Below are 57,671 nucleotides of genomic sequence, written 5' to 3' on the forward strand. Positions count from 1 at the left end.
CCGGGCGTCGCGGATGCCCGCACCGTCTGCCATCGCGGTGATGTTCGTGAGCTGGTCCGCGGCGAGCGCCTTGGTGGGAGAGAGGTACAGGGCGGTGGCTCGGCGCGCGGTGGGGTCCAGCTCCCGGGTCCCGACGGCGCTGAGCAGCGGCAGCAGGTAGGCCAGGGACTTGCCGGAGGCGGTGGCGGTCGCCAGCACCACGTCCTGCCCGGCCTGGGCCAGCTCGGCGGCCTGCTGCTGATGGGTCCAGGGCGCGGTGATGCCGCGGGCGGCCAGGTGCTCGCGCAGCCGCGGGTCGGTCCACGCCGGGAAGCTGCCGCGACGGCCCTCGCGCGCGGGCCGGCGCTCCACGTGGGTGAGGCAGCCGCGACGGGTGAGGGGTTCGCCGAGGGCGCGCAGCAGCTCCTCGGCCCGACCCTCCTGCATGCGGTTCCCCTCGTGGCGATGGCGTGGTGACCCCGGGCCCCCGGGAGTCACGGCCCCGGGGGCGCGCCGACGCGCGGGGGCGCGGGGTGCGACGCAGTTCTCGCGCGCCGTGCGGTGCCGCTCAGCACCGCTCCAGCACGCCTGCGGCACAATCGTAGCCATGCACCCCGACACCCCAGCGGCGCCCCCCGGCCTGGACCCGGCGCTGCTCGACGCCCTCCGCCGCGACCTGCGCGCCGCGGAGTACACCGTCGAGGCCGCCGAGGCGCTGTACGGCGAGATGGCCTCCGAGGCCCTGCGCCGCGAGAACCCGATCCCGGCCCGGCGCCGGCTGCGCGGCCTGACCACCCCGCTGGCGACCCTGCTGAGCGTCTTCACCCTCGGCGCGGCCGCCCCGCACTCCCGGCTCGCCGCCGCGCTGCCCACGCTGGGCGTCGCGGGCGCCGTCTCCCTCGGGGTGCTGGCCGTCGTGCCCGCCGCGGACCCCGCCCCGGGCGAGGACCTCGCCGCGGGCGATCCGGTGGACGACCCGGACCCGCTGCTGCGCGCCACCATCGACCTCTCCCCCTACGCTGCCCGCGACGACGCCGGTGAGATCGCCTGGTGGATCGCCTCGGACCTCTCCGAGCTGGCCACGGGGAACACCCTGCACCCCGAGCACGTGCTCGGCGTCGGCGGCGCCTCCCTCACCCTGGCCCGCCTCACCCCGCGCGAGCGCGTAGGCCGGGTGCTGGACCTCGGCTGCGGCGGCGGCATCCAGGCCCTGCACGCGGCGCGCCACGCCGAGCACGTCGTCGCCACCGACCTCTCCGAGCGGGCACTGGCCTTCGCCGCCTTCAACGCCGCGCTGAACGGGCTGGAGATCGAGCTGCGGCAGGGCTCCCTGCTGGAGCCCGTCGCCGGGGAGACCTTCGACCTGGTCATCTCCAACCCGCCCTTCGTCATCACCCCGCGCCGCGCGGAGGACCCTGAGGGCACGAAACATTCCGGGGGCTGGACCTACCGCGACGGCGGCCGCACCGGCGACACCCTGCTGGCCGAGCTGCTCGCGCAGCTGCCCGCGCACCTGGCCCCCGGCGGCCGCGCCGTGATGCTCGGCAACTGGGAGATCGCCGCCGGTGCCCTCGGGAACGACGGAGCCGCCGACGCTGACGTCGACCCCGAGGCCGACGCCCCGGCCTGGGCCGCCCACCCCCGCGCCTGGCTCGAGCCCGCGCGGGAGGCCGGGGTGGACGCCTGGGTGATCCAGCGCGAGCGCGAGGACCCCGCCCGCTACGCCGAGACCTGGGCCCGCGACGGCGGCGTCACCGAGCGCGACGCCGCCTGGACGGAGCTGCAGGAGGCCTGGCTGGAGGACTTCGCGGCCCGCGACGTGGCCGGCATCGGCTTCGGCTACCTGCTGCTGCAGCGACCCGCCGAGACCACCCGCCCCGCCGTGCTGCGCACCGAGGAGGTCACCGGCACGGGCACCGGGACCCTGGCCACGCACCTGTGGGAGGGCATGGGAATGATCCAGGCCCTGGCGTCGTGGGACGACGAGGCCCTGGAGGCCGCACGACCGGTCCGCGCCGCCGACGTGGTCGAGCGCCGCCACCTCACCCCCGGCGAGGTCGACCCCATGCTCATCGAGCTGGTGCAGGGCGCGGGCTTCGCCCGCAGCGTGCCGGCGGACCAGGTGCTCGCCGCGACGGTGGGCGCCCTGGACGGCACCCTCACCCTCGGACAGGTCGTGGGCGCCGTCTGCGCCCTGACCGGGGACGACACGGAATCCGCCCGGCAACGGGTGAACGGACGACTGCGAGAACTGATGATCACGGGGATGGTGCACCGATGAGGGGACGCGAGCGAGCAGGCCGCGAGTCCTGGGACGAGCAGGGGCAGGACCCCACGGCCGACCAGGCCGGACCGACCGAGGCCTACGCCACCGGCGAGGGCGCGGCCGAGGATCCGACGCGCCCGTACCCGGCCGGCTGGGACCGCGGCCCCGAGCAGGTCGACCCGCAGGGACACCGCGAGCACCCCGACTACGCCGAACGCCAGGCCGCCGCCGAGCAGCAGGGCCGGGTCGGACAGGACGAGGCCGGCTGGCAGGACCCACAGGGTGACGACCAGCAGGCCTATGACCAGCAGTGGCACGGCCAGCAGGGCGTCGATCCGCAGTACACGGACCCCGGCTACGCCGACCCGCAGTACGCCGAGCCGCAGTACGCGGAACCGGGCTACGCCGGCTACCAGCCGCAGGACGCCCCGCTGCCCGAGGAGCCCCAGCGGGTCAAGGCCCGCGGCGGCATCCTGCGGGCGCTGGTCGCGCTGCTGGCGAGCGCCGCCTGCGTGGTGGGCATCGTCTACCTCGCCCGCCTCGCCGTCGGCACCCCCGCCGGGCAGCGCCTGGACCAGCTCATCCTCACCGGCGCCCAGGGCGACACCGGGCAGGTCACCGAGTGGGCCGAGCTGGCGGTGACCACCGTCAGCGTGCCGGTCGTGGCCGGCGTGCTGGCCCTCGCCGCCGTGATGGTGCTGCTGCGCGGCAAGCCCGGCCTGCTGATCCCGCTCGTGGTCCTCGTGGCCGGCGCGAACATCACCACCCAGGTGGTCAAGCACCTGGTGGTGGACCGTGAGGCGCTGACCTCCGGCGTCGAGGTCACCCCCAACTCCTTCCCCTCAGGCCACACAGCGCTCGCGGCCGCCGCGGCCGTCGCCCTGGTCCTGGCCTCCGGGCACCTGCGCTGGCTGCTCGCCCCGCTCGGCGCCGTCTGGACGGCCGCCGCCGGGGTGGGCACCGTCGTGGTGGGCTGGCACCGCCCCAGCGACGTCGTCGGCTCGATCCTCATCGTGGCCGCCTGGACCTTCCTGGTGCTCGCGGTCGACAACATCCACAGCCGCATCCGTCGCGGCCGCGGAGAGGTGCCCTCCGGCTGGGGCCGCCGCCGTCGCGGCATCCCCATGACCGGGGAGGCGCCGCGTACCAGCCTGATCGACGGCGGCATGGCGACGCTGCTGATCATCACGGGCCTCGCGGCCCTCGCCCTGACCGCCGTCACCGGTTCGGCCCTCTCCCTGCCGCTGGACCTCGAGTCCTCCGAGCAGCAGCGGGCGGCCTACCTCGCCACCTCCGCGCTGATCGCCGGCGGCACCGCCATCTGGTTCGCCCTGGTGCTCGTGCTCCGTGGCCCACAGGTCCGGAGGATGCCCGCACCGCGACGTGTACCGTGAGCAGTCGCCGGACCCCGGGGAGCGTCCGGCCCCCGCATCTCCCCCGCCCTGACCTCCCCGCTCAGGGCCCCGAGGACGCCGCCCCGGCGCGACTCGGAGAACCGATCCACGGCCGCGCCCGGCGCGGCGAGGAAGGACACGCACCGTGACTGGCCCGCGGCATCTCGTGATCGTCGAGTCCCCGGCGAAGGCCCGCACCATCGCCCGCTACCTGGGCGAGGAGTACGAGGTCCAGGCCTCCGTGGGCCACATCCGCGACATCCCGGTGCCGCGCGACCTGCCCGCCGAGATGAAGAAGGGCCCTTTCGGCCGCTTCGGCGTGGACGTCGACCACGGCTTCGAGCCGTACTACGTCGTCAGCCCCGACAAGAAGAAGACGGTCGCGGACCTCAAGAAGGCCCTCAAGGACGCCGACACCCTCTACCTCGCCACCGATGAGGACCGCGAGGGCGAGGCGATCGCCTGGCACCTGCTGGAGACCCTCAAGCCCAAGAAGTCCCTGCCCGTGAAGCGCATGGTGTTCCACGAGATCACCAAGGACGCGATCCTGGGGGCGCTGGAGAACACCCGCGAGATCGACACCCACCTGGTCGACGCGCAGGAGACCCGCCGCATCGTGGACCGCCTGGTGGGCTTCGAGCTCTCCCCGGTGCTGTGGCGCAAGATCAAGCCGAGCCTGTCCGCGGGCCGCGTGCAGTCCGTCGCCACCCGCCTGGTGGTCGAGCGCGAGCGCGAGCGGATGGCCTTCGTCGCCGCCGACTACTGGGACGTGACCGGCACCTTCGCCACCGAGGAGGGCCAGTTCGCGGCCAAGATCGCGACGGTCGACGGCTCCCGCGTGGCCACCGGCTCCGACTTCGCCGACGACGGCTCGCTGAAGAAGAAGGCCTCCGCGGCCACGGTGCTCACCGAGGAATCCTCCCGCGCCCTGGTCGCGGCCCTCGAGGACACCCCGGCGGAGGTCACGGGCCTCGAGTCGAAGCCGTACACCCGCCGCCCGGCGGCGCCCTTCACCACGTCCTCCCTGCAGCAGGAGGCCTCGCGCAAGCTGCGTCTGGGCGCCCGCCAGGCGATGCGGGTGGCGCAGTCGCTGTACGAGAACGGCTACATCACGTACATGCGCACCGACTCGGTGGCGCTGTCCGGCGAGGCCGTCTCCGCCTCCCGGGCGCAGGCCGCCGAGCTGTACGGCTCCCAGTACGTGCCGGACAAGCCGCGCTACTACCAGACCAAGTCGCAGAACGCGCAGGAGGCGCACGAGGCGATCCGTCCCGCGGGCGACCGCTTCCGCACCCCCGCGGACGTGGCCGGCCAGCTCAGCGGTGACGAGTTCCGCCTCTACGAGCTGATCTGGAAGCGCACCGTCGCCTCTCAGATGGCCGACGCCAAGGGCACCACCTCCACGGTGGAGCTGTCCCTGGCGGCGAACGACCGGGCCGCGACCTTCCGCGCCGCCGGCACCGTGATCACCTTCCGCGGCTTCCTGGCCGCCTACGAGGAGGGCCGCGACGCCTCCCGCTACGCGGAGGACAGCGACGACAAGCGCCTGCCGCAGATGACCGAGGGCCAGAAGCTCGACACCCGCGAGCTGGTGCCCGACGGCCACACCACCACCCCGCCGCCCCGCTACACCGAGGCCTCCCTGGTGCGGGCGCTGGAGGAGCGCGGCATCGGCCGCCCCTCCACCTACGCCTCCACGGTCGCCACCGTGCAGGACCGCGGCTACGTGCTGCGCCGCGGCACCGCCCTGGTCCCCAGCTGGGTCGCCTTCGCCGTGGTGCGTCTGCTGGAGGAGCACTTCGAGACCTACGTCGACTACGACTTCACCGCGCAGATGGAGGAGCAGCTCGACAAGATGGCCCGCGGCGACCTGGGCCGTGCCGCCTACCTGCAGGACTTCTACTTCTCCGACGGCGACGGCTCCCCCATCGGCCTGAAGCCGATGGTGGACGACCTCGGCGACATCGACGCCCGCGCCATCAACTCGATTGACATCGGCGAGGGCATCACCCTGCGGGTGGGCCGCTACGGCGCGTATGTGGAGAGAGCCGCACGCGACGAGAACGGCGAGCTGATCGAGGGCGCCGACCCGCAGCGCGCCTCCGTCTCCGACGAGGTCGCCCCCGACGAGCTGACGGTCGCGCTCGCCACCGAGATGCTGGAGCGTGCCAAGGACGACGGCCGGGTGCTGGGCACCGATCCGGACAGCGGTCACGAGATCGTCGCCAAGGACGGTCGCTTCGGCCCCTACGTCATCGAGGTGCTGCCCGAGGACCCGGAGGACAAGACCCCGAAGTCCAAGCGGCCCAAGCCCCGCACCGGCTCGCTGCTGAAGTCGATGGACCTGGCGACGGTATCCCTGGAGGACGCGCTGAAGCTGCTCAGCCTGCCCCGGGTGGTCGGCACCACCGAGGACGGCACCGAGATCACCGCCCAGAACGGCCGCTACGGGCCGTACCTGAAGAAAGGCTCCGACTCCCGCTCCCTGGAGAGCGAGGAGCAGATGTTCACGGTGACGATGGAGGAGGCGGAGAAGCTCTACGCGCAGCCCAAGACCCGGGGCCGCGCCGCCGCGAAGCCGCCGCTGAAGGAGCTGGGCACCGATCCGACCAGCGAGAAGCCGATCGTGATCAAGGACGGCCGCTTCGGCCCGTACATCACCGACGGCACCACCAACGTCTCCCTGCGCTCGAGCGAGTCGGTCGAGGAGATCACCCCGGAGCACGCGGTGGAGCGCCTCGCCGAGAAGCGAGCGAAGGGCCCCGCCAAGAAGCCCGCCGCCAAGCGGAGCACCACCCGGAAGAAGGCCTCGACGAGCCGATCCTCGTCCTGAGCTGGACGCACGCGATGGGGGCGGGGGTCGACAGACCCCCGCCCCCGTCGCCGGGTGGGACGGGCAGCGCGCCCGGTCTGCGACATCTCATGACCGTTTCACCGTGGGAATGACCGGATTCGCGCACTTTGGTCACGAGCCTGTATCGACGGCGCTCACGGCTCGGGCCAGTTCACTCCCACGGTGATACGCGCCCTACAGTGTGCCCACGAGCACACGCATGCGCTCGTGGATCACGAAGGAGTGGACATGAATCGACGTCTCACCAGGCGCACGGTCATGGCGGGAACCGCGGCGACCGCGGCCGTCGGACTGGCCGGCTGCCTGCAGAACCCGGATGCCGGCTCCGGTGCCGGCACCTCGGTGGAGCGCTACTCGGAGGGCGACACTCCCGGCACCGGCACGGTGAACATCCTCGGTGCCTTCGGCGGCCAGGAGCAGGAGGCGTTCCTCGCCTCCCTCGCGGACTTCCAGGACGAGACCGGCATCACGATCAACTACACCCCGGACTCGGACTTCACCACCACCATCCAGCAGCGCGTGGGCGCGGGCGACTACCCCGACATCGCGCTGTTCCCGCAGCCCGGCGGCCTCTTCGACATCGCCGAGCAGGGCGTGATCGTGCCGATCGACGTCTACCTGGACTACGACGCCCTGGCCGGCTCGCTGATCACCGGCTTCCTGGACTCCGCCCGCCTGCAGGGCCGCGTCTACGGCGCCCCCATGCGCATGGCCTGCAAGTCCCTGATCTGGTACCCCAAGAAGGCGTACGACGACGCCGGCTACGGCACCGAGCCCGCGACCATGCAGGAGCTGTACGAGATCGCCGACGCCATCAAGGCCGACGGGATCACCCCCTGGTCCGACGGCTGGGGAGCCGACCAGGCCACCGGCTGGGTGGGCACCGACTGGATCGAGGAGTTCATGCTCCGCGTCCACGGGCCCGAGGTCTACGACGACTGGATCTACCACCGCATGCCCTTCAACGCCCCCGAGGTCGTCGAGGTCTTCGACATCGTCGGCGAGTTGCTCAAGGGCGACGGCAACGTGCTCGGCGGGGTCACCAACATCATCAACACTCCCTTCTCCGAGGCCCCGCTGCCGCTGTTCGAGGACCCGGCACAGGCAATGCTCGTCCGCCAGGGCAACTTCGTCACCGGCTTCTTCCCGGAGGACGTGCAGGGGAACATGGATTCCGAGGTCGGCGTCTACGCGATGCCCACTTGGGACGGCGGCTTCGACGGCCAGCCGATCCTCGGCGGCGGCGACCTCGCCGCAATGTTCACCCTGAACGACGACACCGTGAAGCTCATGCAGTTCCTGACCTCCGCGGAGTTCGGCGGCCCCTGGGCACAGGCCGGCGGCTGGCTCAGCCCCCACAAGACCTTCGACGTCTCCCAGTACGCCGACGAGACCACCCGCACGGTCGCGGAAATCGCCGCGAACGCGGACGTCTTCCGCTACGACGGCTCCGACGTGATGCCCAACGCGGTCGGCGGCGGCACCTTCTGGACCGGCATGGTCGAGTGGCTGCAGGACGAGAAAACCTCCCAGGAGGTCTGCGACGAGATCGAGAACGGGTGGCCGGAGTGAGCGCCGCGACCGATACCGAGACCTCGCAACCGCCGGGGGCGGAGTCCGAGGAGCGCGACCGCTCGGGCTCCCCCGCGCGCCCGTTGCGCCTGGCCATCGGCGCCGTCGGCGTCGTGGTGACCGTCTACCTGGCCTGCAACATCTTCCTGGCCTTCGCCTACTACCCGCAGTGGTTCCTGGGCTCCAAGCTCTTGATCGGCGCCCTCGGCCTGATCGTCGGCATCGGCGGCTCGGTGCTGTTCTTCTGGTTCCTGAACCTCTGCATCGAGGGGCTGCCCTCCCGGATGTCCGAGGGAGTGATCCCCTACGCCTTTCTGCTGCCGGGATTCAGCCTGATCGCCCTGCTGCTGCTGTACCCCACGGCGCAGACGATCATCTACTCCTTCGCCAACAACGACTCCACGGACTGGGTGGGCCTGGCCAACTACCAGGCGATCTTCTCGGATCCCGCCTTCTGGTCCACCCTGTTCAACAATCTGCTGTGGATTCTCATCGTCCCGATCCTCACGGTCGCCTTCGGCCTGACCGTGGCGGTGCTGGCGGACAAGCTCTCCGGCACCGGGGAGAAGGTCGCGAAGTCCTTCATCTTCCTGCCGATGTCCATCAGCTTCGTCGGCGCGGCCACCATCTGGGGCCTCGTCTACGCCTATGAGGACGCCGGCAGCTCCCAGACCGGCCTGCTGAACGCGATCGTCGTGAGCCTCGGCGGGGAGCCGCAGTCCTGGTACCAGATCGACACCCTGCGCCTGAACTCCCTGCTGCTCATGGTCATCCTGATCTGGCTGCAGACGGGCTTCGCGATGGTGCTGCTGAGCTCGGCCATCAAGGGCGTGCCCGAGGACACCGTCGAGGCCGGCCGGATGGACGGCGCCAGCGAGACCCGCATCTTCTGGCAGATCGTGTTCCCGCAGGTGCGGCCCACGATGCTGGCGGTCTTCATCACCGTGCTGATCCTGGTGCTGAAGGTCTTCGACATCATCTACGTGACGACCAACGGTCGCTACAACACCAACGTGATCGCGAACTTGTTCTTCAACGAGCTGTTCGTCTCCCGCCAGGCCGGCCAGGCCGCCGCCGTCGTGGTGGTGCTGCTGATCCTGGTCATCCCGGTGCTGATCTACCAGGTGCACAGCTTCCGTCAGCAGGAGGCGAACCGATGAGCACGATGAAGGACGGGCGCCGTCGCTCTCCCCTGGCAATGATCACCATGCCGGTCATGGTGATCCTGTGGACCATCCCCACCCTGGGGCTCCTGGTCACCTCCTTCCGCACCCGCGAGGCCGCGGCCTCCAGCGGATGGTGGGCCTCCCTGCTCGACGGGGCGTTCACCCTGGACAACTACCGGGAACTCTTCGAGACCACCTCGATGGGGTCCTCGCTGCTGAACTCCGTCGTGGTGGCGGTGCCGGCGACGGTTCTGCCGATCATGTTCGCGGCCTTCGCGGCCTACGCCTTCACCTTCATGAACTTCCCGGGCAAGGACCTGCTGTTCATCCTGATCGTCGCCCTGATGGTGGTGCCGATCCAGGTGGCCTTCCAGCCCATGCTGAACCTGCTGGGCCCCAACGGCCTCGGCATCAACGGCGAGTTCGTGGCGGTCTGGCTGATGCACACGGCCTTCGGCATGCCGTTGGCGGTGTACACGCTGCGCAACTACATGGCGACCCTGCCGGGCTCGGTCGTGGAGAGCGCGAAGATCGACGGGGCCTCCCACTTCCAGACCTTCTGGACCCTGGTGGCGCCGATGTCCTCCCCCGCGATCGCGGCCTTCGCCACCCTGCAGTTCCTCTGGGTGTGGAACGACCTCCTGATCGCCAAGCTGTTCCTGGGCGGCGGGGCGAACAAGACCATCATCGTGGACCTCCAGCAGATGATCGGGACGCAGGGTCAGGGCGAGGAGCTCCTGACCGCGGGCGCCTTCATCTCGATGGTGGTGCCGATGATCGTGTTCTTCTCGCTGCAGCGCTTCCTGGTCCGGGGCATGACCTCGGGCTCCGTGAAGGGCTGAGCAGGACGCACCCGACGGGCCCCGGCCCCGCTCCTCGTGAGCGGCGCCGGGGCCCGTCTCGTGCCCGTCCCGTCCCTCGTCCCGGCGGGGCGACGGCTCAGCCGGCGCGGCGCAGGCTGCACCGAATGGTCTCGCGCACCCGGGCGGCCATGCCGGGGCCGTCCACGGAGGCCCGCCCGTCCACCTGCCGGGGCAGGAAGACGGGCCAGCCGGGACCGAAGGACAGCAGGCGACGCAGGTCGGCGGCGGGATCCACCGCCGCACCCGCCCGCTCCTCGTAGGCGTCCAGGAAGTCCATCGCCACGTCCGCCTCGAACAGCACGGCGAGGTTCAGGCGGCAGTGGCCGGTGTCCCGGCCGCGGTCGGCGCGGCCGACGGTCGGCCAGTCCACCACCCCGGAGACCCGCCCGCCCTGCCAGAGCACGTTGAAGTGCTGGTAGTCGCCGTGGGCGAGCACGGCGCGGGAGGGCTCGGCGGGACGGGCAGCCAGGGCGCGCGCCTCCCGGGCCAGTCCCGGGTCGGTCTCCAGCCAGGACTGATCCTCCGACTCCCACTCCTCGCAGGGCTCCAGGGCGGCGGGCACCGGCACGGCGTGGATCCGGGCGAGCATCCCGGCCAGCTCCCGCACCCAGCCACCGCGGTCGGCGGGCATCAGGGTGACCGCCCCGGGCAGCAGGGTGGTCACGGTGACGGGCACCCCGGCCTCGGCGCCGGTGACATCGGCGGCGAGCAGGCGCGGCACCGGCAGGTCGGTGGCCGCCAGGGCGTCCAGCCCGGCGACCTCCCGGCTCACCGCCTCGCGCTCCCCGGGATCCTCGCCCGACCAGCGGCGCAGCACCAGGTCTTCGCCCCCGGGGCGACGCAGGCGGAGCATCCGCGCCGTGATGCCCCCGCGCAGCTCCCCCAGCACCCGGACCTCGCCCATCTCCCGGCGCAGCCAGGCGCGCAGGGCGGGGTCGAGGGAGCCAGCGGGGTCGGAATCCGCACCTCCACCGGACGATGAAGGGGGGCCGGTCGATTCAGAGGGGCCAGCATGCGCACGGGGGCTGGGGTGCATGTCTCCCAGTGTGCCCCGCGGGCCCTCCCGACTCCCCGCCTGTCGGGGCTGCTCGGTAGATTGGGGGGCATGACCGCGCCCCTCGAGCTCCCTGCCGCCCGGCTCCCCGATCCGGCCGCCGCCCCGGCCCTGCGCTGGGGCGTGATCGCCACCGGCCACATCGCCGAGCAGTTCACGGCCACCCTGCACCGGGCCACGGCCTCCCGGGTGGTCGCGGTGGCCTCGCGCAGCGCCGAGCGCGCCGCGGAGTTCGCCGCCCGGCACTGCATCGAGGGGGTGCACGACTCGGTGGCCTCGCTGCTCGCGGCGGGCGGGGTCGACGCGGTGTACATCGCCTCGCCGCACGCCCAGCACCACGAGCTGGCCCGGCCCATGATCGACGCCGGGGTGCCGGTGCTGATCGAGAAGGCCTTCACCCTGAACGCCGACCAGGCGCGGGACCTGCTGGGCCTGGCCCGGGAGCGCGGGGTCTTCGCGATGGAGGCGATGTGGTCGCGCTTCCTGCCGCCCTACGACGTGCTGCGCCAGGTGCTCGCGGCGGGCCTGCTGGGCGAGGTGGTGGAGGTCGTCGCCGAGCACGGCCAGGCGATGCCCACCGACCCCGCCCACCGCATGCAGGATCCGGAGCTCGGCGGCGGTGCCCTGCTGGACCTCGGCGTCTACCCGATCTCCTTCGCGCAGATGGTGCTCGGGGACCTCGCCGACCTCTCCGTGCGCGGGGAGCTCACCGCCACCGGCGTCGACGCCACCGTCGGGGTGCTCGCCCGCGGCGCCCGCGGCGGGGCGGCGCGCCTGGGCACCACCCTGCGCGCCCGCATGCCCAATGAGGCGCTCGTGATCGGCACCGAGGGCTGGGCGCGGCTCGGCGGGGACGGCGCCCCCTTCTACGCGCCCACCACGCTGACCGTCACCCTGGCCGACGGCCGCGAGGCCACCGCGGAGCTGCCGGCCGTGGGCGAGGACGGCCTCGCCCACGAGGCCGCCGAGATGGCCCGCCGCCTGGCCGCCGGGGAGCTCGAGTCGCCCCTGATGAGCTGGGCCGACACCGTCTCGGTGCTGGAGACCATGGATGCCGTCCGGGCCGAGCTGGGCCTGGTCTACCCGGGGGAGATCGCATGAGCACGCCCACACCGATCCTGGCCGCGGAGGTCCCGATGCTGCCGGTTCCCACCCCGCGGCTGCCGCGCCGAGGCGTGTTCATCTCCTTCGAGGGCGGTGACGGCGCCGGCAAGTCCACCCAGATGGCGATGTTGCGCGAGCACCTGCTCACCGAGCGCCGGGTGGACCCGGACCTCGTGCTGACCACCCGCGAGCCCGGGGGCACGGCACTGGGCACCGAGATCCGTCGCCTGATCCTGCACGGCGAGGACGTCGACCCCCGTGCCGAGGCACTGCTCTACGCGGCGGACCGCGCCCATCACGTCCACACCCTGGTGCGCCCGCACCTGGCCCGCGGCGGGCTCGTGCTCGGCGACCGCTACCTGGACTCCTCGATCGCCTACCAGGGCGCCGGCCGCGAGCTGGACCCGGAGACCATCGCCTCGCTGTCGCTGTGGGCCACCGACGGGCTCCTGCCCCACCGCACGATCCTGCTGGACCTGCCCGCCGGCGCCCTGCAGGAGCGACGCGAGGACGCCGATCTGGACCGGCTGGAGCGCGCCGGGGAGGACTTCCACGAGTCGGTGCGCGGCCAGTTCCTGCGCCTCGCCGAGGAGGACCCCGAGCGTTTCGCGGTGATCGACGGGTCCCTGCCCGCCGACCGGGTCCACGCCCAGGTGCTCGAGGCCGTCGCCGAGGTGCTGGCCCTGTTCGACCCGACCTTCGAGCCGGCCCCGCCGCCGCGCCACCGGGACGAGGCATGACCGCCGTCGCCGCCCCCGCGGGCGTCTGGGTCGACGTGGTCGGCCAGGAGGCCGCCGTCGGGCAGTTCCACCGTGCCGCCACCGGGGTCTCGCCGCTCGCCCAGGCGTGGCTGATCACCGGGCCGCCGGGCTCCGGGCGCTCCACCGCGGCCCGCGCCTTCGCCGCGGCGCTGCAGTGCGAGCAGGGCACCGGCTGCGGCCACTGCCCCGCCTGCCGCACCGTGCTGGCCGGCACCCATCCGGACGTCACCGTGGTCGCCACCGACAAGCTCTCGATCTCCAAGGACGAGGTGCGCTCCCTCGTGCTCACCGCGCAGCGCGCCCCGGCGACGGGGCGCCACCGGGTGGTGATCGTCGAGGACGCCGACCGGATGAGCGCGGGCACCTTCAACGTGCTGCTGAAGTCCATCGAGGAGCCGCCCCCGGCGACCGTGTGGATGCTCTGCGCGCCCTCCGCGGAGGATCTCGCCCCGACCATCCGCTCCCGCTGCCGCCTGGTCACGCTCAGCATCCCCGCCGCCGAGGTGGTCGCGGAGCTGCTGCGTCGTCGCGACGGGGTGGAGCCGGAGCTCGCCGACCGTGCGGCCCGCGCCGCCCAGGGGCACATCGGCCTGGCCCTGCGCTATGCCACCCAGGACGGCGCCCTGACCGCCCGGGAGGAGGCCGCCCGCACCCTGCTGGGGCTGCGCTCGACGGGGCAGGCGGTGCTGGCCGCGCAGACCCTGGTGGACCGCGCCACGGCCGAGGCGAAGGAGCACGCCGACCAGGTCGCCGCCGAGGAGAGGGCACACTTCCTGCGCTCGGCCGGGGTGGAGGACTCCGCGGTGCCGCCCGCGCTGCGCTCGCAGCTCAAGGCCCTGGAGGACGACGCCAAGCGCCGCCAGACGCGCCTGGTGCGGGACGTGCTGGACCGCTACCTGCTGGACGCGCACTCGGTGCTGCGGGACGTGCTGACCCGGCAGCTCGGCTCCGGCAGCGAGCTGGTGAACGTCGAGGTGGCGCCCGAGATCGACCGGGCCGCGGGCGCCGGTTCGGGGGACCTCACGCTGGGCCTGCTGGAGGCCGTGCACGAGGCACGCGCCCGGATCGCGGGCAACGTGCCGCCGCTGCTGGCCATCGAGGCGCTGCTGGGGCGGGTGGCGGTCACCCTGCGCTGAGCGGCGCGCGCCTGCGCCTTCACGCACGGCGTCGGTCGCGCCGGAGCCGGGTGCGCCCGCTCAGGACTCGGCTGAGGCGTCCTGCTCCGTGGACTGGTCCGCGGTCTCGGTCGTGTCCGCGGGCTCGGTCGTATCCGCGGTCTCGGTCGTATCCGCAGTCTCGGTCGTCTCCGCGGTCTGGGCCGGCACGACGGTCTCGACGGCGTCGCCGCTGTCTGCGGGCGCGGCGTCGTCCGCCGGCGTCTCCGCATCGCCCTGCGCGGGCGGGCTGTCCCGGTCCAGCTCCACCCGGTGCTCGTCGACGATCACGCCGGAGGCGCGCTGGATCTCCTTGTCGCCGTCCTCCTGCCCGGTCTCGGAGTGCGAGCCGCATCCGTAGCCGAGGTGCACCACGCGGCCGTCGGCCGGGGACCACTCGTTGGTGCACACGCCGAACTCGCCGCGCAGGGAGCCGGCCAGCTGCGAGACGAAGCCGCAGCTCGCGCACGTGGCGGAGACGGTGTCGCGGCGCTTGCGGGCGGAGACCTGGCGCGGGCCGAAGTCGCCCTCGGCCCAGCGCTCGGCGGCCTCGGCGCGGCCCTCCGGGGAGAGCACCCGGGCGCGGCCCAGGCCCAGCTCCCACTGCGCGACCTCGTCGACGTCCTGCTCGCCCGTGGCCTCGAAGCCCTGCTCGAGGCGCTCGTCCTGCTCACGGTAGGGCATGAGGTCGTCGGCGCCCACGTCGGAGGGCTGCAGGCGCTCGGCCCACGGCTCCCAGTCGGGGGACAGCAGCGAGCCCTCGCCCGGCAGCAGCGCGGTCTCGGCGACGGTGGGGGCCTTGGCGCGGGGCGCACGGGCCATCACCACCACCCAGGACCAGCCGCGGTAGCCGGGCATGGTGCACTCGAAGACGTGGCTGACCAGTCGCTCCCCGCTGGCCTCGACCCGGAGGTGCTCACCGACCTGGCCCGGCTCGGTGACCTCGACGAGGGCCTCGCGGGCCGCGTCGACGGCGGCCGCGGAGACCGCGTCCAGCTTCGGCTTGGGGGTGCGGGCGCGGCGCGGCGCCTCCGTGGTGGGGGTACTCATGCTCAGGCCTCGAAGTTGTCCGCGACGGCGCGCATCACGGTGGCGATCTTCTGGGAGTGGTCGCGGTCGGGGTAGCGGCCCTGGCGCAGCCCGGTGGAGGCGTCGTCCAGCAGGCGGATGAGGTCCTCGACCATGGTGGCCATGTCGTCCGGCTTGGGTCGCCGGGCGCGGGTCACGGAGGGGGCGGCCTCCAGCAGCTGCAGGTGCAGCACCTGGGGCCCGCGCCGACCGTCGACCATGTCGAAGTCCACCCGGGCGCCGGGGCGCAGGGTGCTCACCCCGTCCGGCAGGGTGCTGGCGTGGACATAGACGCTCTGGCCGTCCTCGTCGTCGAGGATGAAGCCGAAGCCCTTCTCGGCGTCGTAGAACTTCACCTTGCCTCGTGGCACCTGGATCCCGTCCTTCTCTGGGGGTCGAGGACCCGCGCGTCCGATCGGACGGCCGCGGGCCCGGAAAGCTGTGTGGCCGGGCGTTCCCGGCGACGGTCCAGTCTACCGCGCCCCGCCTGCGCGCGTCCTGCGCATCCCCGTCCCGCGCGGTCCGGTTCGCCCTCAGCGTCGCCGCTCGGCCGGGATCCCCCGGACCGGGGCGTCGGCGGCCACCGGCGGCAGGCCCAGGCCGGTGAGCACCTGCTCCAGGATCATCGCGGTGAAGCCCCAGACGAAGGCGTCGCCGGGCAGGTCGAAGACCGGTCCGACCTCCCGGCCGCCGTACAGCCCACGGGCGTGGTGGGCGGGGTCGGTGAGGGAGCCGGGCCCGACCAGCGGCGCCCAGACCACCCGCTCCACCTCCCCGGTGGCGGTGGGTCCGAGCTCGGGGACGCGGGGCGCCCAGGCCAGCACGGGGGTGACCTGCTGGGAGCGCCAGGGCATCGCGATGGGGGCGAAGGGCCCCAGCACCCGCACCGCGGCGGGGTCCAGTCCGGTCTCCTCGCGGGCCTCCCGCACCGCGGTGGCGGCCAGGTCGGCATCGGCGGGCTCCACCCCGCCGCCGGGCAGGGAGAACTGTCCGGGCTGGGAGCGCAGCCCGTGGCCGCGCTCCTCGAGGGCGAGCGCCGCCCCGTCCAGCTCGTGGCCCGCGACCAGCACGAGGACGGCGCTGCGCCGCACCGGACCGTCGACGTCGGGGCGGCGGTCCAGCCCGCGGTCCAGCAGCACGTCGCGGCCGTCGGCGGCGCGGGCGGCGAGGGGGCACAGGTAGGAGGGGGTGGGGCCGTGCCCGTCGGCAGGGGCGATCATGCGGCGAGGCCGATCCGCGGGCAGTCCGCGGCCAGGGCGCAGTCGCCGCAGCGGGGGGCGCGGGCGGTGCAGACGCGGCGGCCGTGCAGGATCAGTCGCAGGCCCAGGCCGGTGACGTCCGCTCCGGCGCCGTCCTCGCGGCAGCGCTCGAGCACGTCCTCCTCGATGCGGCGCGGGTCGCTCGCGGTGGTCCAGCCCAGGCGTCGGGCCAGGCGGCCCACGTGGGTGTCGACCGCGAGCAGCGGATGGCCGAACCAGACGCCGCGCACCACGTGGGCGGTCTTGCGGCCCACCCCGGGCAGGGCCTCGAGGGCGGCCTGGTCGTCGGGTACGGCCCCGTCGTGGTCGCGCAGCAGGGCGGCGGCGAGCCCCCGCACCCGCTCGGCACGGGTGGCGCCCATGCCGAGCGGGCGCAGCAGCCGGGCGAGGTCCTCCTGCTCCGCCCCGGCCAGCGCGGCGGCATCGGGCCAGGCGGCGAACAGCTCCGGGGTGAGGGCATTGACGCGCACGTCGGTGGTCTGGGCGGAGAGCACGGTGGCGACCAGCAGCTCGAAGGCGTCGCGGTGCTCCAGCTCGGTGGCGGCCCCGGGGTACAGCCCCTCCAGCCCCGCGGCCACGACGCGGGCATCCGCGGGCACGGGCGCCGCGGCCGACTCGTGAGGAACGGGCATCGAGCGGACTCCTTCGGGGCGCTTGCGGGTGATCGCGCGGCGGGCGCGATAGGCTCTGACCATCATGTGACAACGACCACCGAGGGGTCGCGGTCACCATGAGCACGACATCCGGTCCCGGTTCTCCCCCGGGGCCCCACCCTTCAGGAGGTTCCGTGGACGAGAACATCGTACGGTCGTCGCCGCTGTTCGCCGCTCTCGACGAGGACGGCAAGCAGGCCGTGCTGGCGTCGATGAAGCAGGAGGACTACCACCGCAGCGCGATCGTCTTCCGCGAGGGCGATCCCGGCGACCGCCTGTTCATCATCGGCCAGGGCAAGGTGAAGGTCGGCCACGCCTCGGGCGACGGCCGCGAGAACCTGCTGGCGGTGCTCGGCCCGGGCGAGACCCTCGGTGAGCTCTCCCTGTTCGACCCGGCGCCGCGCAACGCGACCGCCACCGTGGTCGCGGAGACCACCCTGTACTCCCTCACCCAGCAGGACCTCTACCGGGTCCTCGCCCAGCGTCCGGAGGTGGCCCGCCACCTGCTGGCCTCGCTGGCCCGACGGCTGCGCAAGACCAACGAGTCCCTCGCGGACCTGGTCTTCGCCGACGTGCCCGGCCGCGTCGCCAAGAACGTGCTCGACCTCGCCCAGCGCTTCGGCCGTCAGACCGACGACGGCGTGATGGTGGCCCACGGCCTCACCCAGGAGGAGCTGGCTCAGCTGGTCGGCGCCTCCCGCGAGACCGTGAACAAGGCCCTGGCGGACTTCGCTTCCCGCGGCTGGATCCGCCTGGAGGCCCGCGCCGTGCTGATCGTGGACGTGGAGCGGCTGCGCCGCCGCGCCCGCTGAGCACCCCCGCACCCGGGAACGGCCCGGGATCCCGCCGCGCGACGGGGTCCCGGGCCGTTGCTCGTGCCGTGGCGGGGGCGGCGCAGTGCTCGGCTCAGTGCTCGGCGGAGAGGTGGTCCAGGGCGGCGCGGAGGTTCCAGCGCGCTGCCTGGGCCAGGGCCGGGTCGAGCTCGGGGCCGTAGATCGCGCGCTGCAGCCGATCCAGGGTGAGCACCCCGGCGTGCCGGGCACGGCGCACCTGCTCCACGCGGTCGCGCCGGTGCTGGATCGCGGCCTCCAGCGCCTCGATCACCGCGAGCGGGTCCTCGATCGGCTCGCCGTGGCCGGGGTGGATCGACGCGATCCGCCCATCGATCGCCATCGCCCGCAGGATCGCGAGGGATTGCAGGTACTCGGCGATGCTGCCGCCGTGGTCGGGGACGATCACGGTCGGGGAGCCGCCCAGCAGGGTGTCGCCGCTGAGCAGGCGCCCGCCCTCGAGCAGCAGCCCGGCCGAGTCGGCGGTGTGCCCGGGCAGGTGGATCACGTGCGCGACGACGCCGTTCTCCCCCACCAATGCGGCCGGCAGCGGCCGGGAGCCGGGCACGGCGTCCTGGTCGGCGGCCCAGAGGGGCACCTCGCGGCCGCTGCGGGCGGCCAGGCGCCGCGCCAGGGTGGCGGCACCGGCGGTGTGGTCCTCGTGGCGATGGGTGACCAGCACGCCCATCGGTCGGATGCCCTCGCCCGCGGCGATCAGCAGGTCCGCGAGGTGCTCGGGGTCCTTGGGACCGGGGTCGACCACCCAGACCTGGTCGTCGTCGTGCAGCAGGTACGAGTTGGTGCCGCTCAGGGTCATCGCCGAGGGGTTCGCGGCGCACACGCGGGTCAGGACGACCGCCGGGGCGCCCTCCTGACGCTCGGACTCCTCCTCGCCCACGCTCAGATCCGCTCGGAGACCTCGACCACCAGGTCGAGCTCCACCGGGGAGTCCAGGGGCAGCACGGCCACGCCGACGGCGCTGCGGGCGTGCACGCCGACGCGGCCGAAGACCTCGCCGAGCAGCTCGCTGGCCCCGTTGATCACGCCGGGCTGGCCGGTGAAGTCCGGGGCGGAGGCGACGTAGCCGGTGAGCTTCACGACGCGGGCCACACGGTCCAGGCTGCCCAGCACGTCCTCGACCGCGGCGAGGGCGTTGAGGCAGCAGGTGGCGGCGAGCTCGGCGGCGCGCTCCGGGGCGACCTCCGCGCCGACCTTGCCGGTCAGCGGCAGGGCGCCGTCCACGAAGGGCAGCTGGCCCGAGGTGAACACCTGGGAGCCGCTGCTCACGGCCGGGACGTAGGCCGCGACGGGGGCGGCCACGGGTGGCAGCTCGTGACCCAGCTCCCGCAGGCGGGTGCGGATGCGGGCCCCGGCGGTGTCGGCGGTCATCGGCTCAGCCCTCGGCCACGGGGCGCTTGAGGTAGGCCACCAGGTTCTCGGGATTGGGGCCGGGCACGACCTGCACCAGCTCCCAGCCCTCCTCGCCGTAGTTGTCGAGGATCTGCTTGGTCGCGTGGATCAGCAGCGGGACGGTCAGGTACTCCCAGCGGGTCACAGTGCTCATGTCCCGAGCCTACCGGCCGAGGGCGCCCGGCCGGGGGCCCTGCACCCCCCGGCCGGACGGCTCAGCCGCCGACGGCCTCCGCCTCGACCCGGCGCAGCAGGGCCGCCCAGTCGCGCACGTCGGGGTGGCGGCGCAGCAGCCGGCGGCGCTCCCGCTCGGTCATGCCTCCCCACACCCCGAAGTCGATGCGGTTGTCCAGGGCGTCGGCCAGGCACTCGGTGCGCACGGGGCAGGCTCCGCAGGCGGTCTTGATCTGATGCTGCTCGGTGCCCTGGACGAAGAACTCGTCCGGGTCCATCCCGGCGCAGGCGCCGCGGGCGGCCCAGCTCTGGTCCGTCGTCTCCCCGACGGTGGTCCCGATGGTCATGGGTCCCCCTTCTCGCGAATCATCCTCGACTCGTTCCTGGCGCTCACTGTAGGAGACGCAGGCCACCACGCAAAACCGCCCGGAACGGGCTGCCGCCGCCGGGCCGACCCCGGGCGGCCCCGGGATATCTGGGACCGTCGCCCGTGACCTGTGCCACCAGTGCCCGCGGTGCGACCCCGGACACCGGGCACGGCTCCCCGGGTTCTCCCGGCGGACACCCGGGCAGCGGTGAGGTCTCGTGAAGATTCCACCCAGGCGGCATGCCTGATACTGCGATCCGCCGGGTGCCCCGTACTGTGGGAGCATGGCCAGCTCCACGTCCTCCCCCTCCGGCGCCGACACCCCGGGCGACGACGGCTCGATGCGCCCCGTGGGCACGGGCGGGAGCGGCACCGCCGCCGCGGGATCGCGCTCGCTGCCGGTCGCCCTGGCCCAGACCGTCTACCTGCTGCTGGGCATCCTCGCCGTGTCGGCCCTGGCCGGCATGCTGATGGCGGCCTTCCTGCTGCCGGCGGTCTCCGCCACCTCCGCGGTCGCCGAGGACGGCGTCGAGCTGTTCGAGTCCTACCCCACCGAGCTCGAGGTCGAGCCCCTCAACGAGGCCAGCCGCATCGAAGCGGCCGACGGCACCCTGCTGGCGACCTTCTACTCGCAGAACCGGATCATGGTGCCGCTCGAGGAGATCTCCCCGAACATGCAGCACGCCGTGATCGCGGTGGAGGACCGCCGCTTCTACGAGCACGGCGGCGTGGACGCCCGAGGCATGGCCCGCGCCTTCGCCTCCAACGCGGCCGGGGGCTCCACCCAGGGCGGCTCCACCCTCACCCAGCAGTACGTGAAGAACGCGCTGCTGATGGACGCGGTGCAGCGCAACGACGACGAGGCCCGGGTCGCCGCCACCGAGCAGACCTACGGGCGCAAGCTGCGCGAGGCGAAGCTGGCGATCTCGCTGGAGAAGACCTGGACCAAGGACGAGATCCTCAACGCCTACCTCAACGTCGCCCAGTTCGGCCCCTCCCAGTACGGGGTGCAGACCGGTGCCAAGCACTACTTCAACAAGGACGCCGCCGACCTGAACCCCGGCGAGGCGGCCCTGTTGGCGGGCATCACCAACGGCCCCAACCAGTACGACCCCGTGGACCATCCCGAGGCCGGCGAGCAGCGCCGCAACGAAGTGCTGGCCGATATGCTCGGTCAGGGGTACATCACCCAGGAGGAGTACGACGAGTACAGCGAGCAGCCGGTCGAGGACATGCTGGACATCCAGACCGTGCAAGCCGGCTGCGTCACCGCCGAGGGCAGCGGCTTCTTCTGCGACTACGTCACCCGCTCCCTGCTGAACGACCCGGACTTCGGGGACACCTACGAGGACCGCAGCAAGCTGCTGTACGGCGGCGGCCTGACCATCAAGACCACCCTGGACCCGGAGAAGCAGGCCGCGGCCGAGGAGATCCTCGAGCGCCGGGTGCCCGCCACCTCGCAGAGCGGCTTCGGGCACTCCATCGTCACCGTCGAGCCGGGCACCGGCGAGATCCTGGTGATGGCGGAGAACCGCACCTACAACCCCTACGAGGACGTCGACCCGGGCGAGACCGCGATCAACTACAACGTCCCGCAGGCCCTCGGCGGCGGCAGCGGCTTCCCGGTCGGCTCCACCTTCAAGCCCTTCGTGCTGCAGGAGTGGCTGGAGAACGACCGCTCGATCTACGACACCGTGGCGACGGCCCGGCAGACCATGACGACCTTCCCGGCGCAGTGCCTGTCCCGCGGCCGCTGGTACGAGTCCGGCGGCTACAACCCCGACAACGCGGTCTCCGTGGAGCTCAGCGCGATGGAGACGGTGCTGAACGCGACCAAGTTCTCCGTGAACACGGCCTACGCGAACATGGCCCGCCAGCTGGACCTGTGCAACATCGCCGAGGGCGCCCGCGAGATCGGCGTGGTCCCGGCGACCTACAACCCCTACGACCAGTCCACCTGGGAGGACCCGATCGAGGACATCTACGGCACCGAGCTGGCGCCGGCGACGGTGGTCCTCGGTGAGCTGCGGATCTCCGCCCTGGACATGGCCACGGCCTACGCCACCTACGCGGCGGAGGGCACCTACTGCGAGCCGCAGGCCATCACCGCGGTCACCGACCGCGACGGCGAGGACATGGGCGTGGGCGGCGCCGAGTGCGAGCAGGCGATGGACAAGGAGACCGCCGACACCATGGCCTGGGTGCTGCAGCAGGACCTCGAGGACCCCCGCGCCACCGGCAAGGGCATGGTCGTCGAGGGCCACACGGCCGGCGGCAAGACCGGCACCTCCGGCTCGCAGTTCCACACCTGGTACGTCGGCTTCACCCGCCAGATGTCCACCGCCGTCTGGTTCGGCCACCCCAACGCGAACATCCGCCCCGGCGGCTTCTCCGTCGACGGGGAGACCCTGACCAGCGGCAAGGTCTGGGGCAACACGGTCTCGCTGCCCACCTGGCAGGAGTACATGAGCCGGGTCCACGAGGGCCTGCCGGACGAGTCCTTCCCCGCGGCCCCCGGTGGCACCAGCGATGCCGCCGACGAGGTCGACCAGGGCACCGTCCCCGAGGTCGCCGACATGACGATCACCGAGGCCGAGGCGCTGCTGAGCGCCGCCGGCTACGAGACCTCCGTGGACTCCGACGCCGCCGACCCGAGCGCCGAGGGGCTCATCGTCACCGGCACCTCCCCCGGGGCGGGCACCCGCCTGGACGAGGGTGAGACCGTCACCCTCCGCGTGCGTGAGGAGCAGGGCTGAGCATGGGCTCCGTGAGGACGGCCGCGGCGATCACCGCGGCGACGGGACTGGGCGCCGTGGCCGCAACCCACGTGTGGGCGCGGCACGTGGAGATCCACCGCTACACGCTGCGCGAGGAGACCGTGCACGTGCTGCCGGCGGGCGCCAAGCCGGTGCGGCTGCTGCACATCAGCGACATCCACCTGGTGCCGGACCAGGAGCGCAAGCTCCACTTCCTGCGCCACCTGGCCACCCTCAGCCCGCACCTGGTGATCGACACCGGGGACAACATCGCCGCCGCCGCGGCGGTCCCGGTGCTGGCCGAGGCCATCGAGCCGCTGCTGCGCCGCCCCGGCGCCTTCGTGATGGGCTCCAACGACCTGTTCGCGCCGCGGCCGAAGAACCCGCTGCGCTACTTCCTGCCGGACGCGCGTCCGGAGGGCATGACCGCCCGCACCGACATCGACCTGCCCACCGAGGAGCTGGCCGCCCGGCTGTCGGCCTTCGGCTGGAAGGACCTCACCAACACCCGGGACGTGATCGAGCTGCCCGGGCTGCAGGTGCGCCTGGCCGGGGTCGACGACCCGCACCTGGAGCGCGACGAGCTCCCGGCCCCCCGCCCGGAGCAGGACCCGGAGCACGGCCGCGTGCTGCGCCTGGGCGTCGCCCACGCGCCCTACCGACGGGTCCTGGACTCCCTCGTGGGCGACGGGGCGGAGATGGTGCTGGCCGGGCACACGCACGGCGGGCAGCTCCGCCTGCCGGGCATCGGGGCGCTGGTCACCAACTGCGACCTGCCCCGTCGGCAGGCGCGCGGCCTGTCCTCCTGGGACGGTGTGCCCCTGCACGTCAGCGCAGGGATGGGCGCGAGCCCGTACTCGAACTACCGGCTGTTCACACCGCCCGAGGCGACCTTGCTCACGTTGCGCCCCCGGGGCTCGGAGCGGGTGGGCGAGGGGGCCGGAACCCCTGCTAGGCTTCATGATCGGTGACGCGCCCGGGCATGCCCGGGTCGATCCCACCGGGGTGTGGCGCAGCTTGGTAGCGCGCCTCGTTCGGGACGAGGAGGTCGCAGGTTCAAATCCTGTCACCCCGACCCTCCGGTGCCTGCGGGCACCGCACCGCGAAGGACCCGCGCCGCACGGCGCGGGTCCTTCGCGCATCCCCTCGTTCCCGCCGACGGCCCTGAGCGGATGACCGCCGCGTCCGGCCCCCCGCCCCCGTCTTCTCCGCCGAGCGCTTCGGCCGCTGGCGGCTGAGCCTGGGCACCATCGTGATCACCGTCCTCGCCTCCTACCTGCTGCCGCTGGACGCCGACCGCACCCTGTGGTGGCGTGCCCTGGCCAGCAGCGTGGTCGGGGCGGGCCTGGTGGTGGCCTCCTCGGTCACCGTGTACCTGCTGGGGGCCCAGGTGCCGGACCAGTTCGTCGGCATCGGCACCCGCACCGATGCGCTCTACGTCACCGTCGTCACGATGGCGACCATCGGCTACGGCGACATCCACCCGGTCGGCCAGGCCGCCCGGCTGCTGACCACCCTGCTGGCGGTCTTCGACCTGAACTTCGTGGGCGCCCTGGGCTCGGCCCTCAGCATGCAGCTGCGGCGGCGCTTCCCGGGGGTGCAGGGATGAGCACGGGGAGGAGGGCTCAATGGGCCCGCTGATGGACACGGAGGAGCGCAACCCCCGGGTGCTGGGGATCGCCCTGGCCTGGGGCGCGATCGCCGGGGCCGCGGCCGCCGTGGCGCTGGTGCTGGTGCTCACCGCCTCCGCGATGATCGCGGTCGGCTCCGGCGGCCCGATCGGCCCGGAGGCCGGACTGATCGGCGTGGTCGATGCTGCGCTTCTCCGGGCACCACGGGATGCACGACGTGGCCGAGCTGGCCGCCTCCGGGTCCTGGATCGCCCTGCTGGCGCTGGGGGCGCTGAAGGCCGTGGCCCTGGCCCTGGCCCTCAGCTCCGGCTGGCGCGGCGGCGAGTTCTTCCCCATCGTCTTCGCGGGGGCCGCCGCCGGCGGGGCCGCCGCGGCACTGGTGCCGGGCCTGGACGTCTCCGCGGCGCTGGTGGCGGGGCTGGCGGCGGCGGCCGCCGTGGCGCTGGCCAAGCCGCTGGCGGTGCTCCTGATCTGCGTGCTGATGTTCCCGGGCGTGGACCTGGGACCGCTGCTGGTGGGGCTCGCGCTGGGGATGGTGCTGCTGCGGACCGTCCCGCTGCCGGCGGCCCACGACGAGGACGCGGGGAGCCCCGGGTCCTGACGCCCCGCGACCTGGTGCACCGGGACCGCCGCACCGCGGTGTGGTAGGGCGGTCGACGCCCCGTCGCGCCGCGGACCTCGCATCCCGGTCGAAGCGGACGTTCCGGCCGTTTCCCCATGTCACGGACATCCCGCGGGACCGACCGACCCTGAACGCACCCTGAATGACAAGCGTGTAACTACCACAGGTTTTCGGCGCACGCATCACACGACACGGCGATTTTCGGCCACTTTGACAAAATCTTGGCAAAGGAACGGCTCGCGGCACGCAAAGGCCCTGGGGAGAGCCTGGGAACGCCCGCCTACAGTGGCCGAGGCGCCGCTTCCCCGGTGCCGTCCGGGAGATCGCCCCGCCGCCGCTCCCGGTCCTTCCTCGATGGTCCTGGGCGGCGGGCGCAGCAGAGCGGACGGGTGTCGCTTCCCGACCGCGACGGTGCGTGGCGACAGAGAAAGCGACCCTTCCTGATGTTCCGTCCCACCGCTCGACGCACGCACCGTGCAGCGGGACCCGCCGTGATCGACTACAAGGGCCTCGTGGGCCCCGTCGGTCGCACCGTGGGCGGCGTCGCCGTCCTCGGCGCCGTGACCGCCACCGGCACCCTGCAGGCCTCGGCCTCCGCGGCGCCCGCCACCCCGGCCGTCGGCACCGTGAGCCCCGCCGCGGCCGCAGCCCCGGCCATCCCGGCCGCCGCCGTCCAGGGCGCCGCCCTCGGCAGCACCCTGGCGCCGGCCGCCACCTACACCAACGTCAAGCTGCGCTACGGCGCTCGCGGCTCCGCCGTGAAGAGCCTGCAGAACTCCCTGCGCAGCCACGGCGCCTCGATCTCCGCGGACGGGGTCTTCGGCCCCAAGACCCTGCGGGCCGTGAAGTCCTTCCAGTCCTCGAAGGGTCTGAAGGTCGACGGCGTGGTCGGGCCCAACACCTGGAGTGCCCTCGGGTCCTCCTCCGGCTCCTCCTCGTCCTCCAGCTCCTCCTCGCAGCCGAAGCTCCGCTACGGCAGCCGCGGCAGCGCCGTGCGCACCCTGCAGCAGGGCCTCAACGAGTCCGGCGCCTCGCTGGCCGTGGACGGCGTCTTCGGCTCCTCCACCCGCTCCGCCGTGCGCTCGCTCCAGTCCGCCGCGGGCATCTCGGTGGACGGCGTCGTGGGCCCGAACACCTGGAAGGCCCTGGACTCCACCGTCCGCATCTCCGGCACCACCGCCGACCGCGGCAGCGGCCGCGGCAGCAGCTCCTCCGTGAGCGGCTCGGCGATCGTCAACGCGGCCCGCGGCGCCCTGGGCACCCGCTACAAGTGGGGCGGCTCCACCCTCTCCGGGATGGACTGCTCGGGCCTCGTCTACTACGCCTACAACAAGGCCGGCCTGGACGTCCCGCGTCGCACCGCGAAGGGCTACACCTTCAACGGCGCCATCATCCCCGCCTCGCAGGCGAAGGTCGGCGACCTCGTCGCCTTCACCGACGACGACTACGGTCACATGGGGATCTACATCGGCAACGGGAAGATCATCGACGCCTCCGGCTCGCGCGGCCGCGTCGTCGAGCGGTCGATCTGGAACTCGCCGCACGTGTTCGTCACCTACCGCTGATCGCCTGATCGCCGCGGAGGTCCACGGACCACCTCGACCACGGCGTCCTGCTCGACGCGACGGCGTCACCGGGAAGGAGCAGGAGTCGTGACGGAGCCCGGTCGGCCACGCCGACCGGGCTCCGGTGCGTCCGGGCCCCTCCCGCCCGGCGCCCCGCGCCGGACGTCACGGTCCGGGGTCGGTCCTGGTCACCGCCCGACAGGGCCGCTCCCGCGTGGCAGACTGGATGCCAGGGCGCCCCGGTCCACCGCCGGCCCGGCGCGCCGACCCTGATCGCCACCGCCGCCCCAGGAGCCGACATGCCGGACCCCATCGCCCTCGTCCCCCTCCCCCGGTCCGTCATCTGGTCCGAGGGGACCTGGGACACCGCGGAGCCCTGGGAGGGGCTCACCGTGGGCCTGTCCGACGAGCTGCCCCTGGCCGAGTACACCCTGTCGATCTCGCCGCGTGGGGCGGCGCTCACCGCCGGCTCCGAGGCCGCCCTGGCCGACGGCCGCAACACCTTCGCCCAGATCGTCACCGGCGCCGGCAGCGCCATCCCCTGCGTGACCATCTCCGACCGTCCCGCCTTCGCCTGGCGCGGCCTGCACCTGGACGTCGCCCGCCACTTCCTCCCCCTCGAGGACATCGAGTCCTTCATCGACGCGATGGCGCTGCACCGCCTGAACGTGCTCCACCTGCACCTCACCGACGACCAGGGCTGGCGCGTCGAGATCAAGGGCTACCCGCGCCTGACCGAGGTCGGCGCCTGGCGGGAGCAGACCCTGATCGGCCCCATGCGCGGCGAGGAGGAGGGCTGGGAGTTCGACGGCGTCCGCCACGGCGGCTCCTACACCCAGCAGGAGCTGCGGGACCTGGTCGAGTACGCCCGCACCCGCGGTGTGATGATCGTGCCGGAGATCGACCTGCCCGGCCACATGCAGGCCGCCATCGCCTCCTACCCGCAGCTCGGCACCGTGCCCGAACGGCAGCTCGGCGTCCGCGAGGTCTGGGGGATCTCCGACCACGTGCTGGGCCTGAACGACGAGGTCTTCATGTTCCTGCGGGACGTCCTGGGCCAGGTCTGCGACATCTTCCCGGCCCCCTACGTCCACATCGGCGGCGACGAGGTGCCGCTGACGGAGTGGGAGCAGTCCACCCAGGCCCGCAACCGGGTCAACGAGTGGGGCCTGACCCGCATCTCCGAGCTGCGCGGCTACGTCACCCGCTTCGCCGCCGAGGTGCTCGCCGAGCACGGCCGCCGGGCCATCGCCTGGGACGAGGTGCTCGAGACCCACCCGCCCGACGACGTGGTGGTGATGAACTGGCGCGAGGACGCGGGCGTCGAGGAGGCCACCTCCCGCGGCTTCCGCACCATCGTGTCCACCTCGGACCACCTCTACCTGGACCACTACCAGGCCACGGGGGCGGACGAGCCCCTCGCCATCGGCGGCCTCACCACCCTGGAGGACGTGTACACGGCGGAGCTGCTGCCGGCGGACCTCGACGAGTCCCAGCGCTCCCTGATCCTCGGCGTGCAGGCCCAGCTGTGGACCGAGTACATGCCCACCGCCGCCGCGGCCCAGTACATGGCCTTCCCGCGGCTGTGCGCCGTCGCCGAGCGCGCATGGGGCTCTCCCACGCAGTCCTTCGAGGAGTTCCGCGAGCGCCTGGCCGGCCATCTCCCCCGCCTGGACGCCTTCGGCCTGCGGTACCGGCCGCTGGACTGAGCGCCTGCCGATGCCCTCCCGCCGCTCCCATCCCTACGGCCGTTCCGCCGACGACGTCCGGCGCTCCCGGCTGCGTCGGGGCCGCACCCGCCGTCTGCGCATCACCCAGCTGGTGGTGTTCTCCGCGCTCGCGATCGTGCTGATCGGCATCGGCGCCTATGCGATCGGCGAGCTGCGCAGCCCCGCCACGGATCCCGGGCAGATCGCGGAGAAGAACTTCGGCGCCGTCGCGCCCGAGGTCACCTGCCCCGAGCCGGGTGCCGTCCCGGCCGCGCCCGAGGACGTCACGGTCACGGTGCTCAACGGCACCGGCACCAGCGGACTGGCCGGCCGCACCACCGAGGAGCTCGCCGAGCGCGGCTACGGCACCGGGGACGCGGGCAACACCCGCAACGCCTCCGGGGCCGCCGTGATCGTCCACGGCCCCGAGGGCTACCTGGCCGCGCAGTCGGTGCTGGCCCAGGTCGGAGAGGGGCAGCTCCGCCTCGACGACCGCGAGGGCACCGAGGTGGACCTGCTGCTCGGCGACGGCTACGACGGCCTGGTCGAGCCCGAGGTGGCCGCCGAGACCCTGGCGACGGAGGTGGCGGTGCCCGAGGGCTGCTGAGCCCCGGGGGCGTCCGGTCGGGATCACCCGGCCGGGATCAGTTGTCCCAGCGGTGCTTCTCCAGCTCGATCCGGATGCCGATGGCGAGGGAGGCGCCCCCGCCCACCACGAGCAGCAGCACGATGGTGCCGAACATCAGCGAGGTGGTCGGCGAGCTGGGCAGGATCCCGGACAGCAGGGTGTTGATGCCGCCCGGGTCCGCCCCCGTCTCGGCGGCCGGCACCGCGGACTCGTCCACCTCGATCACCAGCTCGGCCGAGACCGGCACGCCCTCGTCGTCGCGGACCAGGTACTCGACGGGGGTGGTGCGGCCCGTGAAGCCGGCGGTCGGCACGAAGGTCACCGCGCCGCTCTCCCCCACCGTGTAGGTGCCCTCGCCGGGGATCACCAGGCGGGTGCCCGTTCCCTCGCTGAGCTCGGGGAGGTTGGAGGCGGCCAGGGAGCGCAGCTGCACGGTGTCGGTGTCCAGCGGCTGCGAGGTGCTGCCCGCGGTGTCGTTGCGCAGCACGTCCACGGTGATGCCCTGCTGGGGGCCGGTCCGGGCCTCGTCGTCGCGGGCGGTGGGCACCACCGGGGAGACGGTGGCCCCGAGCGTGGCCTCCACCTCGTGGTCGGCGTAGAGCCCCCGGCCCTGCAGAGCTATCGGAGCCGCCTGCCCGAGGAAGTCGTCCTCGGCGTCGAAGGTGACCAGCTGCGACTGGGCGGTGATCTCGAGCTCCCAGACCCCCTGCCCCTCGACCTCCACCCGGCGGCCGTCCTCGGAGACGGTCGCGGCCTCGCCGGCCTCGCCCGCGACGAGTTGCAGCGAGTCCGGGGTGACCGCCTCCATGCCGGGCGCCAGATCGATGACGACGGTGCCTGCCGGGCCGGTCGAGCCCACCCTGTCCACCAGGATCGGGTAGGCGGGATGCATCAGGCCGGGGTCGGCGCGGTTGCCGTCCTCGTCGGCGCCTGTCACCCCCATCGCGGACGCGGCGGTGACCGTGTTGCCCTCCGGGGAGAAGCGGACGGTGCCGTCGCTGCGGTCGAGGTTCCACTCGCCCTGCCCGGGCACGGTCACCCGGGTGCCGCCGTCGTCCACGACGGCGCCCTCGACGCCCTCGGGCACCTCGAGCGCCAGGGTGTCCAGGTCGACGAACTGCTGGTGCTCGCCGACCGTGAACTCGATGTCCTCACCGTAGGGCGCGGCCCGGTCGACGTCGTCGATGATGGGCACGCTGAGCAGCACCCGGCCGGCGGAGATGGCGGCGCCCTCCTCGTCGCGGACCTCGTAGCGCACCGGGTCGACCTGCAGGCCGAGGTCCGTGGAGGTGGGGCCGTAGGTGAGGGTCTCCCCCGTCGGGTCCAGCTGCCAGGTGCCCTGATCGGGCACCACCAGGCGGCTGCCGTCCTCCGTGAGCGAGGAGCCGGCGGGCAGTCCGTCCAGCCCGAGGCGGACCGTGCCGCCCTCGGGGACGTCGTCCGCGAGCGGCACCTCCACGTCGACCCCGGAGGAGGCCCGCACCTCCACCTCGCCGAGCTCGAGCGTCTCGGGCGTGAGCGTGACCGGCTGGGACCGGGTCTCGTGCACGCTGAGCAGGGTGAGGGCGATCGGCAGGCTCGCCTCCCCGGTGCCGGACTCAGGGGTGAAGACGAGCTCGTCGTCGAAGACCGACCAGGTGCCCTCGCCGTCCACCGTGAGGCTGCGCCCGTCGCTCTCCAGCTGCATCAGCTCCGCGTCGGCGGCGGAGAGCTCCTCGGGGATCCGCAGCCGGGCGCTGGAGAGGTCCAGCTCGGCCTGCTGGCCGTCGCGGACCAGGGCCGCCAGCGGCAGCGTGGTGGTCGCCGAGGGGAGCAGGGAGACCGTCTCCGTCTCCAGGGGCAGCTCGAAGGTGCCGTTCTCGCCGAGGGCCAGGGCCGGGGCCGCCAGCCACGGCAGCACGAGCAGACCACCCGCGACGAGGGCGAGGAGCGCGCCCCGCAGCCCCCGCCGTCGCGCGGGGCGCGGGAGGGAGGACGTCGAGGTCACGGGCACCGGCCCAGGGTAGCAAGCAGGCCCTCGCGGGCAGCGGCCCCCACGCATCGGCCCCGCGGGCCGCATCCCGTGCCTAGCATGGGCGCATGGATCAGCCGGCATACCCCGCCACCCTGGACATCACCGCCCTGCCCGCGCTGGACGAGCTGCTGGACGGCCTCGCCGCGCCGCTGGCCGCGTGGCTGCCGGCGCAGCGCTGGTACGCGCACAAGGCCGACGGCACGCCCCGGATGGAGATCACCGGCTGGGCCCCGCTGCCCGCCGGCGGCGAGGAGCTGGTGCTGTGGTGCGTGCTGCGCATCGCCACCCCCGCCGGGGCCGCCATCTATCAGGTGCCCCTCGTCCTGCGGCCCTCGGCGGCGGGGACCGCGGAGGAGCCGGGCGCCCTGGTGACCTCGCTGCCGGTGCCCGCGGACGCCGCGGCCGGGGCGGAGCTGCGGGTGCTGGACGCCCTGCGCGACCCCGCCGGCCGTGAGGCCGTGGTGCGGGCCCTGGAGACCGGCGGGACCGCGCTGGGCCCCGGCGCCGCGCTGCGGTTCGTGGCGGGCGGCGGGACGCTGCCGGCGGCGGGCTCCCGCCGGTCCCGGCTGCTGAGCGGCGAGCAGTCCAACACCTCCCTGATCGTGGAGGACGGCGCCGCCACCCCGGTGATCCTCAAGGTCTTCCGGGTGCTGCAGGACGGGCTGAACCCGGACGTGGAGCTGCAGGGCGCGCTCACCGCGGCCGGCAGCACCCGGGTGCCGGCCGTCCTCGGTTCCGGCCTCATCTCCGCGGCGGGCCTGCGCACTCACGCGCTGGTCGCCCAGGAGTTCCTGCCCGGCGTCGAGGACGCCTGGCGCACGGCCCTCACGGAGTCCGCCGCGGGTACCGACTCCGCCGCGGCGGTGCGGGACCTCGGCGCCGCCGTCGCGGCCGTGCACGCCGACCTCGCCGCCGAGCTCGGCGCCTCCCCCGCCGATGCCGGGGCGGTGGCCGGGGTGCTGGCGCAGATGCGGGCCCGCCTCGCCGAGGTCTCCGCCGCGGTGCCACAGGTGGCCGCGCACCGCGAGGCGCTGGAGTCCCTGCTGGCCGCGGCCGAGCGGGTCGAGTGGCCGCCGCTGCAGCGCATCCACGGCGACCTTCACCTGGGTCAGGTGCTCGCCGCCCCCGGCCGCGGCTGGGTGCTGCTGGACTTCGAGGGCGAGCCGCTGCGGCCCCTGGCCGAGCGCAGCCTGCCCGACTCCCCGCTGCGGGACGTCGCGGGGATGCTGCGCAGCCTGGACTACGTGCGCGGGGCCGTCGCCGCCGAACAGGGCAAGGACGTCTCCACCTGGACGGAGGCCTCCCGGTCCGCGTTCTGGGCGGGCTACGCCGAGCGCGCCGGGCTCGACCCGGAGGACGCCGCGCTCGCGGTGCTGCGCGCGGCCTTCGAGGCTGACAAGGCGGTCTACGAGGCGCTGTACGAGGCGCGCAACCGGCCCGACTGGCTGGGCATCCCGCTGGACGCCCTGGCCCGGATCAGCGCGAGCGCGGGAGGAACGGCGCGCTGATCACGCGCACGGCGACCCGCACCCCGATCACCAGCTCCAGCTCGTCGCCGTCCGCGCGGGACCAGCGGCCCTGCAGCACCCCCTCGCAGACGGTGGTGCGCAGGCCGGTCATGCCGTGACGGGCCGCGGCGGCGTCCGCCGCGGACAGCAGCCGCCGGGTCGCCACCCGGCCGGGGTCCGGGGCGCCGTCGCCGGCCAGCAGCTCGCCGACGTGCACCAGGGTGCCGATGCCGGCGACCTCCTCGCCGGAGTTGCGGTCGCGGGCGGGGCGCCGGGCGGTGAACTCCCCCAGCTCGGGCTGCTCGGCCCGCAGGGCGGCCACGACCTCCCGCTCCAGCACGGCGCCGCGCTCGGTGACCTCGGCCCGCGAGGGCAGGGTGCGGTGCGGGCCGGTGCCGGGGCGCGAGGAGGTCATCGAGGCGCCGCCGGGGCGGATCGGCGGGGTGCTCACGCGGGCACCGGCACGAACTCGACGGGCGCCACCTGCGAGTAGCGGTCCTGGCGGATGGAGACCACGCCGACGCCGCCGATGAAGGGCGCCAGGGCCTGCGGGTTCTTGCCGGGGTTGGCGAGGACCACCTGGAAGCCGAAGTGGCGGAAGGACTCCATCGCGGCGGTGATGAACTTGCCGGCGCCCTTGGAGAAGGCCTCGTCGATGATGATCGGCGCGTAGCGGGGAACGTCCTGCCCCGTCCCGGCGAGCTGGTAGCGCAGGGCCGCGGCGAGGCAGAAGGTGGTCAGGCGCTCGTTCTGGCCGCCGGAGAGGGGGCCGCCGGACTCGTGGGCGTGGACCACGGTGCCGGAGGCGTCGACCTCCTCGGCGTGGAAGTGGACGTGGCGGCGCACATCGAGGATGGCGCGGGAGACCTGGTCGTCGCGGGTGCGGGCGGCGCCGATGAGGTCCATCAGGTGGCGCAGCGAGAGGAAGCGCTCCTCGGCGAGGTCCCGGTCGCGGCTCATGTCGTTCAGGGCGGTGCCCGCGACGGCTTCCTCCAGGGCGCTCTTGAACTCGTCCAGGGCCGCCAGGTGCACGGGCCGCATGGACAGCTGCAGGTAGCGGCCCGAGTGGAACTCGACCTGGGCCAGCAGCGCGTTGATCCGCTGCAGGCGCTTGCGGATCTCGGCGGGCTCGCGGGCGATGGCCGTGGCCAGGGCCTGCACGTCCCCGAGCGTGTTGCCGGTGAAGAACTCGAAGAAGCGCTCCTCCACCTCGGGCAGCTTCTCCTCCTCGATGCCCTGCAGGATGGCCAGGAAGTCCCCGGCGCCCTCCAGGGTGGGCTCGGTGTCCCCGGCCTGGGCGGGCCAGCGACGGGCGAACTCGCGCATCGCGGTGCGCATGTCCTCCTCGGCGCGGGAGGTGCGGCGGGTGAGGTCCATGAGCTCCGCGTCCAGGGTGGCGGAGGCGTCCTTGGTGACCTGGTCGATGGTGTCCAGCACCAGGGCGGGGGCGATCGCGGCGAAGCGCTCGGCGAGCTCGGCCTCCACGGCGGGGTCGAGCTGCTTGTCGGCCACCTGGGCGCGGGCCTTCTCCAGCCGTTCGGCGGCGCGCTCGGACTGCTCGGTGAGCTTGCCGGCGCTGCGGACCACCTCGAGCAGCTCCTCGTCGCTCTCGGCGATGGAGCGCTCGACGTCCTCGATCTGGCGGGCCAGCTCGCTGAGGGCCGCGGAGCCGTCCTCGGCTGCGCGCACCATGTCGCGCAGGTTCGCGATGCGCCGGGCCACAGAGGCGGCGTCGATGTCGTCCCAGGTGACGGCGCTGATGGACTGCAGGGCGTAGAGGCGCTCACGGCGGCGCTCCCGCTGGGTCTCGACGTCCTTTCGACGCGCCTGAGCCTCGAACAGGGCCTGCTCGGCGCGGGTGCGCTCGGTCTCGAACACGGCGCGCTTGGCGCGGTTGTCGAAGCCGAGCACCCACTGCGAGCGGTCGTTGATCTGCCGGTCGGCGCTCTTCTCGTGGCGGGTGGCGGAGTGCTTGATCTGCCCGGAGCGCAGCACGGCGCGGGATAGGCGGGTGAACTCGTCGAGGTCCTCGGCGCAGGTGTAGTCCATGCGGGAGGCGACCTCGTGGCTGAGCCAGACGTGGAACTCGCCGTCCTTCACGTCGAGGTTCGCCGCCAGCGAGCGGGGGTCGATCTGCTTCGCGGGACGGCGCAGGTCGGTGTTGATGCGGTTGTAGGAGATGCGGCGGCGCAGCTTCGTGCGGTCGATGACGGCCGCGACCTGCCGGTACACCCGGTCCGGGACCAGGATGGAGCGGGCCAGGCCCCGCAAGGCCTGCTCGGCGGCGGCGGTCCACTCCTCCTCGCCGGCGCGGACCTGCAGCAGCTCGGCGGCGAAGGGCAGCTCGGTGGGGGCGATGCCGACCTCGGCCGCGATCGCGTCGCGCAGGGCGACGTCCTCGGAGTGCAGGTTGGAGGCGCGGGTGGTGAGGGAGGCCAGCTCCTCCCTGGTGCGCTGCAGCTGCCCGGCGAGCTCGCGCACCTGGGCCTCGGCCTCCCAGCGCTCGGCGTCGGCGCCGGTCTCCTCGGTCTCGAGGTCCTGGCGCATCGTGGTGACGTCGCGCTGCAGGGCGAGGAACATGTCCTCCCCGGCGGGGGTGCCGAGCTCGACGGTCGCGAGCTGGGCGGCGAACTCGGTGGCGCGCTCGCGGCGGCGCTCGCGCTCGACCTCCAGGCCCGCGACCTGCTGCTTCCAGTCGTCGATCTCACCGCCGCCGGCGCGGCGCCGCTGCTCCTTGAGCTGGGCCAGGTCGGAGCGGGCCTCGGCGACGTCCTGGGTGAGGCGGCGCTGCTGGGCCTGGAGGCGGTCGCCCTCGAGCTGCAGCCGCTCCTGTTCGCCGCTGAGCAGTCGCACCAGGTGCTGGGAGGCGAAGACGTCGATGTCGCTGCGGCGGTCCACCAGCTCGCCGCCGCGCTCGCGCATCTGCGTCCAGGCGGTGTGGTTCTCGCGCAGGCCGCGCAGCAGGTCGCGCTGCTCGCGGGCGGTCACCAGGGCCTCGTGCACCTCGGAGAGGTTGTGGAAGTTCGCCAGCGCCTGGTCGGCCAGCTCGAAGGTGCGCGGGGCGTCGAGCATGTAGTCGCGCAGCAGCGCGTTGACGTCGCCCAGCTCCTTGGCGGACTGGATCTTGTGCAGCAGGCTGAGCGCCTTCTCGTCGGGGATGCCGAGGAGCTGGCTGAAGGCGGCACGGTACTCGCGGAACTGGCGGAAGGTCTCGGTGCCGGGGTGGGCGGCCTCCAGCGCCTTGCCCTCGATCTGGGTGGAGACGAAGCGGCGCAGATCGGTGACGTCCAGGGGCTTCCGCGCGATGACGTAGAGGCTCTTCACGTCGCTGTCGGCGCTGTGCCCGGCGTGCAGGAGCAGCAGGCGCGAAAGCTGCACGGTGCCGCCGAGGCCGTCGGTGTAGCGCAGGGTGAGCACGGACAGGGTGGACTTCTCGCGCAGCACCTCCTGGCTGAACTCGCCGGTGGCCGGGTCGTAGTGCATCGCCCAGGCGCCGCGCACGTAGCTGGCGACGGTGCGGCGGTACTTGGAGCGGGCGGGGCCGGCGTCGGAGGCGGCGGCGTTGAACTGCAGGGTGCGCGGCGGGGTGAGCAGGGCGCTGATGGCGTCCAGCAGGGTGGACTTGCCGGTGCCGGGGCCGCCGGTGAGGAAGAAGCCCTTGGAGGAGATCGCGAGGTCGTGGGTGCCGTGGAAGGTGCCCCAGTTGGAGACCTGCAGATGGGTGAGCCGCCACTGCCCCGGGTGGGGGTGCTCGGGGTCGGTCACCGTCGCGGCGGGCTGCTCGTCGGCGGGGGCGTCGGCGACGCCGGGCAGGGCGAGGGTCGAGGCATCGGATTCCACCCGTGCAGGGTACCGGGCGGGCGGGAGCAGTGGAGCACCGGGCGGGCGGGAGCAGTGGAGCACCGGGCGGGCGGGAGCAGCGTCGCACCGGGCGGGTGGAGCGGTGGAGCACCGGAGCCGCCTCGCCCCCTTCACGCTCCCTTCCACCGCCCCAGTCCCCAGATCCTGCCCGGGGTGCGTCACGTTCACGTCGGATAGAGGCCGCCTCTTCGACGCGAACGTGACGTGCCCGAGCGCATTCCCACACAGACGTGACGGTGGTCTGTCGGCGAGGGGACACGTCAGGGCCGGATCAGGGTGATGCCGGGGAGGGTGCGCTGTCCGAGCGCGGCCAGCTCGGTGCAGGCCTGTTCGAGGTCGATGGTGCGGGCGACGAGGTCCTGGGGACGCAGGGAGCCGTCCTCGACCAGGGCGAGCAGCCCCGGGTAGTCGGCCGCGGCCATGCCGTGGCTGCCCAGCACGGTCAGCTCCTGGGAGATCACCCGGCCCATCGCGAGGGTCGGCGGGGCGGCGTACAGGCCGATCTGCACGTGCCGGCCGAGCGGCGCCGGCGCCAGCAGGCCGGCGTCGGTGGTGAGCGGCAGGCCGAGCGCCTCGACGGTGACGGTGGGCCGCTCCCCCGCGGCGTCGATGATCGCGGCGGCGGTGGCGGGGGCGTCCGGGCCCGTGGGGTCGACGGCGAGCGCGGCACCGTGGGCAAGGGCCCGCTCGCGGGCGCCGGGGTCGATGTCGACGGCGACCACACGTGCGCCGAGGGCCGCGCCGATCATCACCGCGGACAGGCCCACCCCGCCGCAGCCGAGCACGGCGACCGTCTCCCCCGCCCGCACCCGGGCGCGGTCGGCGAGCCCGCGGTGGGCGGTGGCGAAGCGGCAGCCCAGCGGCACCAGCGCCTCCGCGGGCAGGTCCTCGGGGACGGGCACGAGGTTGTGCGCGGCGGCGCGGATCACGACCTGCTCGGCCCAGGAGCCGTCGTGGGTGAAGCCGGGCTGGGTCTGTTCGGGGCACACCTGGGAGGCGCCGCGGCGGCACCAGTCGCAGTTCCCGCAGCCCTCGACGAAGGGCGTGGTCACACGCTGGCCCACGGCGACGCCGGTCACGCCCTCCCCGAGGCCGATCACGCGGCCGACCAGCTCGTGGCCGGGCACGTGCGGCAGGGTCACGGTGTCGTCGTGCCCGGCGAAGGCATGGAAGTCGGAACGGCACAGGCCGGTGGCCTCCACCTGGAGCACGGCGGCACCGGGCGGCGGGGTGGGATCCGGGACCTGCCGCACGGCGGGGACCTGACCGAACTGCTCGATGACGACGGCACGCATACCCCTAGTCCACCACGCCCACGAAAAGGGTGCCGCCCCGACCCCTCGCCCTTCCCACCGCGCCCGCCCCGCTGGCTGCCGAGACTTCTGTGCGCTCACGAACCATTGGTGGTTCGTGAGCGCACAGAACCTCAGCCGGAGCGGTCCCTCCCCATGACGTGCACGTCCCCATCTGGGCTCGCCTCGATCAGCCGTGTGCCCACTCGCCCCTAGCGTTCCGTCCATGGCGCCTCGATGGTCACCGTTACCGGGAAGCATCCACGCACGCGACGAGCTGCTGGCCCGCGGCGTCCACTCCCGTCGGCTCGCCTCGCCCGAGTTCGCGCACGTGCTCCCGGGGTTCTACACGTTGACGGAACACCCCGCCGAGCTTCCGCTGGTGGCTCGAGTCCTCCAGCAGCGGGTTTTGCCCGAATCGGTCATCAGCCACGCGACCGCGGCACAGGTGCTCCAGGTGCCTGTCCCGCTGGAACACCAGCACGACCACTCCGGCGTGGTGCACGTGACGGTGCCTCCCTCCGGCCCGCGACGCGCGGGTCCGCACGTAGTCGTGCACGGACGCGCACCGGCCGGGACGGTGCGCTGGGCGGGGCTGGTGCTGAGCGATCCGCTCGCCGTGCTCTGCGAGCTGGCACCGAGCCTGACCGCCGCCGAGCTCGTCGCAGCGTGCGACCACCTGCTCGGGCCAAAGGCTCCCCGGCCCGCGTGGCGTCGGGCGGATGACCTGCGCGAGGAAGCCCGTCGGGCAACGGGAGTCCACGGGATCGTGCCTGTGCGCCGGGCCCTGGGCGAGGCCCGGGCGGGGGTGGAGTCACCGAAGGAGACCGAGCTGCGCCTGCTGCTGCTCGCGGCCGGCTTCTCGGAGCCGCGGATCAACGTGGAAGTGCTGGCTCGGGGGTCTCACGAGCGGTTCCGCCTGGACCTCTCCTACCGGGAGCCCTTGATCGCGATCGAGTACGACGGGGACTGGCACCGGACGGACCGGCGCAGATTCCGTCGTGATCGCCGGAAGGACGACGTACTGCACGAGCTGGGCTGGCACGTCGTCCGGGCGACCGACGCCGACCTCCTGGACCCACGAGCCCTCCTGGACCGCCTCCGTCACCTCGGCGCCCCGCGCCGGTGAGCTTTTGTGCACTCACGAGCCACTGAGGGTTCGTGAGCGCACAAAAGTCTGTGGCCCGGGCGGGGGGGCGAGCGGAGCGGGTGGGGCGGGGTCGAGTAGGTTCGGTGGGTCGAAGGCGGGGTCGGGTAGGTGGGTCGGGCGGGGCGTCCGGTGGGGCCCGTCGGTCAGTTCTCGGGGCGGCCCTGGCGCCAGTAGCCCATGAAGGAGACCTGGTGGCGGTCCAGGCCCAGCTCGCTGACCAGGTGGCGGCGCAGGCCCTTGATCACGCCCGCCTCCCCCGCCAGCCAGGCGTAGAAGGTGCCGTGCCCGGTGGTGGTCTCCCACAGGATGGAGTGGTCGATGTCCACGTCCTCCAGCTCCTCGGTGTCCTCCGCCCCGTGGGCCTCGGCGCGGAAGGCCTGGGCGTTCTCGGCCATCAGGCGGCGCACCTCGGCGTCCAGGCGCTCGCCGTGGGGGCGGTCCTCGCGGGGCAGGAAGGTGGTGCGCACGCTGGAGCGGGTGAGGATCTGCTGGGCGTCGCCCGCCTCGGGCACCTCGATCAGGGCGTGGCCGCCGATGGACTCCGGCAGGGCCTCCAGGATCGAGGAGATCGCCGGCAGGGCGGTCTCGTCGCCGGCCAGCAGCACGGTGCGGGCGGTGCCGGGGCGGAACTCGATGCCGCCGTAGTCGGTGCCGATCAGGTGCCGGTTCGGTCCGAGCATGGTGATGGTGTCGCCCACCTCGGCGGACTGCGCCCAGCGGGCGGCGACGCCGGTGCCGGGAGCCGGGTCGGGCTCGGGGTGCAGCACGAAGTCGACGTCCACCTCGGCGTGCTCGCTGCGGTTGCCGGGATGCCCGGCGGCGCGCTGCTCGCGCACCGTATAGGTGCGCATCCAGCCGCGGTCCTCCGGGTCGATCTGCAGCCACTCGCGGTACCACTCGCCCTGCTGGGCGGGGTCGAGCTTGCCGGAGGGGCGCACCGCGGCGAAGTGGTCGCCGGTGGGCCGCGGGCCGGGGATGATCATCTTGACCCGCAGGTCCAGCGGGTGGCCGCCGCAGCCGAAGTGGTCGAGGTCCTCCCCTGCCAGGGTGAGGCGGCGCAGGGTCGGGCCGAGGGAGCGGGCCGCGGCGACCTCCAGGCCGAAGGCCAGCATGCCGCTGTGTTCCAGCGCGGGCACCAGGGTCGCGGTGTCGGGGGTGGTGGTCACGGGGTCCTCCTGGGTGCTCTCGGGGTCGGTGTGCTGGGTCTGCTCCTGGTGCCGGCGCCGCCCCAGCGGCAGCACCATCGGGGTGCCGGTGACGGGGTCGGGCTCGATGCGGGCCTCGAGGGAGAAGACCTCGCGGGCCATCTGTTCGGAGATGACGGTGTGCGGGTCGCCCTCGGCGAAGATCTCCCCGTCGCGCACGGCGATCAGGTGGTCGGCGTAGCGGGCGGCCAGGTTCAGGTCGTGCAGGACGATGCCGACGGTGGTGCCGCGGTCGCGGTTGAGGTCGCGGACCACGTCCAGCACCTCCAGCTGGTGGGTGACGTCGAGGTAGGTGGTGGGCTCGTCCAGCAGCAGCACGTCGGTCTCCTGCGCGAGCGCCATCGCGATCCACACCCGCTGCCGCTGCCCGCCGGACAGCTCGTCGATCTGGCGGTCCTCCAGCTCGTCGGTGCGCGTGGCCTTCAGGGCGGTCGCCACCGCGTGCTCGTCCCGCTCGGTCCACTGCGGGAACAGGCCCTGGTGGGGGAAGCGCCCGCGGGAGACCAGCTCGCGCACGGTCACGCCGTCGGGGGAGATCGGGGTCTGCGGCAGCAGGCCCAACTGCCGCGCCAGCTCCTTGCCGCGCAGGGCGTGGATGTCCTTGCCGTCGAGGGTGACGGAGCCGGAGCGGGGCGGCAGCAGCCGCGAGAGGCCGCGCAGCAGGGTGGACTTCCCGCTGCCGTTGGCGCCCACGATGATCGTCACCTTGCCTTCGGGCAGGGTCAGGTCGAGGCCGCGGACGATCTCGCGGCGGTCGTAGGCCAGGTGCAGGTTGTGGGCGGTCACGAGGGCCATCGGGTGGTCACCATCAGCTTCCGGAGGTCGAGGATCGGGTGAGCAGCCACAGCAGGAACGGCGCGCCGAGGGCGCCGGTGATGACCCCGGCGGGCAGCTCGACGGAGCCGAAGGCGTTCTGGCCGATGAAGTCCGCGGCGAGCACGATGGTGGCGCCCATCAGGGCGGCGACGGGGAAGCTCGGCCGCCCCACCGCCATCCTCGCCAGGGGGCCGGAGAGGAAGGCGACGAAGGACAGCGGGCCGGTGACGGCGACCGTCAGCGCGGACAGGGCGACGGCCACCAGGATCAGCCCGGTGCGGGTGGCGGGCACCCGCAGGCCGAGGCTGGTCGCGGCCTCGTCGCCGAGCTGCAGGATCCGCAGCCGGGTCACCAGCACCGCCAGCAGCGGGATCAGCACCAGCAGGGAGAGGGTCAGCACCAGCACCCGGTCCCAGGTGGAGGTGGACAGGGAGCCCACCATCCAGTGCATGACGTCGCTCGCGGTGCGGGTGTCGATGCGGGTCATCACGTAGGAGATGAGCGCGCTGAGGCCGGCGCCGACGCCGATGCCGACCAGCACGAAGCGGTTGTCCACGGCGCCGCCGGAGCCGGAGCGCTGCGCGCCCGCGACCAGCAGGATCAGCACGGCAGTGCCCATGCCGCCCAGCAGGGCGAACCAGAACAGAGTCGTGCCGGAGGCCTGGAAGAAGGCCATCGCTATCACCGCGCCGGCGGAGGCGCCGACGGTCACGCCGATCACGTCGGGGCTGGCCAGGGGGTTGCGCAGCATGGTCTGGAAGACCGTGCCGGAGAGGCCGAAGGCGACGCCCGCGAGGATCGCGACCACGGCGGTGGGCAGACGGTTCTGCACCACGATGAAGGAGATGCCGGGGATCTGCTCGCCGAGGATCGCGCGCACGGCGAGGTCGGCGTAGACCATCGGGGAGCCGACCAGCACTCGGACCACGGTCAGACCGATGACCACCACGGCGAGGATCAGCAGCACCGCCCGGGCGCGGGCGGCATGGCGGCGCGGGGTGCCGGGGGCGGCGACGTCCGCGGCGGGGGCGACGGCGGCGCTCACAGTCCCACCTGCTTCCGGGTGCGGATCAGCACGATGAACACGGGCACGCCGACCAGGGCGGTCATCACGCCGACCTGCACCTCGGCGGGCGGGGCGATCACGCGGCCGATGACGTCGGCCGCCAGGACCAGGGAGGGCCCGGCCAGCAGGCAGACGGGCACGATGCGCCGGTAGTCCCCGCCCACGATCAGGCGCGCGGCGTGCGGCACGACCAGGCCCAGGAAGCCGATCGGGCCGGCGAGGGCGACGGCGGCGCCGCACAGCAGCACGGTCGCCAGGCCCAGGCCGACCCGGGCGCGGCGCACGGGGACGCCGAGCCCCACGGCCGCGTCGTCCCCGAGGGCGAGGGCGTTCAAGGTGGGGGTGGCGATCACGGTGATCACGAGGCCGACCAGCATGAAGACGCCGACGGTGGCGACGTCGCCGAGGTCGCGGGCGCCGAGGGTGCCGACCTGCCAGAAGCGCATCCGGTCCAGGGAGGCCTGATCCAGCAGCACCAGGGCGTTGACCAGAGAGCCGAGGCCGGCGGTGATCGCGGCGCCGGCGAGGGCCAGCTTCACGGGGGTGGCGCCGTCGCGCCCCATCGAGGCGATCGCGTACACCAGCACGGTGCCGACGCCCGCCCCCAGGAAGGCGAACACCATGAATTGGGTGACCTGGGAGATCGACAGGAAGTAGACGCCCAGCACCACCGCGGCGGAGGCCCCGGCGTTCAGGCCGAGGATGCCGGGGTCCGCCAGAGGGTTGCGGGTCATGCCCTGCATGGCGGCGCCGGCCACGGCGAGCGCGGCGCCCACCGCGATGCCGGCGGCGGTGCGCTGCAGGCGGGAGTGCACCACCACGTGGTCGGTGAGGGAGCCGTCGTAGGCCACCAGGGAGTCCCAGACCACGGAGGGGGCGACGGAGCGGGCCCCGACGGAGAGCGACAGGGCGCTCGCGACCGTCAGGGCCAGCAGGCCCCCGACGATCGCGAGCACCGTGGCGCCGCGGGGCACGTGATCAGCCCTGGGCGGTCTCGGCCGCGGCGATCACGTCGGGCACGAAGTTCTCGATGGCCCACGGGATGGAGAGCACGTTCGCGGCGGAGACGGAGAGGGTGAGGTGGTCGTCGGCGGTCAGCACGAGGCCGCCGACGGCGACCGCGGGGACCTGGGCGAACAGGTCGTTGGCCTCGAAGTCCTCGACGGTGTCGCCCGCGGAGGCCCAGGTGTAGAAGATGTCGGAGACCAGCTCGTCGGCGCGCTCGGCGGACCACTCCATGAAGAAGGTCGACTCGTCCTCGGTGTTCTCGGTGACGACCTCGGCCTGGGTCATGCCGAGGGCGGCGAAGAAGCGCGGGCGGGTGTCGCCGGCGGTATAGAGGCTGATGGTGTTGTCCGAGAGGCCGAGGGTGCCGGCGATGAAGGTGGACTCGGCGACGGCCGGGTTGTCCTCGCCGACGGCGGCCTGCTGGGCCTGCACGTCGCTGATCAGCTGCTCGGCCTGGTCGGCCCGGCCGGTGGCCTGGCCGACGACGGTCAGCACCTCGTCCCAGGCGGCGGTGTAGTTCGCTGCCAGCGGGCCGATGGTGGGGGCGATCTGCGTGAGCTGCTCGTACTCCTCCTCGGTGAGGCCGGAGTAGGCGGCGATGATGAGGTCCGGGGTGAGGGCGGCGATCTCGTCGACGTTCAGGCCGTCGGCCTCGGAGTACTGGGCGGGGGCGCTGTCGCTGCCCCAGGCGGCGCCGAGCTCCTCGAGCTTCGCGTCGGTCCAGTCGGTGGAGCCGTTGTCGTTGCCGCCCCACTCCACCAGCGGCATGCCGACGGGGACGATGTCCAGCGCCAGCACGGACTCGCCGTTGACCCAGGAGACGGTGGCGATGCTGGTGGGCTCGGCGGTGATCTCGGTGTCGCCGTAGAGGTGGGTGATGGTGACGGGGTAGGAGCCCGCGCCGCCGCCGTCGGAGGTGCTGCCGGAGTCGGTGTCGCTCCCGGAGGTGCCGCCGGAGCAGGCGGCCAGGGCGGGGACGGTGAGCGCGGAGAGCACCAGGGCGCGGCGCGTGACAGACATGGTGGGTCCTTCTCGTCGGAGGCGGCCGCACCAGAACGGTAAGGCCAGGCTGACCTTATTATGCAAGGTCAGGGCCCCACAATTGCCCATCGGGTCACGGTGAGGTCACCCTTCCCTCACGGTCGGCATCGCCGCACGTCATGGCACCGGGCCCCGCGGCGGATGCGGGACAGATCACGTCGTCCGACGGGAAGGATCTCGGGCTCCGGGGAGGATTCCGGGGAGGATCAGGCGCCGTCCTGCTCCTCGCCGGCCTCGTCGCCGGCGGCCTCCGGCAGCCCGTCCACACCGGCCTGCCGGTAGAGGCCGATGAACTCCCGGGCCATGTCCGGCCCGATCATCAGGCGCAGCACCGGGGAGACCTCGACGTCCTCGCCCTGCTCATCGAGCAGGCCGGCGCGCTGCAGCTTGCCGATGGAGCCGCGGACCTCCTTGGCGAAGCCCGCCTCGTCGGTGGAGGTGCTGCGACGGTAGGCGGCCAGGGCCTGCTGGATCTCCGCCTCGGAGACCACGGTGCGCTGCCCGCGGGAGGACTGGGTGAGCAGCATCTGGCGCAGCACCAGCAGCAGCACCGAGTCCAGGCGGTTCAACCCGGTCAGGCGGCGCAGCAGCTTGGGGGCGTCGGGATCGTCCTCCCCCTGGCGGACGAAGGCCACCTGGGCGTCGTCGTCCACCACCAGGTCCAGGAAGAGGTCCGCCAGGCGATGCTCGATGGCTGCGCGGTCCCGCAGCAGCTGGGCGTAGCGGGAGGGGTCCTTGCGACCGTCGAGGAAGGGACCCTGCAGCAGGTGCACGAGCACCCGCCGCGAGTCGTCCACCAGGGCTCCGCCGGGGGAACCGGAAGGGTCCGCCGAGGTCTCGTCCTCGAGGTCGGCAGGGGCAGGTCTGGAGTCGGTGCTGGTCACGGTCGCCCACTCTACCGGGGGGTCCGTTCATGGCGCGGCGCCCGGATATCTGGTGGAATGCCTGCCGACGGCGCCGTCCACCGCGGCGTCCTGCCCGTCCCCTCGCACCCCAGGAGCTCCCGCCATGAACAACCTCCCCGGCTGGGTGATCCCCACCGTCGTCGCCGCCGCGATCATCCTCGTGATCCTGGTCGTCCTGCTGTCCGTGGTCTCCAGCAAACGCCGCGCCGCACGCCGGGAGGAGGACCGCCGCCGCGCCGGCGAGCTGCGCGCCGCCGCCGAACAGGAGCGGATGGGCGTCGAGGAGCAGGAGATCCAGGCACGGGAGGCGAGCCTGGAGGCGGACCGCGCCAGCCTCGACGCCCGCCGGGCGCAGCAGGAGGCGGCCGACCGCCAGGCCGCGGCCGAGCAGGACCGCCGCCGCATGGAGCAGAGCCTGCGCGAGGCCGATGAGCTGGACCCCGACACCGACACCGGGCGTCGCCGCCGTCGCGACCACCACGGGGACCGCACGACGGAGCCGGAGGCCGCGCCGGCCGAGGCCGCCGCGGGGGCGGGCGCCGCAGGCGCGGGTGACGTCGCTGCGGACCCCACCGACCACCCCGTGGACGAGCGCCCCGCGGGAGCTGCGACGAGCACCCCGGCGGAGCCCGTCGCGCCGGAGCCGACGACCCCTGCCCCGCAGGCCACGGAGGAGCACCCCGGGCAGCTCGGTGAGGCGCAGGCCCCGGCGACGGAAAGCGAGCAGACCGAGTTCGAGCCGGTCCCCGCGGCGGAGACCGGACAGCATCGAGGACAGCCCGCGGGGGGCGCCGGGGAGCCGCTGACGGACGGGACGGCGACCGACGGCTCCGAGGGCTTCCATGACGCCCCGGAGCAGGACCAGCCCACCACGCGCGGCCCGATCCGCCGCGGGCCGGACCAGGAGCTCTGACACCCGCCGGCCCGGGCGCTCCCGCCGGTTCCCCGCTCCCCCGGGCCCGGATGGACGACCTCACCGTAGAGCGGGTGCTGCGCACGGTGGAGGCGATCCCTCCGGGACGGGTCGCCAACTACGGCCAGGTCGGGGCCGTCGCCGGCGTCGGCGCGCGCCTGGTCGGCCGGATCATGTCCACCTGGGGCTCCGGGGTGCCCTGGTGGCGGGTGGTGGCCGCCGACGGGCGGATCGCGCCACCGCTGCGTGCCCGCGCCCGGGAGCACTGGGAGGCCGAGGGCATCCCCCTGGCTCCGCACGGCGAAGGCTGCGCGATCCGCCGGGTGCGCGCCGACCCAGCCGAGCTGCGGGAGCGGGCGCGGGCGGCCTGGGCGGACCTGCCGGAGTCGTGAGCGCGGACCTCAGCTGTTCGGGATCTCCCAGGGGGCCGGGACGGGGAACTTCTGGCGGAGGAACGCGGTCGCCATGCGCTGCGTACGCACCGGATCGGGGTCGTCGTTCGCCTCCCCGAAGGCCAGGACGTCGAGTCGACCCGATGCCGCCCTGGCGAGTCGCGCCTCCGTGTCCGGGGCCCCGAGCGGCACGTAGCCCACCCGGAGGCTCCCCTGTGCGTACCGCTTGTCGAGGTATCCGCTGTACTGCGCGAGGGAGGACACCAGCGAGACGTCCGTCCCGCTGCGGAACCGCGCCCGTCGTGTCCGCCGGATCGCCTCCGGGTAGCGCTCCTCCGCCAGCTCGCGGAGGTAGGAGACACGATGCGGATGCGGAGTGTGCAGCATGGCCTGGGTGATGCTCACGCCGTGCCGGGCGCGGAGCAGCTCCCGGTTGCGCTGCCCTGCCGACTCGTGCGGCTCGCTCAGATCCTCGAGGTCGTTGATCTTGGTCGGGGACGGGAAGAACCGCGGGAGGCCCGTGGGGGTCACGTACTGGGACGCCTCCTGCTCCCGCATCAGCAGCACGTCGTCGTTGAGATAGAGGAAGTGCTCGGCGAGCCCGGGGATCCGGTGCAGGACGGTCTCGATGGCGTGGGAGTTGAAGACCGGCAGGACCTCAGGGTCCGGGAAGAGATCCCGGTGGTCCACGACCCGGATGCGATCGTCGACCTCCCGCAGCCACGACGGCCGCTGACCGTCGGTCACCAGGTGGATGCGCCGGATCCACGGGGCGTGGGCGTGGATCGACCGGAGCGAATACCGCAGCTCGTCGCGGTTGAGGTACCGGACGTCCCCGCCCGCGAGCTCGGCGAACCTCCCGGGTCCCTGCTCCGGCTCGACCTGAGCCCGTCGCTCCAGCCACTGCGGGTCCCTGCCGTCGACCCAGGTGTAGACGGCGTCAATCGGGACCTCGACCGAGGACCAGAGCGGGGCTCCCTGCTGCGGTCGCCAGGCGGTGAAGAGTGGGACGTCGAACTGGTCCCGGCGGAGGGCATCGACCTCCTGGTTCCGGATGCGTCCGCGCCAGAGTCCCGGCCGCGCCAGGTCCTCGCTCCACAGGTCGACCGTGACCCCCGCCGCGTGGCCGAGATGCCCGTTCGCGCCGGCGCCGACGTAGTGGCGGAAGATGTAGAGCCGCGTGACCGTGCTGAGGTCCACCGGGTCCTCGCCCACCCGCCAGGAGTAGCCGTCCCGGTCGAGCCGCAGCGACCCGGCGTACAGCCGGACCTCTGTCCCTGCCAGATCCATCGACCGGAGCGCGTCCAGGAGCGCCTCGCGGGAATCGAGGGGCACCGCCCACGCCCGGTCGGCGCCCGCTGGCCGTAGGGGTCGGGAGAGGATCCCAGCTCCGGCCAGTCCCTCCTCCAAGGTCCGGCGGGTGCGTTCGCGGCATCGCCCCGGGGTGAGGTCCTCGCTGCGCAGCGTGATCTTGCGGAACCGGTGAGCGATCGGGACGTCGGATGCACCGCCCACGGAGGCCGCCCCGCCAGCCGAGGACGGATCCGGCTCGGTCCGGCTGCGCAGACTCGGTCGAGATGCCAGCTCCTGGAGAAGGTCCTCCCACTGCCGCGCGACGGCGGCCGGGGCGAAGCGTCGCAGGTTCTCCGGGGCGGCATCGCCCATCCGGTCCCGGAGCCGGTCGTCCGCCATCAGGGGCCGCAGGGAATCCGCGAAGGCCGCGATGTCACCCACGGGGACGAGGTACCCGTCCGTGCCGTGCTCGATGATCTCCCTCGGCCCGGTCTCGCAGTCATAGGCCACCAGGGGCAGATGAGCGCCCCGCGCCTCGAGGAGGACGAGGGGAAGACCCTCGTACCGGGACGCGAGGGCCCCGATGCTCGCACGGGCCCACTCCCGCTCGATGTCCTTCGTCGGGGGCATCAGGTCCACCTGGTCCACGACGGCCAGGGTTCGGACCAGCCGGCGCAGGGCGGGCGCTTCGGGTCCGTCGCCGAAGATCCGCAGCCTCCATTCCGGGAACTCCGGGGCCACGACGGCGAAAGCGCGGATGAGGTCCGCGAACCCCTTGGACCGCACCAGCCGACCGGCGCCCATGATCACCTTCTGCCGACGTCCGCTGATCGGCCGCCCCGTGTCGGGCAGCGCGTTCGGGATCACCTCGATCCGGGGCGCCCGGTCCCCCCACTGGGCTCCGAGCCAGGTCGCATCGCGTTGGGTGAGGCTGACGACCGCGTCCACGGACGGCCCGTGACGGAGCAGCGGGATCGCGGTGACACCCCGTGCGAGGGATGGCCGATGCTCCTCCTGGACGATGCGGACGTGCGCCGGCAGGCCGAGCAGCGCATAGACGGTCAGGGCCGGGGTCGAGGTGATGACGATGTCGGCATCGCAGCCGGCGAGGTGATCGAGGAGCGCCCGGTCGACGTCAGCGGAGAACTGGTCGTCCCATTCCTGGGGGATCACGAGGCTGGGGGCTCCGCTCGGGCCCGGGTCATCGGTCACATACCGCATCGCGGTCACCGGACCGTAGTCGAAGCCCGGCTCCTCCCGCCGGTAGACGCTGATGACGCCGACCTCGTGCCCGCGCTCGGACATCGCACGCGCCTGGTCGGCGAAGGTCCGCTCGGTCCCGGCTTTCGCGTCGGCGGAGGTTAGGAGGTAGACCAGCCTCATCGGCCGACCTTCTCCGTGATGACCATCCGGGAGACCTCCACGGCGAGGTACTGGTCGAGGGTCCAGTACGGGCGCAGCTTCACCGTGCCCCCACCGAGCAATTCGTGCTCGACCGGGGCGAAGCGCACAGCGGTCCGCGGCGAGGCGATGGCGCTGCCACCCCAGGGCACTCGGGGGCCGGGCGCCTCCTCGCCGGCGCGGATGACGTGCAGGTTCCACGGGGCCGGCTCGACCTCCGCCGAGGACGCCAGGTCCTCCCACGCCCGGTCGTCCAGCTGGAAGTGTCGGCGGTCCCCGGCGTCGGCACCCGGGTCCGCCGAGAAGGCGACCTGTTCGCCGTCGCTGCGCCGCACGAGCACGGGCAGGCAGTCCGGGGGGCAGGGGAAGAGTTCGAGGTCGACGCTCCCCCAGGAGGCATGGAGCGCGACGATCTCCACGGGGCGCGCCGCTGCCGGGGTCCGGTGCAGCAGGCCCCCGCCCTCGACGGTCCACCGTGAGCCGTCGGCGGTGTCAGCGCGGTTCAGGGTGGCCGAGCCACGGCGTCCCCACCGGTCCTTCGGCCTCTCCCATTCGTCGCGGACGCGGACCTCGATCCGGTAGTCGTCCTGGTCGAGCTCGGCCAGGTGCACGATGCCGTGGCACACCACGTGGGACGGCACGGCGCGACAGGCCACGACGGAGCCGTCCGCCTCGGAGACCAGTCGGACCTCCCCCTGCAGGCCGTCGAGGAACCGCCAGTTCAGCTGGCTCGCCCCGTCCAGATCAGCCTCCAGCATCACGGGCGCCGCCTGCGCCGGGGCGCGCCAGGCGGAGAATCGGCGGCGCGCTGCGCGGAGGGCTCGGGGAAGTCGACTCACGGCGGGAACTCCTTCGAAGGGATCGTCGTGTTGCTTGGGGTGGGGATCACGTGGTTCGTGCCTCGGAGCGTGGTCCGACCTCGCTGAGCTCCCATGGCGCCCGGTGCGGGAAGTACCGCGCGAGGAAGCGCACGAGGTCGGTGGCGGCCCGGTCGCCGTGGGCGTGGGAGATCTCGCGGTTCAGGCAGAACGTGTCGTGGCGGCGCTGCGCGAGCACCGCGTCGAGCGCCTGGCCCGCGTGCGGCTCGTCGATGTTCAGGTACAGGTAGTTCGCGGTGCCGGGCACCGAGGTCCCCCGGGCGAAGCCGAACCAGTGGTGCAGGGACGCCGCGAGCGAGAGGTCCGTGGTGGCGCGGAACCGGGAGGCGCGGACCTGCGCGATCCGCTCCGGATGACGCCGCTCGATCTCCAGGTTCACGGACTTCAGCTGCGGGTGCACCGTGTGGCGGATCCGGGTGCCGCATTCCAGGCCGAAGTCCTCCCGGATCAGGTCGCGGCCGTTCTTGGCGGCGGCCATGATCGGAAGGTCGTCCGCCGTCGCCGGGCCCGGGTCGATCGGCAGGTCCGAGGGGAAGAACCGCGCCATGCCGTCCTTGACGAAGAAGTCCGAGGGAAAGGCGGCGCGCCCGAAGAACACGTCGTCGTTGAGGTACAGGTAGTGCTCGGCGAGACCGGGGATCCGGTGCAGGGACGCCTCGATGGCATGGGAGTTGTAGCGGCTCCCGCCCATGATGTCGTGGTGGTCGACCAGGTGAATCCGGGGATGCCCGGTGTCGAGCCAGGCGGGCACCTGCCCATCAGTGACAATGTGGATCCGTCGGACCCAGTTCGCGAACTGGTGGACCGAGCGGAGGGAATGGCGAAGCTCCTGGGAGTCGTCGAAGCGCACGGTGTCCACGGCGCTCGGATGCGTGAGGGCCGGGGAGGCGTCCAGCGTCGCGAGCTCGGAGCGGAACCGTCGCTGCCAGGCGGGATCGTGGCCGTCCACCCAGGTGTACACCAGGTCGATCGGCGCGCCGATGTCAAACGCACGGGTCTCCGTCTGCTGGTACTCACCGGTCCGGGCGAGCCGCTCCCATGACGAGGCGTCGACGCCGCTCAGACCGCCGAGCGAACCCGAGCGGTACGAGCTGCCGTCCCGGCGCATCACATCGAGGTAGACCGGCAGGACCGAGTCGCAGGGGAGCGGGGCCCCGTCGACAGCGAACCGCGGGTGAAGCGTCCAGCCGTCCGTCTCGGGGTTGCGGCGCACCTCCCAGTGCGGCGGCAGATCCTGCAAACGGGTCTCGATGTCCGTCGCGTCGCCCTCGCGCACCATGATGTGCCGCGAGAAGCGCGGGTAATCCGCGTTCAGCAGGGTCGGGACCGGGGCGAGATACGCGCGGAGCTCTGCGAGCGCATCGCGTGTGAGCTGGTGCACGTCGACCGTGTCGCCGTCGAGAGCGAGCGTTCCACGGCGGATCCGACCAGAGCGGACATACCCGGCGCGAGTGACCGGGAGCATGTGCCGGGCCTGCTTCCTGGCCCATCGGATCGGAGAGCCACGCTTGATGCGCGCGGCCCAGCGTCTCGCACGGTGCACGGCAAGGAGTGTACGTCACAGACTCTTCCCAGGCGGCAGACTGCAGCGCTCTGATCTGCCCTGATGTATCCGTTCAGGTACAGTTCGCCCGCAGGTCCGCCTCAGACGGGGGTCCTTCCGGGAGCAATCAGTGAGGAGAAGCACATGGTCGGCATCCCGCAGGTCCGCGCGTTCTCGCGCCTCGCAGCGAGGTCCATTCGCAGGGAGCAGGACCGGCGGCGCCTGCGGCGCGCGGACTCCGCGCTGCTCGCGGCCGCCACCGCCGACCATCTGATCCCAGTAACCGTGCCCGCGCCCCCGCTGATGCGGACCCGGACTCTGCCCGCGCGGGCGGTGCTGCTCCGCTCCCCCGCAGAGCATCGACGATCCCTCGCGGAACGCCTCGCCCAGGAGCTATCTGCTGCGGGCATCCCACACACCTCCTATCCGGCTCTTGGCGATCACGGCCGCACCGTCCTCGTGGTCGCGGCGCAGGACTGGGACGGCATGCTGCGTGCCGTGGCCACCTCGACCCCTTCCCTGCTCCTGGCTGGTTCAGCCTCCCCCCGCGCTGCGAGTCGGCTGCCCGTGCATCTCGGACCCCCCGCCGACGGCAGCGGCTGGTCCGTCATGCACGTCCTGGACCCGGCCGTGACCACGCAGGACGGACGCGTGCAGGCACGATACGGCTTCGACACCGCGGTCACGATCGAGCGCTGGTCCCCGACGGAGGACGAGCCGGCGACGCTCCGTCCGCCGCGTTACCACCCGCGGACCGATCGCCTCCCGGCGCAGGCGCTCGCAGCGGCTCCTCCCGAGGAGAGCGATCGCGAGACCCTGGAGGCTCTGAGCACCCCCACGCTGTTCGAGGTCACCTTCCCCATCGACGTCGTCTACACCTGGGTCGACGGAACGGACCCGGCATGGATCGAGCGCAAGCGCACCGCCATCGAACAGGAGGCCGGGGAGGGCATGACCGAGGCGGCTGCCGAGGACCTCCGCTTCATCGACCACGACGAACTTCGGTACTCGCTGCGCTCGCTGGAGCAGTACGCCCCCTGGATCCGCCACATCTATCTCGTCACCGACCGTCAGCGGCCCTCCTGGCTGGTCCCCGACCATCCGCGCCTCACCGTGGTCGACCACCGGGACATCGCTCCCGCCGGCAGCGCCCTGCCGACCTTCAACTCGCATGCCATCGAGGCGAACCTGCACCGCATCGAGGGGCTCAGCGAGCACTTCCTGTATTTCAACGACGACGTCTTCCTCTCCTCCCCCGTGGGCCCCGAACTGTTCTTCAGCCCCAACGGCATCGCCCACATGTACCTCTCCAAGGCGCAGGTGGCGCCCGGTGCCCCGCAGGACGGCGAACCCGCCTCGGACACGGCGGGGAAGAACGCCCGCGCTCTGGTGGGGGCGGTCTGCGGACGCCGCGTGAGCCGGAAGCTGTTCCACGCCCCCTTCGCCCTCCAGCGGTCCGTGTCCGCGGAGATCGAGGAGCGGTGGCCGGAGGTGGTCGCCTCCACCCGGGCCGCGGCCTTCCGCCGCACCAGTGACGTCACCGTCTCCGGCGCCCTGCACATGAACCTCGCCTACGCGACCGCCCGGGCCGTGACCCGGGGCCTGCGCTACAGCTACGTGAACGTCGGCGCCGGGGACGCGGAGACCCGCCTGGCCGGGCTGGAACGGGATCGGGACTCCCTGCAGACCTTCTGCCTCAACGAGGCCGACCCGCAGCTCGACCCCGCCACCGTGGACCGGCTGGTGCGCGACTTCCTGCGACGCCGCTTCCCCGACCGCTCGACCTTCGAGCTCCCCGAGGTCCATGACGTCGCTGAGGGCACTGCCTGAGCGTCGACCGGAGGCACCGTCCGGGGCCCCGTCCGAGTCGTCCCGCGCCGCGCCACGCCGGGCGTCGATGCGGTCACCTTCCGTTCATCGGGGGGACCGCCTGCGGTAATGTCACGGTTCGACCAGAAGTCCGTGACCAGCATCGGCGCTGTTCGCCGACGCACCGAGGGTCCGCCGTGAGGACCGGGGAGCACCCCGCGCCCGCGCCGAGACCGGCACACCCGGAGGAGGGACCGTGGAGACCACCGCCCCGTCCCCTGGTCACCCCGCGCCGCTGCTGCTGCAGGACTCCCCCGACCCGGACGCCCCGCTGTGGGAGCGGGCGATCCCCGCCTGGGCCTGGCACCGGGTGCTCGGGGACACCGCGGCGCACCTGCACGGCACCGAACCGGATGACCAGCTCTGGGCCGCGCACGACGGCCGCGCCCACCGCCTCGGCCCGCTCGGCCCGCACGGCCGCGACCTCCCCCTGGGCCCCGACGGCGCCGAGTGGTACTGGGTCGAGGGCACCGGGGCGACCCGGCTCGAAGTGGACCGGGAGGCGACCCTCCCGCCGGTCACCGTCGTGATGCCGACCTTCCGTCGCGAGCAGGACGCGACCGCCCAGGCCGCCCGCTTCGCCGCCATGGCCCTGGTGGCGCGGGTGCTCGTGATCGACCAGGGCGGCACCCTGGCCGAGCACGCCGGGTTCTCCGCCCTGCGCGCCGCGCGGCCGGTGGTCGAGCTCATAGCCCAGCCCAACCTCGGAGGCTCCGGCGGCTACGCCCGAGGCATGGCCGCGACGCTGGAGACCCCGGGCCACGCCGTGTTCCTGGGCGACGACGACGCCGTGATCAGCGAGGAGGCGCTGCGCCGGATGCTCACCGCGCAGGCCCTCGCGCCGCGGCCCACGGTCGTGGGCACCGGGATGCTCGCGGCCCAGGAGCCGTCCGTGCTGATCTCCCACGCCGAGACGGTCGGCCGTCGGCGCTTCCACTGGGGGCCGGCCGACGGCATGCACGGCCCCCTGGACCTGTCCGGCACCACCCCCGCCGACTGGGACGCACTGCTCCCCCGGCACGCGACCACCTACTCCGGCTGGTGGGGCACGCTGCTGCCCCCCGGGACCGTCGCCGCGCTCGGCCTGCCCGCCCCCTACTTTCTGAAGTGGGACGACGCCGAATACGGCCTCCGCGCCACCGCCGCCGGGCACGAGCACCTGGTGCTGCCCGGCGCGAGCGTCACCCACCCCACCTGGGACGCGTACCGCACGCAGATGACGTGGACCGCCCGGGTCATGCACCGCAACCGGCTGACCACCGCCGCCTCGGACGGCGCCGCGCGCGGCGTGGTCGTCCACTCCCTGCTGCACCAGCTAAAGCACGTGCTGGCAGGCCATCACCTCACGGCGCGGCTGTGGGAGGACGGGATCGACCAGTTCCGCGCCGGGCCCGCGGGGTGGCTGGGGCACGACCTCCCCCGGGCCCGCTCGGCGGGGCAGGAGATCGTGGAGGCCTGGCAGGGGGAGCAGGCGCCGCTCACCGTCGGCCTCTCCCCCACCCGTCACCGCCCCCTCCCGCTCGTCCGCGGCGCGTGCCGGGCGGCGACGCGCGCGCTCGGCCTCACTTCCCGTGCCCCGGTGGTCCTCGCCCTGTCCGCCGCGGACGTCTCCTGGCGCTCGACGCTGGGCGCCGACACCGTCGTGGTCAACAACGCGGACGGGGGGCGCGTGGACGCCTGGGCGGTGCGCGGCACCGAGGACCGTCGCCTGCTGCGTCGGGTGCTGCGCTCGCATGCCGGGCTGCTGAGATCCTGGGGCGGGCTGCGGCGGCGCTACGCTCGCGCCCTCCCCGCGAGCACCACCCCCGCGGCCTGGGCGACCCTCCTGCCCCCGAACACCACGGACGGAGATCGCTGATGGCGGCACGAGGAAACGGTCTCCAGCGCCGTCTGCGCAGCGCAGGCGGGCAGGTGCTGCGGCGGCTGCACCTGCTGCCCGGCGGCCAACCCGACGGGCTCGGCGACGACGACAAGCTGCGCGACGCCGCCCTCGACGGCGAGGTCATCGTCTACTTCCCCGACACCACCGACAGCCTCTACCAGCTGCGCACCTGGTACGGCCCGTTGCAGGAGCTGCACGGCACCCAGGGCGTGACCGTGGTGTGCATGGACTCCCGCACCGCAGCCGCGATCCGTGCCGAGACCGAGCTGCCGGTGATCACCGTCGCCCGGGACGCGACGCTGGACGCGCTGATCCTCCGCAGCGACATCAAGCTCGTCCTCTACGTCAACTACAACCCGCTGAACACGGCGCCCCTGCGCACCCGCTCGGCCGTGCACGTCTCCCTGCTGCACGGGGACAGCGACAAAGGCGTCTCCGTCTCCAACCAGGTCAAGGCCTACGACTACTCCTTCGTCGCCGGACAGGCCGCGATCGACCGCTACGAGCGGCGGGTGCTGCTGTTCGACGCCGCCGAGCGCTGCATCCCCGTAGGCCGCCCCACCCTGGACACCGGGGAGCCCCGCCCGGGGCCCGGCCCCCTGGAGGGGCGGCGCCCCGTGGTGCTCTACGCCCCCACCTGGGAGGGCGGACAGGCGAGCGTCGCGTACAGCTCCCTGCTGACCCACGCCGACACCCTGGTCGCCTCGCTGCTGCACGAGGGGATCGACGTCATCTACCGGCCGCACCCGTTGACGGGCGTGCGCACCGCCGCCTACGGCGAGGCCGACGAGTCCCTGCGCCGGATGCTCACCGAGCGCGGGCAGATCGTCTCGGACCTGCCCGACATCGGCGACGACTTCGCCCGCGCCGACGCCATGGTCTGCGACGTCTCCGCGGTGGCGAGCGACTGGCTGGCCACCGGCCGGCCCCTGGTGGTCACCCGCGCGCAGCGAGGCCACGGCTTCTACGAGGCGGCCACCGACCTGCTGCGCCTGGTGCCCCGCCTGTCGATGGAGGAGGCGGACCAGGCCGGCGGGCTGCTGATGGAGCAGATCACCCACGACCCGTTGCGCGCACAGCGCCGGACGCTCACCGAGTACTATCTCGGCGACACCGCCCCGGGCGCGTCCCTGCAGCGATTCCTGCAGGCCTGCCAGGACCTGGCCGCCCGCCGGGACGAGCTGTGGGCCCGGGTGGACGATCACGAGGACAGGAGCACAGGCCACGTGAGTGAACGCATCGGCCCGACCCGCGAGGCGGAGGACCGCACCATCGCGATCGCCGCCGCCACCGGCCGCGACCCCTCGGAGTCCGAGGGGAGCACCCCCCGATGAGCGGGCCCGTCCGGAACCGGGCCGGGAGCAGCCGCGGCACGCTCCAGGTGGTCCGCGAACTCATCGCGACCCGGTCGATCCTCTGGGTGCTCGTCAAGCGCGACCTCAAGCTGCGCTACGCCGGCTCGATGCTGGGCTGGGTGTGGACGGTGCTGGAGCCGTTGCTGATGGCCGGCATCTACTGGTTCGTCTTCACGCAGATCTTCACGCGTAGCGTCGGCCAGGACCCGTACATCATCTTCCTACTCGCCGGTCTGCTGCCCTGGTTCTGGTTCACCAACGGCCTCACCCAGGGCACCGAGGCGCTGCTGTCGCAGCGACGGCTGCTCGCCTCGACCTCCCTGCCGCGGCAGATCTGGGTGCTGCGCTCCGTCGGCGCCAAGGGCTGCGAGTTCCTGTTCTCGGTGCCGGTGTTCCTGATCTTCCTGATCTTCTACCGGCCCACCTTCGACGGCGAGCTGTGGCTGATCCCCGTCGGCATCGCGCTCGAGCTGGTCCTGCTCACCGGGCTGGGACTGCTGCTGTCCCCGATCATGGTGCTGGTGCGCGATCTCAAGCCGATCATCCGCCTGGTCACCCGGGCGATGTTCTACGCCTCCCCCGTCATCTACAGCTACCACGACATCGTCGCCGCGAACCTGCCGGACGTGCTGGTCACCCTGTACAGCCTGAACCCGGTCACCGGGATCATGGAGTGCTACCGCGCCGGGTTCTTCGCCGACCAGACCCAGTACGCGGCGATCCTCATCGCCGCCGGTATCGCCGTGGTCACTCTGGTGGGCGGCTGGTTCAGCTTCATGCGGCTCGAGCCGCGCGTCCTCAAGGAGATCTGATGAGCGAGACGCCCGCCGCCACGACGTCGACCGCCACCACCGATCCCGTGATCACCCTGCGCGACGTGGGCCTGGAGTTCTCCCGCAAGCGCGCCGACTTGGGGCTGCGCGACCTGCTGTTCCGCCGCGACACCGGCCCCCGCCGGGACGCGTTCTGGGCGCTGCGGGACGTCTCCTTCGAGGTCCGCCCGGGGGAGGCCGTCGGCGTGATCGGCCGCAACGGCCAGGGCAAGTCGACGCTGCTGAAGCTGGTGGCCGGGGTGCTGCTGCCCGACGAGGGCGACGTGCGGGTGCGCGAGGGCGTGGCGCCGCTGATCGAGATCACCGGCGGCTTCGCCCCGGACCTCACCGGCCGCGAGAACGTCTACCTCGCCGCGGGACTCCACGGCATGCCGCGGGACATGGTCGACGAGAAGTACGGCGAGATCGTGGATTTCGCGGAGACCAAGGACTTCATGGAGACCCCCTTCCGCCACTACTCCTCCGGCATGAAGGTGCGCCTGGCCTTCGCGGTGATCTCCCAGCTCGAGGAACCCATCCTGCTGGTCGACGAGGTCCTCGCCGTCGGCGACAAGGCCTTCAAGGAGAAGTGTTACCAGCGCATCGAGTCCCATCTCGCCGAGGGGCG

The 57,671-nt window shown here is 73.2% G+C and carries 47 protein-coding genes, 1 tRNA gene and 1 pseudogene (2 of these 49 running past the window's edge); 27 read left to right on the top strand and 22 right to left on the bottom strand.

The window, feature by feature from the left end; all coding sequences use genetic code 11:
- A protein-coding gene (locus OM98_RS01130) for a DEAD/DEAH box helicase (RefSeq protein ID WP_010532717.1) crosses the window boundary here: on the bottom strand, positions 1–426 show its beginning. 2,085 nt of this gene lie to the left of the window's left edge; 426 of the gene's 2,511 nt are visible here — the first part of the coding sequence; its start codon is at positions 424–426; its stop codon lies off the left edge, out of view.
- A 160-nt stretch (positions 427–586) separates the two neighbouring features.
- Between OM98_RS01130 and OM98_RS01135 the strand changes: the two genes are divergently transcribed.
- From OM98_RS01135 to OM98_RS01160, 6 genes are all read left to right on the top strand, one after another.
- Positions 587–2,260 (top strand): DUF7059 domain-containing protein, encoded by a 1,674-nt coding sequence (locus OM98_RS01135; RefSeq protein ID WP_010532718.1) that lies wholly within the window; start codon positions 587–589, stop codon positions 2,258–2,260.
- Positions 2,257–3,639 (top strand): phosphatase PAP2 family protein, encoded by a 1,383-nt coding sequence (locus OM98_RS01140; protein WP_010532719.1) that lies wholly within the window; start codon positions 2,257–2,259, stop codon positions 3,637–3,639. Before OM98_RS01135 ends, OM98_RS01140 begins: the two co-directional genes overlap by 4 nt.
- A 145-nt stretch (positions 3,640–3,784) precedes the next feature.
- Complete coding sequence (gene topA, locus OM98_RS01145) at positions 3,785–6,472, top strand: type I DNA topoisomerase (RefSeq protein ID WP_010532720.1); 2,688 nt, start codon at positions 3,785–3,787, stop codon at positions 6,470–6,472.
- 249 nt (positions 6,473–6,721) lie between these two features.
- On the top strand, positions 6,722–8,065 hold the full coding sequence (locus OM98_RS01150; RefSeq protein ID WP_029362614.1) for an ABC transporter substrate-binding protein: 1,344 nt from the start codon (positions 6,722–6,724) through the stop codon (positions 8,063–8,065).
- Positions 8,062–9,225, top strand: a complete 1,164-nt coding sequence (locus OM98_RS01155; RefSeq protein ID WP_139017536.1) for a carbohydrate ABC transporter permease — start codon at positions 8,062–8,064, stop codon at positions 9,223–9,225. The genes OM98_RS01150 and OM98_RS01155 overlap by 4 nt, the downstream gene beginning before the upstream one ends.
- Positions 9,222–10,073 carry a carbohydrate ABC transporter permease gene (locus OM98_RS01160; RefSeq protein ID WP_010532723.1) on the top strand — a complete coding sequence of 284 codons (852 nt, stop codon included), beginning with the start codon at positions 9,222–9,224 and terminating at the stop codon, positions 10,071–10,073. Before OM98_RS01155 ends, OM98_RS01160 begins: the two co-directional genes overlap by 4 nt.
- A gap of 97 nt (positions 10,074–10,170) precedes the next feature.
- Here OM98_RS01160 and OM98_RS14630 read toward each other — a convergent pair whose 3' ends face one another.
- Positions 10,171–10,998, bottom strand: coding sequence for a phosphotransferase family protein (locus OM98_RS14630; protein WP_010532724.1), 828 nt, complete (start codon positions 10,996–10,998; stop codon positions 10,171–10,173).
- Between the two features lie 201 nt (positions 10,999–11,199).
- Here OM98_RS14630 and OM98_RS01170 point away from each other — a divergent pair, with 201 nt between their 5' ends.
- From OM98_RS01170 to OM98_RS01180, 3 genes are read left to right on the top strand one after another with little or no spacing between them, the layout of a single operon-like run.
- On the top strand, positions 11,200–12,249 hold the full coding sequence (locus OM98_RS01170; protein ID WP_010532725.1) for a Gfo/Idh/MocA family protein: 1,050 nt from the start codon (positions 11,200–11,202) through the stop codon (positions 12,247–12,249).
- Positions 12,246–12,992 (top strand): dTMP kinase, encoded by a 747-nt coding sequence (tmk, locus tag OM98_RS01175; RefSeq protein WP_010532726.1) that lies wholly within the window; start codon positions 12,246–12,248, stop codon positions 12,990–12,992. Before OM98_RS01170 ends, tmk begins: the two co-directional genes overlap by 4 nt.
- Positions 12,989–14,149 (top strand): DNA polymerase III subunit delta', encoded by a 1,161-nt coding sequence (locus OM98_RS01180; RefSeq protein ID WP_010532727.1) that lies wholly within the window; start codon positions 12,989–12,991, stop codon positions 14,147–14,149. Before tmk ends, OM98_RS01180 begins: the two co-directional genes overlap by 4 nt.
- 60 nt (positions 14,150–14,209) lie before the next feature.
- On the opposite strand, the gene OM98_RS01185 is transcribed toward OM98_RS01180, so the two are convergent.
- The 4 genes from OM98_RS01185 to OM98_RS01200 form a co-directional block, all read right to left on the bottom strand.
- Entirely contained in the window at positions 14,210–15,217 is a 1,008-nt protein-coding gene (locus OM98_RS01185; RefSeq protein ID WP_010532728.1) for a DUF3027 domain-containing protein, read from the bottom strand.
- Between the two features lie 2 nt (positions 15,218–15,219).
- The gene (locus OM98_RS01190) at positions 15,220–15,606 is read right to left on the bottom strand and encodes a cold-shock protein (protein WP_010532729.1); all 387 of its coding nucleotides are present in this window, start codon (positions 15,604–15,606) and stop codon (positions 15,220–15,222) included.
- A 162-nt stretch (positions 15,607–15,768) separates the two neighbouring features.
- Positions 15,769–16,455: an NUDIX hydrolase gene (locus OM98_RS01195; RefSeq protein WP_010532730.1), complete on the bottom strand. Its 687-nt coding sequence runs from the start codon at positions 16,453–16,455 to the stop codon at positions 15,769–15,771.
- The gene (locus OM98_RS01200) at positions 16,452–17,126 is read right to left on the bottom strand and encodes an endonuclease III domain-containing protein (protein ID WP_010532731.1); all 675 of its coding nucleotides are present in this window, start codon (positions 17,124–17,126) and stop codon (positions 16,452–16,454) included. The genes OM98_RS01195 and OM98_RS01200 overlap by 4 nt, the downstream gene beginning before the upstream one ends.
- Positions 17,127–17,281: 155 nt before the next feature.
- On the opposite strand from OM98_RS01200, the gene OM98_RS01205 reads away from it, so the two are divergent.
- Positions 17,282–17,959, top strand: a complete 678-nt coding sequence (locus OM98_RS01205; RefSeq protein ID WP_010532732.1) for a Crp/Fnr family transcriptional regulator — start codon at positions 17,282–17,284, stop codon at positions 17,957–17,959.
- 94 nt (positions 17,960–18,053) lie between these two features.
- On the opposite strand, the gene OM98_RS01210 is transcribed toward OM98_RS01205, so the two are convergent.
- The 4 genes from OM98_RS01210 to OM98_RS01220 all read right to left on the bottom strand — a co-directional run bounded on the left by OM98_RS01210 (position 18,054) and on the right by OM98_RS01220 (position 19,908).
- Entirely contained in the window at positions 18,054–18,875 is an 822-nt protein-coding gene (locus tag OM98_RS01210; RefSeq protein ID WP_010532733.1) for an MBL fold metallo-hydrolase, read from the bottom strand.
- 2 nt (positions 18,876–18,877) lie between these two features.
- Positions 18,878–19,366, bottom strand: coding sequence for a RidA family protein (locus OM98_RS01215; RefSeq protein ID WP_010532734.1), 489 nt, complete (start codon positions 19,364–19,366; stop codon positions 18,878–18,880).
- 4 nt (positions 19,367–19,370) lie between these two features.
- On the bottom strand, positions 19,371–19,541 hold the full coding sequence (gene sp36 / locus OM98_RS14930) for a Sp36 family protein (RefSeq protein WP_083837658.1): 171 nt from the start codon (positions 19,539–19,541) through the stop codon (positions 19,371–19,373).
- Positions 19,542–19,602: 61 nt separating this feature from the next.
- Positions 19,603–19,908, bottom strand: coding sequence for a WhiB family transcriptional regulator (locus tag OM98_RS01220; protein WP_010532736.1), 306 nt, complete (start codon positions 19,906–19,908; stop codon positions 19,603–19,605).
- Between the two features lie 304 nt (positions 19,909–20,212).
- On the opposite strand from OM98_RS01220, the gene OM98_RS01225 reads away from it, so the two are divergent.
- From OM98_RS01225 to OM98_RS01260, 8 genes are all read left to right on the top strand, one after another.
- Complete coding sequence (locus OM98_RS01225) at positions 20,213–22,684, top strand: penicillin-binding protein (RefSeq protein ID WP_010532737.1); 2,472 nt, start codon at positions 20,213–20,215, stop codon at positions 22,682–22,684.
- A gap of 2 nt (positions 22,685–22,686) precedes the next feature.
- Positions 22,687–23,655, top strand: a complete 969-nt coding sequence (locus tag OM98_RS01230) for a metallophosphoesterase (RefSeq protein ID WP_010532738.1) — start codon at positions 22,687–22,689, stop codon at positions 23,653–23,655.
- A gap of 30 nt (positions 23,656–23,685) precedes the next feature.
- Positions 23,686–23,759: transfer RNA gene (locus OM98_RS01235), tRNA-Pro, on the top strand.
- Positions 23,760–23,936: 177 nt separating this feature from the next.
- Positions 23,937–24,293 (top strand): potassium channel family protein, encoded by a 357-nt coding sequence (locus OM98_RS14635; RefSeq protein ID WP_010532739.1) that lies wholly within the window; start codon positions 23,937–23,939, stop codon positions 24,291–24,293.
- 203 nt (positions 24,294–24,496) lie between these two features.
- Positions 24,497–24,916: a chloride channel protein gene (locus tag OM98_RS01245; protein WP_010532740.1), complete on the top strand. Its 420-nt coding sequence runs from the start codon at positions 24,497–24,499 to the stop codon at positions 24,914–24,916.
- A gap of 512 nt (positions 24,917–25,428) precedes the next feature.
- Complete coding sequence (locus tag OM98_RS01250; RefSeq protein WP_010532741.1) at positions 25,429–26,502, top strand: C40 family peptidase; 1,074 nt, start codon at positions 25,429–25,431, stop codon at positions 26,500–26,502.
- Between the two features lie 299 nt (positions 26,503–26,801).
- The gene (locus tag OM98_RS01255; RefSeq protein WP_010532742.1) at positions 26,802–28,211 is read left to right on the top strand and encodes a beta-N-acetylhexosaminidase; all 1,410 of its coding nucleotides are present in this window, start codon (positions 26,802–26,804) and stop codon (positions 28,209–28,211) included.
- 10 nt (positions 28,212–28,221) lie between these two features.
- Positions 28,222–28,818 (top strand): LytR C-terminal domain-containing protein, encoded by a 597-nt coding sequence (locus OM98_RS01260; protein ID WP_010532743.1) that lies wholly within the window; start codon positions 28,222–28,224, stop codon positions 28,816–28,818.
- Positions 28,819–28,855: 37 nt separating this feature from the next.
- On the opposite strand, the gene OM98_RS01265 is transcribed toward OM98_RS01260, so the two are convergent.
- Complete coding sequence (locus OM98_RS01265; protein ID WP_029362617.1) at positions 28,856–30,832, bottom strand: Ig-like domain-containing protein; 1,977 nt, start codon at positions 30,830–30,832, stop codon at positions 28,856–28,858.
- An 86-nt stretch (positions 30,833–30,918) separates the two neighbouring features.
- On the opposite strand from OM98_RS01265, the gene OM98_RS01270 reads away from it, so the two are divergent.
- Complete coding sequence (locus OM98_RS01270; RefSeq protein ID WP_010532745.1) at positions 30,919–32,361, top strand: phosphotransferase; 1,443 nt, start codon at positions 30,919–30,921, stop codon at positions 32,359–32,361.
- Here OM98_RS01270 and OM98_RS01275 read toward each other — a convergent pair.
- The 3 genes from OM98_RS01275 to OM98_RS01285 all read right to left on the bottom strand — a co-directional run bounded on the left by OM98_RS01275 (position 32,330) and on the right by OM98_RS01285 (position 37,517).
- Positions 32,330–32,812, bottom strand: coding sequence for a hypothetical protein (locus OM98_RS01275; protein ID WP_010532746.1), 483 nt, complete (start codon positions 32,810–32,812; stop codon positions 32,330–32,332). The genes OM98_RS01270 and OM98_RS01275 overlap by 32 nt on opposite strands.
- The gene (locus OM98_RS16320; RefSeq protein WP_010532747.1) at positions 32,809–36,201 is read right to left on the bottom strand and encodes an ATP-binding protein; all 3,393 of its coding nucleotides are present in this window, start codon (positions 36,199–36,201) and stop codon (positions 32,809–32,811) included. Before OM98_RS16320 ends, OM98_RS01275 begins: the two co-directional genes overlap by 4 nt.
- 281 nt (positions 36,202–36,482) lie before the next feature.
- Positions 36,483–37,517, bottom strand: a complete 1,035-nt coding sequence (locus OM98_RS01285) for an alcohol dehydrogenase catalytic domain-containing protein (RefSeq protein ID WP_010532748.1) — start codon at positions 37,515–37,517, stop codon at positions 36,483–36,485.
- Positions 37,518–37,845: 328 nt separating this feature from the next.
- Between OM98_RS01285 and OM98_RS15415 the strand changes: the two genes are divergently transcribed.
- A complete protein-coding gene (locus OM98_RS15415; protein ID WP_245528698.1) occupies positions 37,846–38,643 on the top strand; it encodes a DUF559 domain-containing protein in 798 nt (265 codons plus the stop codon).
- Positions 38,644–38,807: 164 nt separating this feature from the next.
- Here OM98_RS15415 and OM98_RS01295 read toward each other — a convergent pair whose 3' ends face one another.
- From OM98_RS01295 to OM98_RS01315, 5 genes are all read right to left on the bottom strand, one after another.
- Complete coding sequence (locus OM98_RS01295; protein WP_010532751.1) at positions 38,808–40,664, bottom strand: SIP domain-containing protein; 1,857 nt, start codon at positions 40,662–40,664, stop codon at positions 38,808–38,810.
- 13 nt (positions 40,665–40,677) lie between these two features.
- Complete coding sequence (locus tag OM98_RS01300) at positions 40,678–41,730, bottom strand: FecCD family ABC transporter permease (protein ID WP_010532752.1); 1,053 nt, start codon at positions 41,728–41,730, stop codon at positions 40,678–40,680.
- Positions 41,727–42,725 carry a FecCD family ABC transporter permease gene (locus OM98_RS01305; RefSeq protein WP_010532753.1) on the bottom strand — a complete coding sequence of 333 codons (999 nt, stop codon included), beginning with the start codon at positions 42,723–42,725 and terminating at the stop codon, positions 41,727–41,729. The genes OM98_RS01300 and OM98_RS01305 overlap by 4 nt, the downstream gene beginning before the upstream one ends.
- A gap of 4 nt (positions 42,726–42,729) precedes the next feature.
- Positions 42,730–43,779 carry an ABC transporter substrate-binding protein gene (locus OM98_RS01310; protein ID WP_010532754.1) on the bottom strand — a complete coding sequence of 350 codons (1,050 nt, stop codon included), beginning with the start codon at positions 43,777–43,779 and terminating at the stop codon, positions 42,730–42,732.
- 227 nt (positions 43,780–44,006) lie between these two features.
- On the bottom strand, positions 44,007–44,684 hold the full coding sequence (locus OM98_RS01315; RefSeq protein WP_010532755.1) for a DUF4194 domain-containing protein: 678 nt from the start codon (positions 44,682–44,684) through the stop codon (positions 44,007–44,009).
- Between the two features lie 124 nt (positions 44,685–44,808).
- Between OM98_RS01315 and OM98_RS14640 the strand changes: the two genes are divergently transcribed.
- Together OM98_RS14640 and OM98_RS01325 are read left to right on the top strand one after the other, a co-directional pair.
- A complete protein-coding gene (locus OM98_RS14640; RefSeq protein WP_010532756.1) occupies positions 44,809–45,618 on the top strand; it encodes a hypothetical protein in 810 nt (269 codons plus the stop codon).
- Positions 45,619–45,668: 50 nt separating this feature from the next.
- Complete coding sequence (locus OM98_RS01325) at positions 45,669–46,010, top strand: MGMT family protein (RefSeq protein ID WP_010532757.1); 342 nt, start codon at positions 45,669–45,671, stop codon at positions 46,008–46,010.
- Positions 46,011–46,019: 9 nt separating this feature from the next.
- Here OM98_RS01325 and OM98_RS01330 read toward each other — a convergent pair whose 3' ends face one another.
- Genes OM98_RS01330 through OM98_RS14360 form a run of 3 tightly spaced genes read right to left on the bottom strand, consistent with a single transcriptional unit; the run spans position 46,020 to position 50,963 of the window.
- Positions 46,020–48,686, bottom strand: coding sequence for a stealth conserved region 3 domain-containing protein (locus OM98_RS01330; RefSeq protein WP_010532758.1), 2,667 nt, complete (start codon positions 48,684–48,686; stop codon positions 46,020–46,022).
- Positions 48,683–49,543 (bottom strand): hypothetical protein, encoded by an 861-nt coding sequence (locus OM98_RS01335; protein ID WP_139017538.1) that lies wholly within the window; start codon positions 49,541–49,543, stop codon positions 48,683–48,685. Before OM98_RS01335 ends, OM98_RS01330 begins: the two co-directional genes overlap by 4 nt.
- Before the next feature lie 46 nt (positions 49,544–49,589).
- Complete coding sequence (locus OM98_RS14360; RefSeq protein WP_050812604.1) at positions 49,590–50,963, bottom strand: stealth family protein; 1,374 nt, start codon at positions 50,961–50,963, stop codon at positions 49,590–49,592.
- A gap of 306 nt (positions 50,964–51,269) precedes the next feature.
- Between OM98_RS14360 and OM98_RS14645 the strand changes: the two genes are divergently transcribed.
- The 5 genes and pseudogenes from OM98_RS14645 to OM98_RS01365 all read left to right on the top strand — a co-directional run.
- Positions 51,270–52,955, top strand: coding sequence for a stealth family protein (locus OM98_RS14645; protein ID WP_010532761.1), 1,686 nt, complete (start codon positions 51,270–51,272; stop codon positions 52,953–52,955).
- Positions 52,956–53,190: 235 nt separating this feature from the next.
- Entirely contained in the window at positions 53,191–54,852 is a 1,662-nt protein-coding gene (locus tag OM98_RS14650; protein ID WP_010532762.1) for a glycosyltransferase, read from the top strand.
- Complete coding sequence (locus OM98_RS01355; protein ID WP_050812605.1) at positions 54,852–56,210, top strand: CDP-glycerol glycerophosphotransferase family protein; 1,359 nt, start codon at positions 54,852–54,854, stop codon at positions 56,208–56,210. The genes OM98_RS14650 and OM98_RS01355 overlap by 1 nt, the downstream gene beginning before the upstream one ends.
- On the top strand, positions 56,207–57,043 hold the full coding sequence (locus tag OM98_RS01360) for an ABC transporter permease (RefSeq protein WP_010532764.1): 837 nt from the start codon (positions 56,207–56,209) through the stop codon (positions 57,041–57,043). Before OM98_RS01355 ends, OM98_RS01360 begins: the two co-directional genes overlap by 4 nt.
- 170 nt (positions 57,044–57,213) lie before the next feature.
- A pseudogene (locus OM98_RS01365) lies at positions 57,214–57,671 on the top strand (ABC transporter ATP-binding protein); its annotated part runs 136 nt beyond the window's last position; the annotation flags it as partial.

The organism is Brachybacterium squillarum M-6-3 (assembly GCF_000225825.1).
GTDB lineage: Bacteria > Actinomycetota > Actinomycetes > Actinomycetales > Dermabacteraceae > Brachybacterium > Brachybacterium squillarum.

What these genes read in the sequence shown, in the direction of transcription:
- OM98_RS01355 (WP_050812605.1), top strand. Translation starts at nt 54,852, where the DNA reads ATGGCGGCACGAGGAAACGGTCTCCAGCGCCGTCTGCGCAGCGCAGGC.
- OM98_RS01230 (WP_010532738.1), top strand. Translation starts at nt 22,687, where the DNA reads ATGGGCTCCGTGAGGACGGCCGCGGCGATCACCGCGGCGACGGGACTG.
- OM98_RS01170 (WP_010532725.1), top strand. Translation starts at nt 11,200, where the DNA reads ATGACCGCGCCCCTCGAGCTCCCTGCCGCCCGGCTCCCCGATCCGGCC.
- OM98_RS01180 (WP_010532727.1), top strand. Translation starts at nt 12,989, where the DNA reads ATGACCGCCGTCGCCGCCCCCGCGGGCGTCTGGGTCGACGTGGTCGGC.
- OM98_RS01160 (WP_010532723.1), top strand. Translation starts at nt 9,222, where the DNA reads ATGAGCACGATGAAGGACGGGCGCCGTCGCTCTCCCCTGGCAATGATC.
- OM98_RS01310 (WP_010532754.1), bottom strand. Translation starts at nt 43,779, where the DNA reads ATGTCTGTCACGCGCCGCGCCCTGGTGCTCTCCGCGCTCACCGTCCCC.
- OM98_RS14630 (WP_010532724.1), bottom strand. Translation starts at nt 10,998, where the DNA reads ATGGGCGAGGTCCGGGTGCTGGGGGAGCTGCGCGGGGGCATCACGGCG.
- OM98_RS14640 (WP_010532756.1), top strand. Translation starts at nt 44,809, where the DNA reads ATGAACAACCTCCCCGGCTGGGTGATCCCCACCGTCGTCGCCGCCGCG.
- OM98_RS01135 (WP_010532718.1), top strand. Translation starts at nt 587, where the DNA reads ATGCACCCCGACACCCCAGCGGCGCCCCCCGGCCTGGACCCGGCGCTG.
- sp36 (WP_083837658.1), bottom strand. Translation starts at nt 19,541, where the DNA reads ATGAGCACTGTGACCCGCTGGGAGTACCTGACCGTCCCGCTGCTGATC.
- OM98_RS01330 (WP_010532758.1), bottom strand. Translation starts at nt 48,686, where the DNA reads ATGAGGCTGGTCTACCTCCTAACCTCCGCCGACGCGAAAGCCGGGACC.
- OM98_RS01270 (WP_010532745.1), top strand. Translation starts at nt 30,919, where the DNA reads ATGGATCAGCCGGCATACCCCGCCACCCTGGACATCACCGCCCTGCCC.
- OM98_RS01185 (WP_010532728.1), bottom strand. Translation starts at nt 15,217, where the DNA reads ATGAGTACCCCCACCACGGAGGCGCCGCGCCGCGCCCGCACCCCCAAG.
- OM98_RS01140 (WP_010532719.1), top strand. Translation starts at nt 2,257, where the DNA reads ATGAGGGGACGCGAGCGAGCAGGCCGCGAGTCCTGGGACGAGCAGGGG.
- OM98_RS01260 (WP_010532743.1), top strand. Translation starts at nt 28,222, where the DNA reads ATGCCCTCCCGCCGCTCCCATCCCTACGGCCGTTCCGCCGACGACGTC.
- OM98_RS01360 (WP_010532764.1), top strand. Translation starts at nt 56,207, where the DNA reads ATGAGCGGGCCCGTCCGGAACCGGGCCGGGAGCAGCCGCGGCACGCTC.
- OM98_RS01220 (WP_010532736.1), bottom strand. Translation starts at nt 19,908, where the DNA reads ATGACCATCGGGACCACCGTCGGGGAGACGACGGACCAGAGCTGGGCC.
- OM98_RS01150 (WP_029362614.1), top strand. Translation starts at nt 6,722, where the DNA reads ATGAATCGACGTCTCACCAGGCGCACGGTCATGGCGGGAACCGCGGCG.
- OM98_RS01215 (WP_010532734.1), bottom strand. Translation starts at nt 19,366, where the DNA reads ATGACCGCCGACACCGCCGGGGCCCGCATCCGCACCCGCCTGCGGGAG.
- OM98_RS01295 (WP_010532751.1), bottom strand. Translation starts at nt 40,664, where the DNA reads ATGGCCCTCGTGACCGCCCACAACCTGCACCTGGCCTACGACCGCCGC.
- OM98_RS01200 (WP_010532731.1), bottom strand. Translation starts at nt 17,126, where the DNA reads ATGCCCGTTCCTCACGAGTCGGCCGCGGCGCCCGTGCCCGCGGATGCC.
- OM98_RS01325 (WP_010532757.1), top strand. Translation starts at nt 45,669, where the DNA reads ATGGACGACCTCACCGTAGAGCGGGTGCTGCGCACGGTGGAGGCGATC.
- OM98_RS01225 (WP_010532737.1), top strand. Translation starts at nt 20,213, where the DNA reads ATGGCCAGCTCCACGTCCTCCCCCTCCGGCGCCGACACCCCGGGCGAC.
- OM98_RS14645 (WP_010532761.1), top strand. Translation starts at nt 51,270, where the DNA reads ATGGTCGGCATCCCGCAGGTCCGCGCGTTCTCGCGCCTCGCAGCGAGG.
- OM98_RS01285 (WP_010532748.1), bottom strand. Translation starts at nt 37,517, where the DNA reads ATGCGTGCCGTCGTCATCGAGCAGTTCGGTCAGGTCCCCGCCGTGCGG.
- OM98_RS01255 (WP_010532742.1), top strand. Translation starts at nt 26,802, where the DNA reads ATGCCGGACCCCATCGCCCTCGTCCCCCTCCCCCGGTCCGTCATCTGG.
- OM98_RS01195 (WP_010532730.1), bottom strand. Translation starts at nt 16,455, where the DNA reads ATGATCGCCCCTGCCGACGGGCACGGCCCCACCCCCTCCTACCTGTGC.
- tmk (WP_010532726.1), top strand. Translation starts at nt 12,246, where the DNA reads ATGAGCACGCCCACACCGATCCTGGCCGCGGAGGTCCCGATGCTGCCG.
- OM98_RS01245 (WP_010532740.1), top strand. Translation starts at nt 24,497, where the DNA reads ATGCTGCGCTTCTCCGGGCACCACGGGATGCACGACGTGGCCGAGCTG.